We start from the raw sequence: 53,268 nt of genomic DNA on the forward strand, positions 1-53,268 counted from the left end.
TGCCGAGAAATTTCGTGGAGGAGTGGCCAGTCCGTCCGAAGAGGCGTGACGTTGGGAGACAATGCCCTTATCAAACAGCCTTCTCCTTATTCTTCACCGCTTCCGGAAGGCATGGCACATGACGGCGGGACCTGCAGCGGCTCTCAACCTCAATGGCTACACAGACCTGCCGCCGGGCAAGATCGCTGCGATCGTCACTCATCTGGAGATGCGCAGGCGCCCTGCCCTGTCGCCTTTTCAAAAGCCGGACAGCTGGAGCCTTCGGCGTATCGACCAGGATCATCGGCGCTATCGGGCGCTGTTCAAGGCGGTCGGCGAGCCATGGCTATGGTTCAGCCGGGCGGTGATACCCGATGACAAGCTGGCGGCCATCCTCGACGATCCCAAGGTCGAAGCCTTTGCCCTGCAGGATGGCACCGCCGATGTCGGATTGCTCGAACTCGACTTCCGGTCCGAGGGAGAGGTCGAGCTGGCCTTTCTCGGACTTGTTCCCGGGTTCATCGGCCAAGGGGGCGGGCGCTTCCTGATGAACGAAGCCATCGGCCGCGCCTTCGCGCGGCCGATCAAGCGCTTCTTCGTCCATACCTGCACGCTCGATTCGCCAGGCGCCCTCGGCTTCTATCTGCGCTCGGGCTTCACGCCCTATCGACGTTCCATCGAGGTGGCCGACGATCCGCGTCTCCTCGGATTTCTCCCGCGGGATGCCGCCCCTCATATTCCGGTTCTGGCAGCCCAGGCATGAAAAAGGACGCGTCCGGTTGGACGCGCCCTCATAAAGCTTCGATCGGTCGGACGATCAGGCGCTTGCGCGAACGGCGCGGCCCTGCCCGACCTGGCTGATAGCGGCATCCAGGGTCCGCTCGCGGTCTTCCAGGCTCTCAGCCTTCTTCAGTTCCTCGAAGGCTTCACCGAGCTCGGCCTTCGCATCGTCGAGCTGGATGTGCAGGTTCTGGGCCGAGTGGCGAAGGTTGTCCCGCCGCTGGGCCGCGGCGCGCGCATAGGTTGGATAGGCAAAGTGGTTCGGGTCGGCGATGCCGGCCTTCTGCTCCTCCGCTGCGATTTCCCGGTCCAGGTCAGCCGCCATGCGGTCGAACTCAGAGATCATCATCTCGATCTGCGCCACGCGGCGACGTTTCTCGTCGACCTGAAAGCGCTTGAGGCGGATGAGCGTATCCCGCGACTTCATCTTGATTCAACTCCACACGTCGCTGTTTCACTGGATCTCACGGATCGCTCAGTTATCCGCCAGACATGCCTCACCATCGCCGACGGAAGTTGAGCTTTCCTTACCGGCTGCGACAAAAAATTTCCTATCCCTTCGCCTCCCCAGGGCAAAGCTTGCCCCATGTCGGCTCTCCCCGAGCCCCGTAAACCTTTCGTTTACCGATTTCGTTAACACTGGCTCGGTCACGGGCGCGGCCGCTTCGGATCTGCTCCCGGATCCACCTGAAACGCTTAGGTTACAAGAATTTGGGATGATATGAGGCGGTTCCCTATGGTTACCCAGAATCCACAGGACAATCGCCTTCGGCAGATGATCTGCCTGCCAAGGTCGTTAAGCGCTTGCATCCCAGAATCAGGGTTTGTTAACCATTCTGAATTAGCGTTTCGAATCAGTTCAAAAGAGCATCCGTCGCAGGCCCGGCGGCGGATGGGCAGCCTCCCGCTGCTTACAAGCTCAAGGGCAAGGGCTGGGGATTGAACATGCGCGTACTTCTGATTGAAGACGACAGCGCGACTGCGCAAAGCATCGAACTGATGCTGAAGTCCGAGAACTTCAACATTTATACGACGGATCTCGGAGAAGAGGGCATCGACCTCGGCAAACTCTACGATTACGACATCATCCTTCTCGACCTGAACCTCCCCGACATGTCGGGCTACGAGGTTCTGCGGACGCTCCGCGTCGCGAAGGTGAAGACCCCGATCCTGATCCTCTCCGGCATGGCCGGAATCGAGGACAAGGTGAAGGGCCTCGGATTCGGCGCCGACGATTATCTCACCAAGCCGTTCCACAAGGACGAGATGGTGGCTCGCATTCATGCGATCGTCCGCCGCTCGAAGGGTCACGCCCAGTCGGTGATCACCACCGGCGACCTGATCGTGAATCTCGATACCAAGACGGTCGAAGTCGGCGGTGCCCGCGTTCACCTGACCGGCAAGGAGTACCAGATGCTGGAACTCCTCTCCCTGCGCAAAGGCACGACCCTCACGAAGGAAATGTTCCTCAACCACCTTTACGGGGGAATGGACGAGCCTGAGCTGAAGATCATCGACGTCTTCATCTGCAAGCTGCGCAAGAAGCTCGCCAATGCCTCGCAGGGCCGCAACTACATCGAGACCGTCTGGGGCCGCGGCTACGTGCTGCGTGAACCGAATGAGGCGGAGGAGCGCATCGCGATCTAAGCTTCGCGATCAATTGCAAATCCAAAAAGGCCCGGTTCAAACCCGGGCTTTTTTGTTGATGAACGTATGGAGGCCCTCATGAAATCCGTTCTTTTGTCGTGGCAATTCTGGGCCCTGCTTTCGGCCACCTTCGCGGCTTTGACGGCCATCTTCGCCAAGGTCGGCATCGAACAGATCAATTCGGATTTCGCGACCTTCATCCGAACGATCGTGATTCTGCTCGTGCTCGGAGGAATTCTGATCGGCAGCGGCCAATGGCAGGCTCCGACATCCGTGTCCGGCAGGACCTACCTTTTCCTCGTCCTCTCCGGGCTTGCCACGGGGGCGTCGTGGCTCTGCTACTTTCGGGCGTTGAAGCTCGGTGATGCGGCACGGGTAGCCCCGCTCGACAAGCTCAGCGTCGTGCTCGTCGCTCTGTTCGGCGTGCTCTTTCTCGGGGAGAAGCTGGCAATGCCGAACTGGATCGGCATTGCCCTGATCGCCACGGGGGCGGTTCTCGTCGCCTACAAGGCGTGAATGCCGCGCCCTATGCCGTAGTAGCCCGGATCGTCACCTCGTCGCCTTCGATGCTGAAGAGGACAGTCATGTTCGAGGCGCGAGCCACCATGCCGGCGTAATAGACCTGGATGCCATGGGCATCGATCGTGCCGGTCTCCGAATTTCCGGCCAGAAGCGCCTCGGAATGCGCAGGAATGCGTGCATTCAGACCTTTTGAGAGGATGGTGAAGGCGCAGCTCTCCGGGTCTCCCGTCACAGTCACGGCAATCGAGCCGCCGCGCGGAATGGCGGTGGTGGCAATCATGACCAGATTGAGGAGCAGCTTCACCCGGTTCTTCGGGAACAGGAGCCGGGGCGACGACCAGGAGAAGGAGATCTTGTCGTCCAGAAAGAGCCCACGGGCGACCTGCTCGGCATCGCCGAGATCGATGGAGGCTCCGGCCGATCCGGCAGCCCCGAAGGCAAGACGGGCGAATTGCAGCCGGGCGGAGGCCTGCCTAGCGCTCTTCTGGATCAGGTCGAGCGCAAAGTCGCGCATGGAGGAATCGCTGTCGTCCTCCAGAACCTCCAACCCGTTGACGATCGCGCCTACCGGCGAAATCACGTCGTGACAGACGCGCGAGCAGAGAAGAGCGGCGAGGTCGAGCGAATCGAGCGAGATCGTGGCCATGAGGGCTCCGGAGGCAACGTAAAGTCAGCTATGTGTTCATGAAATCGAGACTTCGACTCGCATGCATACAGCCAAACAGGAAAGAGAACGTGAACCCGGATACCCGGCTACGAGTTCTTTGGGAAGCAGGCAAAAAGAGATCGACAGTTCTCAAGGGACCGGGCACAAAGCTATGATGCGCTTCGATGATCAAAATCCCGACGAGATCGCCCAGAAGCTCGCTCATATCGCTTGGGAGGCGGGTCGCGTCCTACGCGCGATGGAAAGCGCTTTTCTCGACAAGCGCATCAAGGACGACGGAAGCCCGACCACGGCAGCCGACCTCGCCGCCGAAGAGCTGATTATCAAACGTCTCGACGAGGCTTGGTCCGGGGTGCCCGTCGTCGCGGAGGAAACCTGCAGTTCCACGCACACGGACGATTACTTCTTCCTGGTCGACCCTCTCGACGGCACTGGGGATTTCATTCATGGCACCGGCGAGTACAGCATCAACATCGCCCTGATCCGCGGGAACAGGCCCATGGCGGCCGTCGTGGCCGCCCCGGCCATGGGTTCGATCTGGATGGCCGGCGAGACGGCCTGGAAGAGTTCCCTCCCCGATGAGGCAGAGACGGGTTTCGACTGGCGCGAGGCGAAGGTCCGTGCGGCCCCCGAGAAGGACCTCGTGGCCCTGGTGAGCCGCCGCCATGGCGACATTGCCACGGAAGCCTGCCTGTCCGTTCTGTCGATCGGCACGCGACGCATGACCTCCTCGGCCCTGAAATTCTGTCTCATCGCCTCCGGCGAGGCCGATGTCTATGTGCGCTGCGGTCCGACCATGGAATGGGACACGGCGGCAGGCGACCATATTCTCACCTGCGCCGGCGGCAGTGTCGTCGGCCCTGGCGGCGCTCCGCTGACATATGGGCACGAAGACAGTGGCTATCGAAACGGCCCCTTCGCGGCCATCGGCGACATCGCCCTGGCGTCGCGCCTCGACCTGCCCGTCTCTGCCTCGGCAGCCTAAAGTCCGAGCGCTTTGGTTGAGCCTTCCTGGGCGATTTCGCCTTCGATGATTAATTCCGTATTCTCAAAAGGCATTCCGTACAGAGATTGTTAGGGTTGATGATCTTAAGGTTCGAGCCTCGATAGCAGCTTTCCGGCCTGAAAAGGCCGGATTGTCCCCTGTCTCATGCGAGGAGATAGCCCATGCGCTCCCGGTCCACGATTCTTGCGGCAGCGGCCTTTGCCGCCCTCATCGGCGCCCTACCCCTGCAGGCCTCGGCCCAAACCGTCCAACGCGCCTATGCGAGCAATCCCGGCAGCCCCGACTCCTTCAATTCCAACGAATTGGTTGAATCGGGTCACCAGTTCTTCGGCTCCGCGTCCCGTGGGATCGCCCTCGCCTTGCAGGAAGCCATCCGGCGCTGGGGCGAGCCTAACGGCTACATCCTGGGCCAGGAAGCCTCCGGCGCCTTCTTCGGCGGGCTGCGCTATGGCGAGGGCAAGCTCTTCACCCGCAATGCCGGCGACCGCCGCATCTTCTGGCAGGGGCCATCGCTGGGCTTCGATGTGGGCGGCGATGGCGCCCGCACCATGATGCTGGTCTACAACATGCCCTTTACGGACGCTCTCTATAAGCGCTTCGTGGGTGTCGACGGATCGGCCTATTTCATCGGCGGCTTCGGCGTGACGGCCGTTGCGGCGGACGAGATGATCGTGGTGCCGATCCGTGCCGGCGTCGGTGCCCGCCTCGGCGTCAATATCGGCTACCTGAAGTTCACCCCGGAACCGACCTGGAATCCCTTCTAAGATCCATCTTGCAAGCCAGGAGTGTCAGGACGCCAGTGGAAACCGGCTCCGAATGCGCTACAACGGGCGGTCTGGAGCATCGTGGCTCTGGAAAGCTGCGCAGGCACAAGGCAAGGTGCTTGAGCGTTACCGGTCAAGCATCTTGGAGTTGGCGTCCGCGTGATCGAAAGCATCATGATCTTTGCGCTGGGGTTCGTCGCAGCATCCCTCATCGCGCTTCTCATCATCCCAGCCGTCAATGCACGCGCGGAGCGTCTGGCCCGCCGCCGGGCCGAGGCGCTGTTTCCCATGTCGATCTCGGAATTGACGGCGGAGAAGGATCACCTGCGGGCCGAGTTCGCCGTTTTGCAGCGGCGGATCGAGCGCAAGGCCGAGGAGGCTCTCGCCTTTAAGCACGAGAGCATGGAAGAGCTCGGCAGGCGAGCGATCAGGATCGAAGCCCTGGAAGTCACCCTCGCCGAGCGGGACCGCACGGTGTCCGAGCTTGAGACGAAGCTGGCTGAAACCCAGACCAGGCTCGCGTCCCTCGAGGCCGACCAGTCGCAGACGCAGACTTATCTCACGAGCACTCGCGAGACGCTGACAGCCCTTGAGAATGCCCACCGCGCGACCCTGAACGAGCTGTCCAACACCCGGATGGAACTGGACCTCGCGCAGCACGAGCGCTCCAAGCTCAAGGCCGAGCTCATCCACACGGAGGAGAAGCTCATCCGCCTGGAGACCGAGTTCACCGATACGCAGCGGCGCCTCACGGGTTCCCTGAGCGAGCTCGACACCAAGCGCATCACCATCTCGGATCTCGAAACCCGCCTGATGACTCAGACCGCCCGGGGCAACGATTTCGAGCGTGCCTTGGGCGAGCGTCATAGCGAGCTCTCTGATGAGCGCCTTCGCCTGGCCGAGCTGGCCAAGAGCCTTGCTGCCGAGCAGGAGCGCGGCCTGATCCTGGAGCAGCGGATCCGCGAGATCGAAAGCGAACGGGACGAAGTCCAGAGCCGCCTTGCGGGCCTGGAGAGCTCTGAGGGCCAGAGCGACGAGTTGCGCCGCCAGATTTCAGACGTCGCCGCTCAGATCATGAAAAGCGGCAACGATCAGTCCGGGAACGGGAAAGCGCGCGAGAACAACAGGTCCCGCGAGGGCAAGCGCCGGCGTTCGGCGGGGAAATAGCTTTCCCCGCCGAACGCCGGCTTATTTCGGAACCACTTGCTGATTGCCGCCGGGGCTGCCCGGCGGGCGGATGACCGGGGTCGTGCCGGGGTCGGGCACCGGCGCCGGGACAGTGATGTCGGGAGAGGCATTCGCCGGCGGCCGGATCACCCCATCGGACTGCTCCAGCTTGTCGCTCAAGGTCTTGGTCGAGCCTGTCTCGGACGGGCCGTTCGGGCCGGAGAGATTGCTGTCGGGCTCGAGCTTCTCGGCCGGCATCTGGTTCGGCGCAGGCATGTTCGGAGCCTGCTGGTTCAGCACCCCGGGATTCTGCGCCAGGGCAGCCGAACTGAGGCCGGCTGCCAGGATCGTGGTTAAGACCAGCACACGCTTCATGGGTCGCTCCTTTGGAAAGGCAACGGACGACCCAGGAGCGGGTTCCGGCAAAGCTATTCGGCTGCCATGGCCGGCGCACTGGCCATGGCGAGGTAAAGCTCGCGCAGCCGTTTCGTGATCGGACCCGGTTTGCCGTCGGCGACCGGACGTCCATCGATGGACACGATGGGAAGAACGAAGTTCGAGGCGCTGGTCAGGAAGGCCTCGGCGGCATCGTATGCCTCCTCGACCGTGAAGCGGCGCTCCTCGAGCGTGATTCCGTCTTCTTTCGAGAGCCGCAGCAGGGACTTGCGCGTGATGCCCGGCAGAATGGCATTCGAGAGCGGGCGCACGACGATGCTGCCCTCTTTCGTGACAATGAAGGCACTCGATGAGCCGCCCTCCGTCACGAAGCCGTCCTCCACCAGCCAGGCTTCCTGTGCACCGGCCTCTTTCGCAGCCTGCTTGGCAAGAACCTGTGCGAGCAGATTGATCGACTTGATGTCACGCCGCTGCCAGCGCAGATCCGGCACGGTGACGACGCCAATGCCTGTCTGCGCCGCCGGAGCGCCGGCAATCGCCTTGGCCTGGGTGAACATCGCGACCGTGGGCTTGGCATCTTCGGGAAAGAAGAAATCCCGTTCCGCGACGCCACGGGTGACCTGGAAATAGATGAAGCCTTCCGTCATGCCGTTGCGGCGCGCGAGCTCTTCCTGAAAGGAGGTCCACTCGGCCCTAGCATAGGGATTGGGAATGCGGATCTCGGCGAGCGAGCGCTCCAGACGCTCCAGATGCGCGTCGTTGTCGATCAGGCGCCCGTCGAGCATCCCGATCCCCTCGTAAACGCCGTCTCCGAACATGAAGCCTCGGTCCATGAAAGGCACTTTGGCCTGTTCGATCGGCAGAAAGGATCCGTTCAGGAAGACGATGCGGGACATGAAAACTCCAAAGTCGTAACCCGACTCAATCAAGCTTAACCTATGGGCAGACGAACCGCTTGATCTATATGACCCGGGGCACCTGCAACCTTTCGCGGATAGGTACCCCCATCGTGAGATCGATGCCACTTCTCATTTTGAAAGCCCTGCCGTTCCTGTTCATGGCCTTGCCGGCTGCCGCAGCGTCCCTGCCTGCCCAAAGCTGGTTCAATCAGCAGGGCTATGTCGGTCCATCGGGGAGCAGGATCATCGCCTGCCACGGTTATGGATGCGCGCGCCGCATGGCGATCTCAGTCGACGGGGCGTGGATCAGCCGCGCCAGGGCGACCCTGAGATCCGGCCAGGGTTCGCCCGACGTGGAGCGGCGGACTCTGGGCGAGGTGATCAGATCCTATACTTCCTACTTGGCCACTTCGCTCGGCGGGAAGCCCGATGAACCGGGCTCGCCGCCCCAGATGTCGGGCGTTTATGGGCAAATGGACTGCCTGGACGAGACCGCGAACACCATGAGCCTGCTCCTGGTTCTGCAGGAACAGGGGCTTCTGGCCCATCATGTGGTGGAATACCCGGAATCCCGCGGCTTCTTCCTCGATGGACGCTATCCGCATTTCACAGCGGTCATTGCCGAGAAGCGAACCGGGACAGCCTGGGCTGTGGATCCCTGGGAGAAGGCGCCGGGTCAACGGCCGGATATCCTGCCGCTCACGCAGTGGCGGCAGGATTCCTAAGAGGCTTAATCAGCAGGCTTATTTCAGGTGCTGAGCGAGGTGCTTGTTCATCTCGAACATCGTCACCTTCGGCTTGCCGAAGATCGGCTTCAGCTTGTCGTCAGCCAGAATCTCGCGCTTGTTCTCGGGATTCTGAAGGTTGTTCTTCTTGATGTAATCCCAGATCTTGCTTACGACCTCGCCGCGCGGCAGCGGATCCGAGCCTACGATGGCGGCCAGTTCCTTGGACGGCTGCAAAGGCTTCTGAAGAGCATTGGGCTTGGAGCCGGCAGCCTTCTTGGCGGCAGGCTTGTCTGCAGCCTTCTTCGCACCGGCTTTTCCGTCTGTAGTCTTGGTCGGCATGTATTCCTCCGGGAATGGTATGGGAAAGCTCGTCGACAGCCCTGAACCAGGCCCGAAAAGCTCATTGACCAGCCTTCGGTCGGACGTCGCGGAAAGACTTACCCGAGCCCGGCCCCCTGACAGAAGGTCAATTCCGGCAGAGCTTATGTCCGCTCAGCGTCATCAGCAAGCCAGAGTTCAGGAATTTAGGCGGTTTTCGGGAAGGGGAGGATCTTCCCTGTATGTTCAGCGGAAGGTCGTGGGTTTTTGGCAACATGACTGAGGCGCCTCGTCCGCTCCGCTGCAGAATGGACATGAGACACTATAGCCTCGTTAGGACAAGGTTTGGCCAGGAACGCCGCTCCCGGAGGAAGATCCCCCTGCGAGGGCCATTGCCGGCCCGACATAATGAGGATCTCGGTCTCGGGCCAGGAACGATGGACCCGGTGCGCGAGCTCGAAGCCGTTGCAGCCCATCGGCATGTCAACATCCGTCAGAAGGACGTTGACAGGCAGGCCCGCCTCCAGAAGCACCAAGGCTTCGGTGGCATTGGCTGCCTCTACCACCTTGAAACCGGCATCTTCGAGAAGGTCTGAAATGAAGAGGCGGATGAGGGGTTCGTCTTCGACGAGGAGAATGGTGGAAGGGTCGGCGGGCATCGACTTCTTGACTCACTGCACAATCCCCGACAACGCCGCCAAAACGGTTTGGTTCCAGGCCCGCGATGAAACGAAACTTCATTGTGCAGTTTGGCGGCCCGCTTGGCGCTGTTCCACATGATGAGCCAGTCCTTCCGAAGCGATATTCTTGAGCTTGGCCTCGATTTCAAAATCCGACCAGGCCAGATGGCGCACCACCAGATCGTTGACGGCCTCGTTCCACATAAGATCCGAATGGGCACGCAGGTCCCTGGGCTTGATCCCTGCCGCAATCAGCGCCTGAAAATCCGGAAGAGTTCCGATGTCCTGATCTGGCAGCAGGCCCTCGCGGGAGACGCTGACATGGCTCACCGGGCGGACGCCACGCCAGGAGTCGACGATGCGTGCGATCCGGGGATCCTCCGGCTCGATGTATTCGCCCTGGCTCATGATCCAGTGGTGATGGAGATCGAGAACAAGCGGCACGTCTTCAGATAGCGGCAGGAGATCGTCGAGGCCGAAGCTGACTTCGTCGTTTTCGATCGTGATCAGATTGCGGGCCGTGCTCGACAGGTGCGCAAGACCGCTCCGGATGCCTTCCGCTCCCAAAGCCTTCGCACCGCCATGGATGTTGATATGCGCTCCGTGTGGATGCCAGCCGTCGCCATATCCCATGAGCGCCATGATCTCGGCATGGTACTCGAACTCCGCCAGTCCGTTGGCCGCCGCGGATGGATTGGCGGATGCGATGACGCAGAACTGGCCGGGATGCATGCTGAGCCGCACATCGTGGTCACGGGCGAGTTGTCCTATCGAAGCGAGCTTCGTTTCGATCAGGCGGCGCAGATCCGGCTCGCGGTAGAATTCCTTGCAACTCGCATGTGTGTATCCAGGAAGAAGATCGCTCGACAGCCGGTGAAGACGCTCAACCTTCGGCCGTGTCGCCACATGGGCGATCTGCCGCCGGAACGCTTCCAGGTTGTGAGCCACGACGGCGCTGAGTTTATCGTAACCGGACTTCGGATCGAGCCGTCCGAGATAGGCCATCGTGACCGCGCTCGTGTTCATCGCCCGCGCGGCATGGGCATCGCCGTCGTCGGGAATGTATTTGCAGCAGAAACCGAAGCGGAAATCTTGCATGATGAGAGATGACGTCATTGAGCCGTGACAGGTTCCCGCTTGCACTGTCGTTAGCGCATCGTGCGGAACCGGAGGTCCGCGTCAGCAAAATGTGGACTTGATTATTCGCTGGCGCGGACCTTCAGGTCGCACTGAACGATGCGTCAGCCAAGCGAAGAAGCATCGGATCGACCCGAGACGTGGAGTCCACTTTCGGGTCCGATTCTTCAGCAGGGCAAGCGATTCAGAGTGAGATGCTCCACGGATTTGAGAAGCGTCCGTTCCTCGAAAGGCTTCGCGACAAAGGCGGCTTGCCGAAGGGTCTGAGGCAGGTCGACAGGCCTGGAGCTGATACGAAGACGAACGGGATCTGGCGTTCGATGAGAGCCTCGGCCACGCCGAAACTCTTGCCGCCAATCACGTCGATATCGAGTAAGGCACAATCAAATTCATCGTCGAGATGCCGGTAGGCTTCGTCGAGGGAGCCGAGAGAATCGACGATCTCGTGCCCCTCGGCTTCGAGGATCGATTGCAGGTCTGTCGCAATCCACGGATCGTCTTCCAGGATCAGAATACGCATGCCCCAACTCCAACAACCGATCCTTCGACAGGACCGCATCTCGCGCCAAATTTCTTCGGAGATAGGAAATTTTATCCTTGTGCAGGGGCAACAAGTTCGACAGCGCCTCGTTCCCGCATGAGACACTCGAGAGAGCATTTTGCAGAAACACGGTTAAGAAACCAGCAATGTCGCTAAGGCCAGCAGGAGCGATTTGACACGAACTCCTTGAAACCGGAGCTCTCATTCTTATCTCATGATCTACCTGGTGGCGTAATCCTCCACCGGAAGCGGTCACGATGCCGAGATGATGACGCCGGATGTACGCGCATCACCTCGCCGTGGCCGTTGTTGTTTCTGCATTCCTGTCAAACGAAGGATGCTTCGGCCTGTCACGGACTTGCGATGATCCGATAAAAAACGCCGGCTTTCGCCGGCGTTTTTCATTTTGGTTCGGTGGTTCAAGCCTTAGTGACGATTGGCGTCGTCCCGCTGGCCGTTGAACTCGCTCTCGTGCCGGCTGAACTGCGCATCATCGCCGCTGAAGGTCTCCTCGACGTAATCGCGACCGCGATTGGCAGCGTCACGGGCATAGCGAAGGCCTTGATTGCGGACCTCGTCTGCCCATTCGCCGAACATCTCGTTTTCACGACGGGTGCGCGGCAACAGAGCGCCCAGGAGAAGACCTGCGGCCAAGCCCACGAGGCCGACCACCATGGGATTTTCAGACACGTAGCTCTGAACGCCGCCGCGGGCGTTGCCGAAAGCGCGCGCCGAGCGGCCGCCCATCTGGTTCACGCGACGGCGCTGGCCCTGATAGCTATCGGAAGCCCAGCCAGAGGCGCGTTCGTAGGTATCGCGCGCCCAGTCGGTAGCTCCTTCATAGGCTTCGCCCGCCTTCTGGCGCACCTGATCTGCGGCTTGCTGAGCCTTGTCGGCCACCGAGCCGCTCTGATCCTGCGCATTCTGCTGGGACGACTGGTTCCTCTGCTGACCTGCCGCCTGATTGCTACCAGTCGTGCTGCTGCCAGTCGTGCTGGAACCTTGAGCCGAGCGCTGCTCATGAGCATGAGGCATCGGCGGCTCACCGATATTGCCGACCGACGTTCCGGCAGAAACGTTGCCTGTTGCTCCCGACTGGGTTCCGCTCGGCTTATCCGTCGGTTTGCCGGTTTCGTTCTTGTTGTTCGCCATAGGAGACTCCTGTTCTATTTATCAAACGCGGGAATTGATGCCGGGACGCTCGAACATCGGATCAGTTGAGTGCAGAGGTGCGGCTTCCGTGCCATAGAGGCGGGAATCCTCCATCTCCATCAGGAGATGCTCTTCGGTGATCAGATCCTCGTCGGCCGCGATCAAACGGGTTCTCTGGCGTGCCGCAGACCGTCCGAGCCGGTAGGCGAGAAGCCCGACGCCCATGGCGATCAGCATGACCGGCACCGGATTGCGCCTGACGGTCTCCAGAACCGTGTCGTAGAGCGGCCCGTACGGGCCGTTCCGGGCCGTACCGAGCATGTCGTCGACGACACCGGAGACGGACATCTTGTCCTGAAGACGATCGATGGTCTGATCGAGCTGAGCGCGACTGCGCTCGATGTCTCTTTCCATCTCCTGCAGGCTCTGTGTCGTCATTATGCACCTCTTTCGGACAGGACTTCCGCATCGCGCTGGAGCGAGCGCATGGTCCGTTGCGGCATGAGCGAGGACGAGGTCATGGCGCTGCGCCCCCAAAGCCCGAGACCGATGGCGATCAGCGCGAGCACCCCGCCGACGATCAACGCGGCAAGAGCCTCCGAATTGACGACGGTGGCGAGCCACTCGACCAGGGACTCGGTCAGGAGCATGACGGCCGCAATGGCAAAGATCGCCGCCACGACGACCATGGCGAGACCCATGAAGAGAGTGCGGATGTTCTGGGAGATCTCGGTTCGGAAGAGCGTGAACTCCTTCTGCGCGAGATCGGTGGATTCCCGCAGCGCCTCACCGACGAGGCCCTGAATGGTTTGGTTGCCGTTGCCCTGCATGGCAGCCTCCGTCATGCGCCGGTTCCAGCGCGCGAGCGCTGAGCCTGCCGTGCACGGCCCTGTCCGCTCTGTGCCGGGCCTGCATTCACGCTGTCATAGCGCAGATCTTCCGCCGTGCTCTTGATGAAGCGCGCGGCAAGGAAGCCAACAGCGACGGATACGGCGGCCACGGTTGCCGGACGGCGGCGGACCACACCCTCGAACTCGTTGAAGAAGTCCGCGAAGGTGCGCTCGCGGATGGAATCCGCAAGCTGCTCCAATCCTTCGGCTGCCGTGTCGACGACAGCGCGAATGTTGGGTCGCTCATCGAAGGAATGGGTGGACTCGCGCAGGGAGGTGGCGAAGTCGGCAACGGACTGCGCAACATCGTCCTTGCGGCGGTCGACATAATCCGTCGCCTGATCCCGCGCGGAATCGATGAAGTGACGGCTGCGCTCCACTGCAGCGCCTGCGATGTCGCCGACGTCGCCCTTGAGCGCATCCCAATCCTCGTTGCCGTTGTCCTGCTGCCTGTTGGTGTTTTGCTGTCCCACGCCCATGGTCAACCTCTCTCAATCGTGAGTGAGTAACCATTAGAAGCGCGGCAGGTTCCGAACGTCCCCGAGGCTCAATGCTTTAGAGGTTGAGGCTCTCTTGCCGAGGCTCGTCGGGCGGTGCGCCCTAGCTGGCCGATGCGAGCCAGTCGACGAGGTCCGCGACCCTCCTACGGGTTTCGTCATCCTTCAGCTTCAGGAAGCCGCGCACGAGGCGGTCGCTTTCCGATCGCGTCAGGAACTCGGCCATAAGGCTGTCATCGGAGAACCCACCGGCACGCAGTCCGGGAACTCCTTCGAAGAAGAACTCGATGTTGACGTCCAGAATGCCGGCAATGTGGAGCAGACGGCTCGCGCCGATGCGGTTGACGCCCTTCTCGTATTTCTGAACCTGCTGGAACGTGAGCCCCAGGGCATCCGCGAGCTTCTCCTGGCTCATTCCGAGCATGATCCGTCGGGCCCTGACCCGGCTTCCGATATGCTTGTCGATTTCGTTGGGGGATTTCTTCTGCAACAACCGCTCCTGCCACTGCCCTTTCGGGGTTGTATGCCACTTCCAAAACTTTTGGTAGTATAGTTATTATATTAACCTGTAAGTTGTGATTATGCGAGGTATCCGTGAGCGGCCCAAGCCCTGACCACTCGACAGAAGGCTTTGATTTTATTCAAGAATTGGATCAATTGGCTACGTCTGATGAGATTGTTGATGCCATGGAGCGATCCTTTGCTCGCTTCGGCTTCGAGAACTTCATTGTGACCGGGCTGCCGCATCCGGATCAGCGGATCGAGACCTTGGTTCTGCTGAAGAAATGGCCCTTGGACTGGTACCGCCGCTACACCCATAACGGGTATGATCGCCACGATCCTGTGATCCGCCTCTGCCGGCAAACTGTCCAGCCGTTCGAATGGGCCGAGGTACCTTACGATCCAGAAACGAACCCCAAAGGGGCAGCGATCATGCGCGGGGCGGCGGAATTCGGCATGAAGCAGGGCTATTGTCTGCCGATTCACGGACTGAACGGCTTCGAGGCCTGCCTCTCCATGAGCGGCCCCCAGCTCGACCTGACGCCGCAGACCAAGCCCGCCCTTCATCTGATGGCCATTTACGCTTTCGAGCGGGCCAGGCAGGTCTTGGCTCCCTCCCCGCAGCCCAATCCATTGACTGCCCGCGAGAAGGAGACCCTGCGCTGGGCGGCCTTAGGCAAGTCCGCAGCGGATACGGGCGAGATCCTGGGCGTCACGGAAAGAACCATCACCGCCCATATAGGAAGCGCATGCCAGAAGCTGAGCGCCGCCAACAAGACCCATGCCGTGGCCCGGGCACTTCAGCACCGCCTTATCGAGATCTGACGTAAAAGCACCTGTAATTTCCTACAATGTTCAAATGCCGTCGGCCGTGAAAACTGCTCCTCGAGAAATCGGGGAGCAGGGGCATGACCTACATCCAAGTGATCACCAAGGACAACAGGACCTATTATTCAGACGTACTCGACGAGTACTTCCGCCTTCGGCACAAGGTTTTCGTCGAAGAACGAGGTTGGCACGATCTCCGGCGTCCCAATGGACGAGAGATGGATGCCTACGACAACGATCATGCCACCTATCTGATCGCGCTCGACAATGGCCGGGTCATCGGAGGCCTGAGGCTTTACCCGACTCTCCTGCCACATATGATTAGCGAAGCCTTTCCTCATCTCGTGAAAGAACGCGGCGTCCTGACCGGCAGCACCATCCTTGAATGCACGCGCTATTTCATCGTCAAGGAGCGGCGGACTGGCCGCACGGATTGTCGCCTACTAGCTGCTTTCCAGCAATTTTGCCTCGAAGAAGGCATTACCGAGGTAACCGCCGTCGTTGAGATGTGGTGGTTGCCCCGCTGGCACCAAGCCGGCTTCAAGGTGCGTCCACTTGGCATGCCGACCCTGGTCGAGGGCCAGCCCTGCATTGCGGCGGCCATTCGCATCTCCGAGGAAAGCCTGGAGCGTGTCAGCAGGTTGGCCAGCCTGCGCGGCTCCTCCCTCTCGCGGGATTCCGGCATCTCCTCGCGTCGTGATCGGGGGCCGCATGTCGCTGCCTGAAGAGAATCCTCCCCTCTCCCACCTGGTCCAGGAGGAGATGATGAACCGCGCGTCTCAAAACCTGGTACATTGTCTTGCGCAGTTCCCGCCCATCGTGCGCCTGAGGCTCCTGGCCTTCATGCATCTGGTGGAATACCCCGATACGATGAGAGCCTCGCTCGAGGTCACGCCGTCGGGATCCATGCGCCTGACATTGGACACCGAGATCGCGCCCGACACGGCCCATCGGCATTGAGAGGCGGTCGTCCGGAACGACCGCAAAAGAAGGGCCTCGCGCTCCCACGAGCGCGAGGCCCTGCCCTTGAAGAGCACCCTTCAGGCTGCCTTCGTATTTACACGAGCCTCGGCGAGCTCGGTCAGCAGCTTGTCGGTCTTCTTCTCTTCCTGAAGATTCTGATCGAGAAGCTTTGCGGCGTCGTTCAGGCCCAGTTCCTGAGCCCAGGTCTTCAGGGAGCCGTAACGGGTGATCTCGTAATGCTCGACGGCCTGCGCAGCCGCAAGAATGCCGGCATCGAGAGCCTCGCTGTCCGCGAAGTCCTCCATGACTTCCTTGCCTTCCTCGATGATGCCGTTGATGGCCTCGCACTGCACGCCGCGGGCCGGCTTGCCGAGCATCTCGAAGACCTTCTCGAGCCGCTCGATCTGGCCTTCCGTTTCCAGACGATGAGTCTCGAAAGCCTGCCGCAGCTCCTCGGATTCGGCGTTCTTGGCCATCTTCGGCAAAGCTTTCAGGATCTGCTTCTCGGCGTAGAAAACATCCTTCAAGGTATGAAGGAACAGGTCGTTCAGGGTCTTTTCCTTGGCTGCCATTGTCATGACTCCTCGTTGAGCGTGGACTCAACGAAGGTCAAGCTTCGAGGTTCCTCCCGACTTCGGCAACGGAGCGATTTGGAGGAACAACACCGCTTCGCGTCGCGTTCGGCCAAGGTCAATCAAGGAGAACCCACGTGACGAACATGATCTCGGCGAGGACAGGATCGCTGATGAATGGAGAACCCAATCTCAGCACGATCGAGCGCGGCACCTATATGTTGGCCGGTCTCGGCCTTGCGGCGGCGGCAGCCAAACCCCGCCCCAACCCGATGTTGAATATCCTGGCGCTCCTGGGCGGTTCCTATCTTGCCTGGCGCGGCTATGTCGGCAATTGCCCCGTCAAAGCAGCTCTCACCGGCTCGCACGGAAGCGACCGCATCGCTCACCACAGCTGATGCAAGAAGGGCCACAGCGAAACTGTGGCCCTCGGCATTCCGATCTCGATCCTGGGACCGATCAGTAGGATGACGTCGAACGGCGTCCGGCGATCAGGCCATAGATGAACAGCACGATAACCGCGCCGACGATGGCGCCGATGAACCCTGCCCCCTCGTCGGCCCGGTACCAGCCCAGAGCCTGCCCGAGATAGGTGGCAACGAGGGCACCCACGATGCCGAGGATGGTTGTGAGGATGAACCCGGATGGCTCGTTCCGGCCGGGCATGATCCATTTCGCGATCAGGCCAGCGACGAAGCCGATGATGATGGTCCAGATAATGCTCATGATGGGTCCCTAGTCTGCGTTGCCTTCACAGGGAACGCACATCCTCGGCTAAGGTTGCGGCGGACGGCGCTCCAAAGCGCGTTTTTCATCATCTCGCCGCACTTGCAGCGGACGCTTGCGCTTCATCCACATGGAGACGCCTGCCATGAACTCTGATGCGGAGCACTGGAATTACGAGTCCGTTCAAGCTCTTCTGTCCCTCGCGCGGGAAGGAGCCCCGGTATCGGTGATCAGCCTGAAGCTGAAACGATCGGTCACGGAGGTTCGAGCCAAGCTCAACGACCTCGGTGTCACTCCAGCCGCCGAGGTTTAGAACCCAGGACCCTGGAAGCACACACAAGAGGCTGCGGCGCACAAGGCCGCAGCCTCGAACCTTCGTCTTGCCTGAAGTAATGTAAGGAAGGAAATGGCGCGCCCGAAAGGATTCGAACCTCTGACCCCCAGATTCGTAGTCCGAGGTTAGAGGCGATAGTGGGTGATAATAGCTGTTAGTAAGCCCTTGCATTCCTGCGTAAATTCGCGATAACCTCAGTCTTAAGTGATTACCAGTGCTATTGAGTGATAGCCTAGGTGCTTACCATACGCTTACTGACAGAGGCTAGGCCTTGCGCTTCACCAAGCAGTCCATCGCGGCCTTAGCCCTTCCGGCCGGCAAGCCATACATGATCGAATGGGACAACTCCCTGCCCGGCTTTGGCATCCGGATCAATGAGGGTGGAAGCCGAGTCTGGGTGGTCCAGTACCGGGCTGGAGGCAAGAGCAAGCGTGAGACCGTCGGCAGAGTTGACGCCATTCCACTGGATGATGCCCGCAAGCTGGCAAAGGCCACTCTCGCCAAGGTTCACCTAGGGGCCGACCCGCATGCCGAGCGCGCCGCTGATAAGGCCCGTTCTGCTTTCACGCTGGAAGCCGTGTCCGAAAAATACCTGAGGAGAGCCAAGGCGAAGCTTAAGCCTCGTAGCTATGAGGAGGTTGAGCGGCACCTGAACCGGCATTGGTCTACCCTCAAAGCGCTTCCCATTCACAAGATCCGCAGGGCTGATGTCGCCCTCCGGCTTGAGGAAATAGCCTCGGAGCATGGCCCTTTCGCATCGAATCGTGCCCGCGCTTCGCTCTCTGCCCTTTTTTCCTGGGCCATGGGGGAAGGACTCGCAGAAGCCAATCCGGTCATAGGCACCAACAAGACCACCGACGAGGTATCTCGCGACCATCACCTGACCCCTGCCGAGTTGGCGGCGGTATGGTCTCATTGCAGGGATGACGATTATGGCCGGATCGTGCGTCTATTGATGCTGACCGCACAACGCCGTGAGGAGGTGGCGGCGATGTCCTGGGGTGAGTTCGATGAGAGGGACGGGCTCTGGTCGATCCCAAAGGGCAGGACAAAGAATGGCCTCCCTCATGACGTGCCCTTGAGCGCCCCTGCGATCGATACCTTGAATAGCGCGACCCGCCGTGAAGGTCGCGCGCTGGTCTTCGGAGAAGGCGCCGGAGGCTTCAAGGATGGAGCAACGCCAAGGCGTCGCTTGATAAGCGCATCAGTGAGGCCGGACTTAAGGTGCGCCCCTGGCGCCTGCATGATCTGAGGCGCACCGCAGCGACCCTTATGGCCGAAAAGCTGGGTGTGCAGCCTCACGTCGTCGAAGCGATTCTCAATCACATCTCAGGCCATAAGGCCGGTGTGGCTGGCATCTATAACCGAGCGACCTACGCAACAGAGAAGCGGGAAGCCTTGGAGCAATGGGCTTCATACCTGCGGGAACTGATCTCTTCACCCCGGACAAAGTATGATGACTGAAGAAAGCGGGAGCCTCATGCGCAGAGAAGGCGAAAGCTATGAGAAATATCTGAATATCCTCATCAAGCGCCTTCAAGAGTTACAGAACAAATCGTCTCCAGAGGGAGGAGACGAGACTGCAAGAAAGAAAGACTTCGCTGCTTATGAGGCTCTGAAATATGCCGGCGATTTAGTCGAGTTAACAGCAGGCTGGGCCATAGATCATCAAATCGGCCTAGCATTCGAAGGCTTAGAATTTGTGCCTTTAGCTCTTGGCGAGGAAAAGCAAGATCCAGACTATATCGCCGCTCGTGCGGAAGTAGATGACCATCGGCATGAAATCCGAGGTGCAGCAAGCCGGTCTGACCTAAGGTTTGCGCCACAAGTTGCGCGTCAGCTCGCGCTCAACCTGCTTGCCCCTAATGTTGGTGGCTTCCCCTATGCATTGCAGAACATGCTCATAGAAGGCCTGCGCTCCTTAGAATACGGAGAGACGCTACCGATCTTCGACCGAGAGAAGAACAACAGAAAGGTCGGCTATCGGGAGCAGCAACTACAACTCCAAGCGATCAGATTCGTCTACTACCGCATGGGGAGAGGCAAAAAGAAGCTAAAAGCAATCGAAGAAGTCACCTCCGCTTACGGGATAGAGCGCGCCGCATACTTGAACTGGGAGAAGAGGCTTAGGGCAGAGCTCGGAAATCTTACTGTTCGGCACGCAATGAACTATGCAAAGGCTTGGGGGATCTCTGAGGACGAGAACTTGAAGCTGTCCTACCAGGGTAAAGAACATTACCCTCAACCAACGCTTTGGGATCAATGGTGCGGTGACGCAACTCTGCAGAAGACCGGGAAGCTGTATCAGGCGATAATCCGAGAGTAGTTCGCAGCTATGCGTTCTGCGAACCTCAAAAACCGTTCGCAAAGTAGTTGCTTTCGAACGATGAAGTTAGTTCAGACTAATCTATAGATCGCCCCTGTTTCCGCGTTCAAAGTTATAAGATATAAGAACAGCGACATCGGTAACTCTTCTTATCATTATTAATCCCATCAACGCCCGGCACGGTGCCGCAGGCGATGGGATTAAGAGCCGTGACCAACGTTCTTGAGCAACTACCGACAGAGATTGCCCGACATCGGGTCCTAAACTCTGCTGATGCCGCCAAATTCTATGGGGTGAGCTTACCTCAATGGCGACTTCTTTATAGACGGAAAGCCGTTCCGGCTCCGATCAAGCTGAGCGAGCGCCGCTATGGCTGGCGCGTGGGCGATCTGATCGACGCCCTGGAAGCTCGGGCCCAGCAGGCCGCGTGAATCCCTCCCTCAATAGAAAAGCCCCCGACACGCAACCGGCAAAGTCTGCGTCAGGGGCTCTCTCAGGAAGTCTCTCTATGGCTACAAATAGCACAAAGCGTTCCCGGAGCAAATCCGTTCCGGCTCATCCTGGCTTGTTCATCTGGGCTGATGGCAGCTCCCCTACAATCTGCCCTGCCATCCGCGCGATCATGCGTCGGGCTCGGGTATCTGCCGCAGTCGCTACCGTCATTGCAGAACTCTCCGGCTTCGGTAGGGAGGCAGCCCATGACTGAAATCACTTCCGCTCGCACCTCTGGCACCTTCGACGCCTCGAACAATCTGCTTCCGCGCGATGTGGAGGCCTTTGTTCAGAGTGGCGTTGCTGCCGATACCCTTGCAGTCCCTGTACCAGTCCGCGCCGGCTATGTGGTCTTTGATGCGCTCGGCTTCGAGTTCGATCACCACACCAATACGGAGGCAGGCGTTCGCGCCTACCTCTTCCTGATCACGGACAATCAGAGCGTTGCCCGCGACGTGATTGCATGGGCCCCGAAGCAGAAGCGCCTTGCCACGTGGCTCGGTCGGGCCTGGGCTCTAGGCGAAGAGCAGACCTTTGCCCCTCGTCTCACTGAACATCAGGCCCTCCCGGTTTGGCGCTCTCCGATCAACTGGCTGCGAGCCGGTCGCAAGGGCGTCTGTCTCGTGCGCCCCGAGGCCGCTGTCCACTACCTCTGCGATGCTGGCCCGCTCCTCGCTGAAGATGCCATCCACGGCGCCGAGCTCAAGAAGCTCCTGACCCGCCCTGCACCACGCATCATCGTCCCCGCTTCTTCGACAAAGAAGGCCGCGTAAATGGCTGATATTCTCGACTCTGGTTACATCGAACTCACCGACGACGTGATTGATGCTCTGCCTGATGATGACAGCAAGGCCGACGGCGTCTTCTTGCCCGAGGGCTACATTCTCAACTCCAAGGGTCTGTTCCACGGTGGCGATGAGGATAAGCCCCCTCAGAGGCTCTCCGGCCCCTTCACAGTGCTCGGACTCGCCCGCGATCAGAGCGGCGATGGCTGGTCTATCGCTCTCGAGTGGAAAGATCGCGATGGGGTCGTACACCGTCACTATGTCGCCCTTGCTGATCTGATCGGAGATGGCAACGAGGCAATCAAGCCGCTGGTCGCGGGAGGATTGAAACTCTCGCCCCATGCTGACCGCCTCAAGAAGTTCAAGGCTGGCTTGGCGCAGCTGGATTGCCGCGACCGCGTGCGCTTGGTTCGCCGCAGCGGTTGGCATGGTGACTCCTTCGTGCTCCCGCATGCCACCATGGGCAGGACTTCCGGGGAAACCGTGGTCTATGACGGCCGCGCCGATGCTGCCCGGTATGCTGAGAGCGGCACCCTGGAAGAGTGGATCAAGAACGTTGCCCGGCCCGCCTCCGGCAATTCTCGCCTGATCCTGTCTATCTGCCTCGCCTTCGCTGGCCCGATTGCGGATCTCCTCAGCGATGAGGGCGGCGGCGTCCACCTTGTCGGCGCATCATCCCTTGGCAAGAGCACTGCCCTGATGGTGGCCGGTAGCGTGTGGGGTGGCGGCGGCCGGGGCGGCTTCACCCAGACGTGGAGAGCGACCGGCAATTTCCTGGAGTCGGTAGCCCGCGCTCACTCCGGTACCGCGCTGATCCTCGATGAGTTGGGAGAGCTCGACGCCAGAGAGGCAGGGGCAACCGCCTACCTGCTGACGAATGGACAGGGCAAGGGCCGCGCAACCCGGGATGCTGAGAGCCGGGCCCGCGCTGAGTGGCGCATCATGCTCCTGTCATCCGGTGAGGTGGGCCTGGGCGACAAGATTGCTGAAGGCGGAAAGCGTGCCAAGGCCGGGCAGCTCGTTCGATTGGTCGATGTGCCGGCTGACGCTGGGAAGGGCAAGGGCCTCTTTGAAGACACCAAGCAGCATGCTCCGAAGGATTTCTCTAAGAGCATGGTAGCCGCTGCTATGCGGTTCTACGGCACAGCAGGCCCGACGTTCGCCGCCTACCTCGCGGATGATCCGGACACAGTGGCGCACGTTGCCCGCGAGCGCATCAACACGATCCAGAAGAAGCTTCTCGAAGGTATCGAGGGCAGCAGCGGGCAGGCTAACCGCGTGGCTCACCGCTTCGCCCTGATCGCTGCTGCTGGCGAATTGGCCATAGCTGCCCTTGGCCTGCCCTGGAAGCAGGGAGAGGCAGAGCGCGCCGCGGCTGTGTGCTTCGAGGCCTGGCGCTCGACGTTGGGCGGCGATGGTCCCGGCGAACTTGTGGCCGCTATGGATGCGATCCGTGCTGCAGTTGAGAAGCATGGCGAAAGCCGGTTCCGCAACCTCAACGCCCTCACTCAGGATGCGCCTATCAATGGGCAGGGCATTCGGGATCTGCTCGGCTATCGGTTCGAGCGAGACGGCGCCCTCTATTGGGGTTTCACAGCTACCGGCTGGAAAGAGGTTCTGACCGGCATTGCGGATCCGAAGTCGATTGCCTGCATGCTGGCTGACAAAGGCGATCTGCTGACCACGCCATCGGACCGTCTGAACCGTCTCATGCAGAAGATCGATGGCCGCACAGTTGGCACCTACGCGGTGCGCGCCTCGGCTCTCACGTACTGATGGAGGGGCAGATGCAGGCAAGCCGCACCCCCAATCTTGAGGCCTTCAGAGCCTTCCTGAAAACCGGTCTACCTGAAAAAACACGAGTAACCGGCGTAACCGGAGTAACCGCAGATAAATCAAGCACTTCGCGGTTACTCAGCCAAGTAACCCACGTAACCGAGGGGCCGACTCCTGAAGAGGAAAAGAGGGCTCAACTCCTTGAGAGGGAAGCATTTTCAGCCGTAGAGGGCGGGGTTCATCCCACCTTTGTGGCCGGGTTCGCCAAGCTCCAGATGAGCCAGCCGGAGGGTAAAGCAGAGGCCGAGTGGCATCAGGCGATCAACGATGCGGGCCTCTTCCTCGACCGGTTTGGGGCCAAGGCCGCAGCCTTCGGATGGTCCCCGGATGATGTGTTCGCAGGGCATGGCCTCGCCTGGGCTCTGAAGGGCGCAACTGTCACCGACATCAGCACCACAGGCGCCAGCCTCTCGGATGGCCGCACCATCAAACGTACTGTGCAGGAGTAGCGTCGATGATTGAGGGCCGTAAGATCATCATTCCCTTTAATCGGCAGGAGATTGCGAGCCTCAAAGAGGCTGGAGAGATTGCGGGGCGATGTGCCGAGACGATGCGCATGTGGGCTGAGGACGGGATTGGTCGCAAAATCGGAGGCAAGTGGGCGATATCGCGTCCTGCGCTTCTGATGCGTCTTGAGGGGAATACGGCAGCCCTGAAAGCCTATTGGAAAGGCGACAGATCGAGTCCCGAGATCAGTCGCTATTTCGAAATGGCGGGCGTCCCGCTGGGATCATCGCAAGCAAAAGATCGGTAGATCAAGCTCCCAATACTCCAAGAACTTCCATTCTGTTGTGTGCCTCCACCTCTTACACTTTGTGAGATGGTGGAGGTGTTTATGATCGTCACAATCAGAGACAGGAATGACGAGTGCGGGGCTCAGTTTCCTGAAGCAATCCGCTGCCGCTTGCCGCGTGGGTTGCGGGATCGAGTCAAACAGGCCGCCCGAGTTGAGTGTGTGCCGGCCTCCGAGTTCATCCGTCGTGCCATCGGTGAGCGGATTGAGCGTCTTATCGGCAAGACCGAATGCCTTGGCCGCCGAGAGGCCCAAGCTCATGCCACTCAGTGAACCCCGCACGCACTCGGCGCGACGACAACACAGGAGCAGACACGTGTTAGATGCGTATCCCATTGAGGTTCTGGTGACGGGTGAGGAGAACGAGGAGTTCGCGTTCTCTATCCCATTAGGAGAGGGCTCTCACCTCGCCTCCGATCAATACGACCTGGAATACTCGATTACAGGCCAGCCCACCCTGACGAAGGGAAGCGGCATCACCGCAACCGTGTCCAAACTGTCGTTCCAAGCCGGACATGTCCGGCTTACTCCCGGCAAATACCCGCATCGCTGTCATGTGGTTGAGATTGCGACCGGCACGCGATCTCCCTTCTTCGACGGCTTTGTGAACATCGGTGAGGAGATGGGTCGATGAGGCTTCAGATCCGTCAAACACGCGGTCCTTCAAGCGTCAAACTGAAGTTCCTACCCGGCCTGCCTGGGCCAATGGGCCCTCAGGGACCGCAGGGCCTTCAAGGGCCGCAGGGCCTTCAAGGGCCTCAGGGCACCCAAGGCCCAAAGGGCGATCCTGGGACTGGGGCCGAAGATGCCCTCGAAAAGTCAAACAACCTCTCAGATCTGACTGACAAGGCCGAGGCTTCCCGTCAGCTCCAGTTCAAGCCATCTGCGTCGTTTGCTCCCAGATCGATCGAGAGCAAACTGGCAGATACCATTTCGATCCTTGACTTCGGAGGCTCTGACGACGGGGTCACTGATAATCTGGCAGCCTATCAGTCCGCTGCTGCCATTGTGGGAGCTAAGGGCGTCATTCGCTTCCCAAGAACGCGGGTGACAAGCGTCTATCATTTTGCGCAGAACCTATGGCCTGGCGATCGGGTCATAGACGCAGATGAAGGCGTACTGTTGCGGAATGTGCAGTTTGTCGACACAGCCACCCGCGTCCGCCGTCCTGTGAGGGTAGAGGCGGCAGAGTCAGCGGATATCCGATACCAATATGTTCTGCAGCCCGGGGTTAACCGCTCCAAGGAGGAGCGGGATTACTATATGTCCCAGGGTGACATCGTCCGTACGCCTTCCACCCCGATCGACTGCACATCGCTTCTCGTGCAGTCCACCCCATGGGCTACGGGGGATGCCTGGACTGCCGACAATACCGCGGCACTGACGGCCAACGCGGTACAGTGGAACATCACGGCCGATAATCTGCTACATGGCAGCTTCGCGCCCTTGCGCGGCGGGCTGGAACTGACCGCAGCGTTTGGGGCGAGTGACGCGAACCGCAGCGCACAATTCAACCGCGTGGCTGTCATCCGGACAACGGCAGGATATTACGCCTTCCAGACGGACGGGGAGACCACCGGCCAACTGACCTACAAGGGCCTTGGCGCCGCTATCACTCCGGCCACATGGTACGCCGTTCCTGATGCTGACACTCACGCGATCGCCAAGGGGCGCAACGCTCACTGGACGATCAGGGCCTATGATTACCGGACGTTCTCTCTCCTTCTGAACGGGGTCGAGGTCATCCCCCCGACGACGGTGCAGGGGATCATCGAATATGCCGGATATGGCGTATACGGAACCCAGGCGGGCTCGATCGGCAGCTTCGTGAACTACTGGAGTATTACCGAGCGCAGCATCGGCACCGGAAAGCCTGATGTCGTCCTTGGCGTGTCGGGTGATAGCTTGACCGCCAACCTTCATGGTGCCTGGCTGAATTGGGCGGCGGAGTATCTCGATGCTGCCTTTGGGATGCGCGTCAACGGGGTTATCAATCGGGCCATTGCAGGGAACGGGTCGGCGGCGCAGCTCGCCAAACTCCAGTCCGAAGGCCTCGGGGGTGCAACTCACTGGACAGTGTTTCTAGGGACGAATGACGCGGGCGTCACGCCTGACCAAACGGTCTCCAACGTCTCAACCATTATCAACATTGCGAAGGCGGGAGGCTGCAAGGTTCTGCTGGTCATCCCGCCGCTATTCATCCCTCGTGCGCTCGGGTTGCCGACTGGGCAGGATCCTGCCAACTCCGAGAAGCTGGCTGCGCACCGAGCGGCCTTGCTGAAACTCGCAGGGACACAGGGCGTTCCGGTGGTTGATCTGAATCAGGTGCTCGGCAGGCAATCATCGGCCCATCTCGACCTGTGGTTTGACAATATCCACCATTCGTCATTCGCCAAGCGCCTGATCGGGCTCGCGATTGCACGCGGCATTGCGGGATCGCTCATCCTGCCGATGACGCGAAGGATGCCGGAGAACGCTCTTCCGGCCGATCGGCTCATGAATGGTTGGACGGTTGCACCAGGGGCGAGCGTCTCGGTCGATGGCTGGTGCCACTTGAGTGGCCCTCTTGTCGCCGGCACGAAGACCGAGGGCACACAGGTCTATACCTTGCCAGCATCCCTGCGCCCGAAGACCACTAAGCGCTTCCTCGTCTTTGCCGATGCCAGCAAGTCGACCTTGCTTCAGATCCAGGCGAACGGAGCAATGACTGTTCATCAGCTTGACCCGACTGCAACCTATATCTCGCTCGACGGCATCAGCTACGAGTTAGCCTAGTCCTGGGGACACCCCGTCAGGATCATACAAGGACATCCCGACCGTCAGCCAGAAAGTTACGGGCCCAGACTGACATGACCGAAGATACATTATTACAACGCGAAGGAAGAGGTAAGAAGGGAGGGCCGGGGAAGCCCTTTGAACCTGGCAACTCCGGCCGCCCTCAGGGATCCCGCAACAAGACGACACTTGCTCTAGAAGCACTGCTCGACGGCGAGGCCGAGGAGATTACCCGCAAAGTGATAGAACTCGCTAAGGACGGAGAGTCGATGGCCCTGAAGATGGCGATGGACAGGATCCTGCCGCCTCGACGTGACCGGCCGGTGAACTTCGCCCTCCCGAAACTGGAAACGCCTGCTGACGCGATCAGAGCCGCCGCGGCTATCGCTGCAGCTGTGGCCGCTGGTGAGTTGACCCCTATGGAGGCCGGCGAGATGGCGAAACTGGTTGAGAGCTTCACCCGGGCCTTTGAGGTTCACGACATCGACAAGCGCCTATCTCAGCTCGAAGCGGAAAGGGGATCCTGATGGCTCGCGCAATGCTGCTGCGCCTGTCTCGCCTTGAGACGAAGCGAAAGGGTCCCAGATTCCGGCACTGCCACATCATCCACGGTGAGACGAAGGAAGAGACCCAGGCAAAGCACGCTGCCATGCTCGCAGCCGGCGAGGCCTCTGAGGGCGACGCCTTCATTCACCTGGTCTTTGTTGACCCTCCGCCAACCCCAGGAGCTTACAGATGAGTCGAGACCTTAGACGCCGCATCACCCGGCTAGAGCAGTCCGATAGTCAGGGGGCTATCCGGTTCGACGTGAGCGACTGCCCTCTTGAGGAGGATGTATCGAATGAGAGCGATCTGCGCAGGGGCGCGCCTCTTTCCCCGATCCTGACCGAAGACGAGTGGTATGCCCTCTATGCAGGAGATGAAGCATGAGACAGTCAACCATTGCCCGGCTCCAGAAGATCGAGAAGCGCCGCAACCTGAATGGGCCGCTTCAGTACATGAGCGACGATGATCTATTGGCCGTGCTGCAACAGAGTATCCGCGAGAGCGGAGGAGCTGAGGCCTCCGCTACAGAGGCGAGAGCGGACCGGGACGAAGCCACAGCACTGATCATCGAGATGTCTGAGGGGTGCCGGAGCGGCGCCGATCTGATGGCGAGGCTTGATCAGCTTAACCAAGGAAAATCCCTGGCCGTGAGCCCTGGATCAAAAGCTGTAACCATGGACTGAATATAGACCGGCTCCCGTCGTTTCGGGCAAGAGCCGGTTGACGGGTAAGGCAGAACACCGTTCCGTTACGCACCCTCCCTTTGGCAACCTCGACACAAGCTTAAGAGGTGATAAGGATCCACTGCTCTATGGGAGGGGCTGATGAGTAAGGCGATTGGGGCTATCGGGGTTTGTTTGATGATGGCCGGGTGTGTATCCGCTAGTGATACCCGGCAAGCCGAGATTGATGCATCTATCCAACAGGGGCGCGATGCCTGTGTAGGTGCATACAGATCGAAGCAGATAAAGACCTATGCGGGCTATATGCAGTGCCTGAACACAGCAGAAGCGCCTCTCGCGGCGCGGGCCTCAGGGTCTGGGCTAGGCGACCTCTGGAATGTCAAAATGGCTGGCCGAGTAGCCATCGCCGAACGTGTTGACAAAGGCCAGATAAGCCCTGCTCAAGCGGATTTGGAGATGGCTCAGTTGAACTCTAACCTCATGAGCACAGGCCAAAGCCGCGTGAACGCTGCTGCTGCGGTGAGCGCCCAGCAGCAGGCAGCAGCAGCGGCTTACAAACCCGTTACATGCAACAGATTTGGATATTCTGTTACGTGTTTCTAGGAAGTTGTTAGCTCATCCTCCCGGGACCATATCGGGAGGATGTCCCACATGCCTAAACCGTTGTTCTTGCCCGGTTCTTTATAGGAGATGTCGGAGCAACATGGCTTCATTCGATGCTCTACTGGAAAAATGGGCCATCCAAAGGCCCAGAATGGGCTTCCGCTGTGCGCGTAAACGCAGCCCGATTGACCTAACCTCCTGGCGAAAATACGCGAGGAATACGCCAGCACCCAGCTCCGTCAGTACGTAAGGCAGTAAGCAACACCACAAAGGCCTTATAGTTCAACGATTTAAGCGTCAGATCTACCTATTAGGTCGCCGCGTAATGTAGTTGCCGGTTACGTGGGTTACTTGAGCGCGTAACCGCTAAGTGCTTGTTCTCCTTAGAGTAACTCAGGTTACGCCGGTTACCCATTAAAAGCAGAGTGCGGAGGTTATGCGTCTATCACTCATTTGCCCTACCACACCCTATATATGGTTGATCCCGAGCCCTATGGCACATGGGAATTCTCAGGCTTCAAATCAAAGCCCTGCCAGATCATCGCCGGCGGAGCTTTTCTTGGATCAGCTCAGATCTGCTTTAGATGCCGTTCGCCATGCCTATTTCTTCCTACGGGCATCAACGACGATATCCAGCATCTGCTTCACTAGCTGTTCGTGCTCAGCCCGTTTTGCATCGAGTGCAGCCTGAAGGCGATCGAGTTCCCGGTCACATTCTTGAAGCAGTTCTATAAACTCTGGCTTCACCAGGGCCCTGATGTCGTCTTCGATCCCTTTGAGATAGTCTTCTGCTTTCATTGATACTGATCCTTCAGCCGTGACGGGGGGCCATAGCGCTCCTTATCTATCCCGATCGGTTCCAAGGAACAGGCCTCGCGTGCGTGCATGTGTCTGGAGGGTTCTGAAAACAGATAGGTTTTGATCGCTTAGCCTACTGCCGAAGCCTTGGGCCGATCACGTTTGAGATTTCGGCGGCAGGGTTATCGGGGTGCCGGGTTGGATATCGAGTTCAAAGGCGCCGAAGACGTGCATGAGGGGTCCCCTATCCGTCGGAGGCTGGATTTATAGGGCGCAACCGCTTCCGTGCTGAGACCTGCGAGGTGATCCCGACGTCGGGGAACTGGTGACCTCGCGAACGCTTCCTTTGAGACAGCTTTCATGGAGCGTGAAATGGTTGGCAGCCCAGATCCACGGGATCCTAAACCAGACGATCCTATATTGCCGGAGTCGACTCCCTTACCTGAGCTCCCAGAGCTTGATCCTGTTCCAGAAGACGGAACCCCATCTGATCATGGGGAGCCTGAGCCCGAGGACGTGCCCTTCGTGCCGCCTCCAGGAACTCAGTGAGGGGTTTACCTGCTATGTCCGACATTCCGTACCCTGATACGCCGCAGCCGGACATTCCTGTTCTTCCAGAGCCTGACATGCCGACACCAGTCCCCGAGGTCGAGCCTGATCCCAGCGAGGAGCCTGACCTGCCGCGGGAGCCGTCTGAGCTGCCGGGAGACGACGTTCCGAAGGTCGGCTAGCGCAACCTCATCCCCGCCCACGTCAGCGGTAGGCGGGGTGAGGTGGAGTGACCTTGATGGGATTGCCTTACCGCTGGGCCACAGTCAGATGCGGGGACCACAAAGGCCGGAGAAGAGGCTCCGCGACAACTCCGCCGATGATAGCGAACGAGGCCAGGACAAGCCCGATCCTACCGTAAAGTGCAACTCTATCCTTGTGAGGCATAAGGCTCTCCGAGAGGTACACATCAGAGAGAACGTAGCTGGGTGCGAGCTGGTTTCCAATACGGCGAAGGCCTCGGGGGAGTAGTCCGAGGCCTTGCCCGTGGGAGAGCGACGGGCAGCATCAGGAGTCCAAGCGCCGTGCTCAATCATCACAGACCTTGATCGTGCGCCTGTTGCCTAGCAGGGTCAACCTGTCCGCTTCAGTGGAAGGCAGGGTGTGGTATGCTCTGGCAGCCGGAACCTTCGGCGTGAGAGGATCCTGAAGCCTTGAGGGCTATGCTATGGCACACCGCGAACAGCACAGTAACCGGGAAGCGAAAAAGCCAAAGAAGGGAAAGCCCAAAGGGGGCACGGGAGCCCAGCCCAACAGGTGGGCCGTCAGCGCCGCGCTAGAGGAAAAAGACGACTCGAAGCACTAGGTGCGGATCATCAGCCAGCCCAAGTGGCCTGTGCAACAGCCAGCGCATTGACGGCGACACGGCCCGCAAGAACAGCAAGCTGTGCACCCTCCGGCGTGGGGGTGAAGGATTGAAGGGCATTGATGCCGTCCACGCCTCCTAAAGCAACCAGGATGAGCGGTGTGGCTGGCTTCCCGGCCTCTTGGGCAATTGAGACGGCCAAACCTCCTACGCTCCCAAGGGACTGCTTTTCCTCGAGGTTGTGAATGTCCGTGCCGGGTGGGAAACGCAGGGTGTTGGTCATTGCTGGCGCTCTTGTCTGTCCGATCGATGGGCCGTCACTGCCCGTAAGTCTTCATGAATTCTGCCGTGAGAGTTCGCTCCATCTCCCAGGTTAGAGGGATGAGGTTGGCCCTGTTCCACGCCCTCTGCCCCTGTTGAACGAAGCGCTTCCGTTTGCGCTTGATCTCGTTTGGGAGATGAGCAGCTAAGGGCGCGAAGCTTCGACGGAGTTGTACCTCCGTCCTCCTCCTGGACGGCATGGCCGCCTCCGCAGCTTCAGCCGCGGCTATGTCGTATGGTGTCGGATCCGGATGGCGTGAATATGCATCTTCCTCGATCTGACGGAAGGCGTTGTGCTGTGCTGTGTAGTGCTCTCGTAATCCGGGAGCATGTTCAAGAATGTAAGCCTCAAGAGCTTCATCCCGGTCCACTTGCTCACGTCTGGCCGAGTGGTTCTGGCTTGGCATATACCGAGGCTCCTCAAATCTTGTCGCGGCCAACATCCTGGATTTCAGCGTTCCCAAGCCACCTCTGGGCTTCCTCTAGGCTGCTGAACGTCTGCTCTGTCTCGGTGAGGGGAGCGGGCCTTCTCCTCGGATGCACATCCACCAAGAGCTCGGCTGTCCAAGTAGCTCTATCGGTTTGGCCACTACGAACCAAGCTGGCGATGATCACTCCGTCAAGCAGGACATCATAGCTGCCAGGTGCAAGCCGGGAGAGTGTGTACGGCATCTCTATGCGTCAGCCTTTCGGTCTTTGAATCTCAGTCCAGCACCCCCACCGTTTTCAGGGATAAACTGGATGCCCGCCTCTTCAAAGGCTCGGCGGATATCGGTCAGTGTGCGATCATAAGGCACTCTTCGGCCAGCTTCGAAATCGGCGAGCGTTTTTTTCGACACGGCGGAGCGCTCGGCCATTTGATCCTGTGTCCAATCGAGCAGCGCCCTCGCCGCTCGGCATTGGTCCCGCGTGATTGCCATTTTTGCGCAACCTTACTCTTTTAGTGTTGACTTCAAAGGAAGATTACACTAAAAAAGCAATGTAACGCAATAGAGGCAACCATGGCCACGCACCGCAAGATCGATTGGACCGCCGCAATGCGCGACATGCGCGCTGATCGTGCCGAGCCGGTTGTTGGTTATCTTGCCGCTCGCTCTCTCGAGATTGCTCGCCTCGATCGCTTGGCACGGGAAGCCGCTTCCGCTCCTCTCGCGGTAGCTGGCTCCTATGACCGGTCAGCCATCATGACAGCTGCCATTGCTCAAGCCCGCGCTCAGCGCGCCAAGGGTTCTAAGGCAGCCTGGTCGCAGCTCGTCGGCTCCGCTCTCAAGTCCATCTGGCGCCACGCCAAGGCTCAGCGCGCCTTCGCGGCTCACTGACGCGGCAGGTCACCTTTCACAATCCCGATCGCTTCAAAATTTCAGGAGAAACTCATGCCCGCCAACCATCTTCGTCTCGTCACCGTTGCCGGCCATCAGGTCGCTCCCGCTCCCCGGCGCAACCGCACTCGCGACCAAACTCTCAGGCAGGACCGGGAAATCATGCTCTGCATCATTAAAGAGCACCTGGGTCATCTCACGCATTCAGTAGACCGCATTAAGGCACTGGCCGTCGAGTTGGAAATCAGCCTCGGCATCGCAATGCCCGAATTCGAGCCGCTTCCCCGTCCCGACCTTTCCGCCTGACACCTTCGTTTCGTTACGCCTCATCCCCAGGAGCATGAAATGCGTCATACTGCTTCACTGTCCCGCCGCTCCATCCTTAGTGGTTCTCTCGCAGCCCTTGTAGCGTCCCCTGCACTGGCGAGCGGCGCCCGTTTAACAAGTGACGATAACGCCCTTCTGGCCCTTGGTCGGGAATGGTGGGCGGCATGGGGGCGCGTCGCCGAATTGGATGGAAGGGTAGAGGAGGCGGAAAGCCACTTCTGGAGCATCCACCCTCAAATGCCGCAAGAGCTGACCGTGCAGCCTCACGATTTCGCACTTGATATGCCCAGAGGGGAAAACCACTGGCGCCAGAGTGCTGACGCTTCCCAGCAGATCTATAATCAGGCGGCCATTGCACGGCTCCGCGCAAAAGCCTGCACGAGACAAGATTGGAGCAGAGTGGTTGGGGATTCCGAGACAGGCGTCCTTCCGGGTCAGAAACCTTTCCCTGAGGCACAGGCACGTGCTGATGAAATCGTGTCGGCCTGGGACGCCTATCAGGCAAGCATCGCAGACGCTCGGGAACGGAGCGGGCTCACCGCTGCCGAGCAGGCATTGACGGAAAACAACGGCAGCCTTCACAACCTCGAGGAGCGGATTGCCACCACACGGGCTACGACGCGAGAAGGGAAATTGCTCAAGGCTCGAATGGCGGCCGCGGCCTCATTCGCAGACGGCGGCCTGCAAGGTGAGTTGGAGCAGTGTCTAGAGGATCGCTATTCAGCTGGCCTTCCTCTCGGCCTCTCGCTCATTCTCGACATCCTGCATGAGAACGGGGGCGATGCATGATCCGCGCAACATGTGAATGGTTCTGTCGCTCTCCTGCGGCGCGCCAGGCCATAATCAATGGGTCTTGACGCCTGAGAGGCCACGCTGATACCCATAATGTAGTCCATGGCTAAGCCATGCTTTCCCCACCGATTATTCGGAGAAACGCATGGCTCTGCAGTCGCCTTACCTATCATCACGCGACATCGTTCTCATCGACGATGGTTTTATGACTCTCCGTGATGCTGCCTTATTCGGCCAGGATTACATTTTCGTCCACAAGCTTGAAACCCGTCGTCAGCGCTTCCCACGACAACTGCGCATGGCTGAATTGCCGCAATGGTTCAAGCCTAGGCGGATTCTGATCCCTCACGCAACGAAGGTTAGCCGCCTTGACTCAGGCGACGGCTCAACATGGGACGGCGAGTTTCTGCCCATCTATGTTGCCCCTGAGCAGGCCCTCCTTGAGGCTCGGCGAATCCTTGTTTCAGCACCAGCAATTGAAGAGCTGGACTCACGACTAGGCGTACATTTCTCGGACGAAGTCCCCTCAGATGGAGACCAGGCATTCAAGGTCGGCCAGTCACGCTATCATATCCTACAGGATTTCTACATTGCCTGCGCCGACACGACATCCGATCCGATTTCGACCCTACAGGAGCTGGTGGCGAAGACGGAGGGCTATCGCGTTCAACGGACGTGGGACACTAATAGGCCTATAAGAGATCAAGAAAGCTTGGAGCTTCCTCTTTCGGCCGAGATCGATCGCGAGCGCTTTTTCAAAGAGCTATTGGCGCGACGTTTGGAAGAGCACTTCTTCTGGAACTGGAAGCTTCACGCAATTGTGGCCAATCGACGTGATGTAAGCGATTTGGAAGGATACCCTCATCTGTTTCCTGGTCGGAACTGGGAAGTCGAGCTCTCGAACCCATTTGCGGTGCAAATGCTCTATCGTATCCGTGCGCGGCAGAATGGGGGATTTCCTGCCGATCAGGTCAGTCCATGGGTTGGGACAGGTCGATACTCACACGGAATTCTTCCGCAGCACTGGCGCGGTTCTCTAGCTGGGTTGAAAGGCTCGGTCGAAATAATGGGAGATTTAGATCATCGATTACAGAAGGGCCGGCGCACAAAAAGGGCAGCACTCTCTAACCCATTTTGGAGTTTCCCGGATGGATCGGCTTCAGATCGAAAGACTTTGCATTCCGAACATATTGCCCTGACTGATCACGCAATCTTATTCCTCGATAGACTTCATCCCGATTGCGAGGATGTGGATTTGCCATTGCGGCTGATGGAATGGCTCACGGTACCCGATGAGGCCGCCGAAGCTACCATGGCAAGGTACTTGCGCACTTGGTTCGGTAAACTGTTCCGACACAATCAATCACAGCACGAAGCTGCTCACTGCGTAGATTCGGATCGGATAGGTGGAAACCCGGCTGGCTCAACGAACTGATCGCGAGATTCCCTTGGGGGAGATCCAGTTGGCCACATCCCGAGCCTCCTTCCAAAACCAAGAGTAAGGGCCGTCATAGTGGTTCCATGAAAGAGCTGCCCGGCGAGGAGCACCTTAAGAAAGTGTGCCGCACACGGGCAGCCTCGACTCTCGATTAAGACTTGTTAATAGTTCCTCCGCTCATCTGGAGGGGCATACATGAAAATCGTTGGACTATTGCTCGGGGCGGCTACGCTGCTTGCCTCATCATCGGCGTTCGCCGCCTGCCCGTATGACTACAATTGCCTGAACAATCCCTATGGTGCCGGTAGCCCGTATGCTCCGAATGGGATCAATAATCCCTATAGCAATCGGGGAAGCCCCTATAGCAACAACAGCGCCAACAACCCCTATGCGACTAATGCCCCACGGATCTACGACCAGAGCGGCAACTACAGGGGCCGGCTGAGTTCCAACCCCTATGATCCGGACTCAACAAGCAATCCGTACGGCCGCTACGGCAGCCAGTACTCACCCGACAGCATCAGAAATCCTTACGGGGCAGGCAACCCATACGGTGGCAACAGCTTCTTCGTGGAAGACTAGGTTCCAATGTCACGCATGTGCAGGAGTTTTACAGGCAGGTCGTAAAACTCCTTAGAGCGGCAGCGCCGGCTCTATCGTCCCATCGAGCGGCCGCACGGCTGCAAGGAGGTGGGTGTCATACCCACTCCTTTTAGGCCTCGGGGGATCGGCAGCATGTAGCGTGCCGGTCCTGATACCCCCTCCTCTGCTTGGCGAGGACCAGTGAGGAAGGATGACTTATCCGAGATCGTGAGCGGAGAGTTATTCGAGGCTCTGCTTACCATATGCTTACCAGGAGCTATGTCCGGTAAGCGGCATTCGAACCTACAGCACCTAAGTGCTTGAAAATAATGGCGCGCCCGAAAGGATTCGAACCTCTGACCCCCAGATTCGTAGTCTGGTGCTCTATCCAGCTGAGCTACGGGCGCTTGGTCGGCAGGTCGTTGCGGGAAGCAACGTTGGCCGAGGCCGGTGACATAGAGGGATCTGATCCGGTTGGCAAGCCTCTTCGTGCAGAAGATGTGCGGAAAGCCTGAGTTTGCCCGTCGCATCGGACTCAAAAGTGGCTTCCGCTTTCGGGATCCATCCGGTGCTCATTCCTCTTCTGGCGTATCGTAGGGCCCGGAAAAACCAGGTCTACTTTTCCGACCGCTGCGCCAGCGGGGACAAGCGGTCCGGGATCGTGATCTTGAAGCAGGTCTTGCCATGGCTGTCATCGAGGGTGATCGTCCCGCCATGGAGCTGAACGAGTTCCGCCGCGATCGGCAGGCCCAAGCCCGTCCCCCCTTCTGGGCCGAGCCCTGGAAGGGCGTGAACAGGTTGGCCTTTGTTCGTTCGGGGATGCCGGGGCCATTGTCCTTGATCAGGATGCACACCATGCCGCCCTCCCGTGAGGCGGTCACGTCGATCCGCGGCTGCCCCTCGGGAGATCCGGTCTGGCTCAGGGCTTGGATCGCATTGCGAACCACATTCACCAGAACCCGGGAGAGCTGGTCCGGATCGGCATCGATCATCAGGTCTTCCGGCACCTGAGCCTCGAAGGCGATGCCGACCTCGGGGGCGAGATCCGTCAGATTCGACAATTCCGCGATCAAAGGCGCCAGGGGAACGAGCCGCCTCTGCGGCAGAGGCTCCGTCGCCCGGCCGTAGGCCAGGGTGGTCTCGCAGAACGCGATGGCCCGGTCGAGGGTATTGACGAGCCTTGGGGCGATGCGCTGGACGCTCTCGTCGCTGACCCGGTCGAGACGGTCCGTGAGGAGCTGGGCCGTGGTGAGCATGTTGCGCAGCTCGTGGTTGATCTTGCTGACCGCCAGTCCCAGCTGCGCCAGACGGCGCTTCTGGCGTAGCTCGTCGGCCAGGGTCGTTTCCATGCGGGCCAGGGCCTGTTCGGCGAGGCCGATCTCGTCGACGCGATCGGTCGGCTGGATGACCCGCGAGGCGTCCTCCGGATTGCTGGAGAATTCCGCGATGTTGCCGGTGAGCCGCCGGACTGGGCGCACGATCACCCATTGCAGGGTGAGATAGACGAGGCTCGCCGTGATGATGGAGATGAAGAGGGACAGGAAGAGGATGTTGCGCGAGAACTCGATCATGGCGTGGCGTAGGGGCGCCTGGTCGAGGATCATCTCGACGAATTCCACGCCCATGCCGGCTCCGATGACGCGAATGGGCTTGTCCGCGGGAGTGAACAGGGCGCTGAAGGCATCCTGAACCAGGGTCATCCATTTCGCGTCGCGCAGATCGACCGTCTTGCTCACCTCCGGCGGCACGTCGCCCGTGGCCAGCAGGCTCCTGCGCCCGCCCCCTTTCAGGGCGATGGCCTTGGCGCCGACCCCGTGCAGGAGCCGCAGCTCCAGCTCTTCCGACAGGCTTTCCTCAGGTGCGGCATCGAGGACCATGGCGGCGATCTGCGCGGCCGCCAGACGGTCGTTCAGCCACGTCAGTCGGAAATTGGCGACAGACGGCACATAGATGAGCACCTCCGCGATCATCACGAAGAGCACGGTCAGAAGGAGCAGGCGTGCGGAAAGCCCGAACTGGCTGAAAAAACGCCCTGCGAAAGTGGTCGGCTCGCGGCTCATTCCCGTTTCATTCCAGGCGACGAAGCACGAAAGTTCGTCGCCGCGATCAAGGATTTTGGGCCGACGGTTCGAGAAACTCCATCGCCGCGCCCACCATCGACTGGGATAAAGGTAGGTAGGGATGAATCAACCCCGCAAGCGCATTGTGCGGAACCAGAGGTCCGCGCCAGCAAAAAATGGACCCGATTTTCCGCGAAGAACAATGCGCCAACCAAGGAAGGGAGCATCGGATCGATCTCAAAAGTGCAATCCACTTTTGGGTCCGATGCTCTCGTCCTCTCTGCCTGCCTGATCATTGCCCCTCGTCGGCGACGCGCCTGCGCCAGTGCCTCAGCGCAACCGGAACCAGCGCCAAGATTCCTAAGATAGCTAGAGCGATCATCAACTCGGGCGTCAACAGGCTCCCGGCACTGAAATCGGCGGTGCATTCACTTTGGCCTGTCGCGAGGCAATCCGAGCGAAGTTTCTCCTGTCTGGAAATCACCTCGTCGAGCCCCGATCCGGCAAAAGCGAAGGCAAAAGAGACCGGCAGCATGCCGATCTGGGTCGCCAGCACGAAAGGCCTCATCCGCATGCCGAAGAAGGCGGCGGCGAGATTCGTCAGCCAGAACGGCACCACGGGAATCAGGCGCAGGGAAAGCAGGTAGAGAAAAGCCTGCCTCCGGAAACCCGCCGCAAGGCCCTGGATGCGGGCGCCTGCCCTTTCCAGGAGAGGCCGTCCCAGGGACGTGCGGGCGATCAGGAAGATATTGGCTGCCCCCAGCGTAGCCGCCAAGGAGGCCGCGATCCCGCCGAGAGCCCAGCCGAACAGATAGCCGCCGATGGTGGACAGAAAAGCCGAAACTGGCAGGGACAGGGTCACCGCCGCCACGTAGGTCAGGCAGAAGAGCCCCAGCATCGGCAGGCGATGGACGGCGACGAGGTCCTGAAGCCAGGCTTGATAGCGGAGAAAGGTTTCAAAGCTTAAGGAGCGGTGCAGGCCCGTTGCAAAGATGCCCCCTAAAGCCAGGACAAGCAGCACGAGAGGCAAAGTGCGCCAGAGACGGCCTGCCTCCTTTGGGCTATGAGGCTTTGGCTGCGTATCGATCACGGATCCTCCAGGATTTCGTGCCATATGTAGTGCCTTGAAAGGCAGAGCCGAGGGCCCAGTCACTGTGGTGAAGACGCTGCGCCGATTGCCGCATAAAGGCCAGAGCGGCGTTGACTTTGCCCCTCCATTCCGTCATAAGCCCGCAAGCTGACAGCGCTCTTCTGGGGCGCTGATCGTTTTTTCGAGACAGTTTCGGGGGCAGCCCCACCTTAACCAGACGGGCGCGAGCCATCGAGCACCGCTGCCCCATTCGACCGGAGAAGTGCCGTGAAGAGGACGTATCAACCGAGCAAGCTGGTTCGCAAGCGCCGCCACGGCTTCCGTGCGCGCATGGCGACCAAGGGTGGCCGCAAGGTCATTGCCGCTCGCCGCGCCCATGGCCGCAAGCGCCTGTCGGCGTAAGCAGCCTAGGATCGCCCGATGCGCGAGCCTCGCGCAGAGCTAAGCCTCGGGCGTCTGACGAAAAGACCTGACTTCGTCGCGGCGGCCTCCGGCCGCCGCTTTCATACCGAGCGGATGACGGTTCAGGCTCGGTTGCGCGAGGGCTCGGGCCTCGGCCTGCGCTTTGGCCTCACGGTTACGAAGCGGGTGGGCCACGCCACCGAACGCAACCGGATCAAGCGCCGGCTCCGGGCTGCCATTCCCACGGCGGGCCAGGATTACGCGAATATCGATGCGGACATCGTCGTCATCGGACGACGCGATATCCTCTCCGCCGATTTCGATCTGCTCATCGACGATCTTCGGCGCGCGCTGCGGGCAGTCACCAGGCCGAAAAGCGCGCCCCCCGCAGAGCGTCACCTTCCCTCCTCACCTCCCCCCAACGGCGAGCGTCGCGGACATCCCCATGCGTGAAGACAATAGAAACCTCATCGTCGCCATCGCGCTGTCGCTGGCGATCTTGCTAGGCTGGCAATATTTCTTTGCAGCGCCCCAGGCCGAAAGGCAGCGGCAGGCCGCCCAGCAAGCGCAATCCACGCAGGTCAATCCCACGGCGCCGAACCCGCCCCCGAGCCCGAGCCAAGCCGGCGGGGCCTCGCCGACCGTGCCGGGAACGGTTCCGAGCACGCCGATGGCTCCGGCGGTCGAAACCCGCGAGGCTGCCCTCGCCCGCTCGCCGCGCGTGGCCATCGATACGCCTGCCATCGCCGGCTCGATCAATCTGCGCGGCGGCCGCATCGACGACGTGGCGCTGAAGAACTACCGCGAGACGGTGGACCCCAAGAGCCCGATCATCGTGCTCCTGTCACCCACCGGCACCCAGAACCCGTATTATGCGGAATTCGGCTGGATCGGCGCCCAGGCCGGCAGCCTGCCGAACCAGAATACCGTCTGGACGGCCGACAAGACCTCGCTTACTCCCGGCAGCCCCGTCACCCTGACCTGGCAGAACGAGCAGGGCCTGGTCTTCCGCCGCACGATCGCGGTCGACGACAAGTTCATGTTCACGGTGAAGGATGCGGTCGAGAACCGCGGCTCGGCCCCCGTGACGCTGCAGTCCTACAGCCTCGTGTCCCGTCACGGAAAGCCGGTCACCCTCGGCTATTACGTGCTGCACGAGGGCATGATCGGCGTTCTCGGCGACGAGGGCCTGCAGGAGCTCACCTACGCGAACCTGGACAAGAAGGAGCCGATCTCGGGCGGCAGCACGGTCGGCCAGATCTGGAACTCGGTCACCGGAGGGTTCCTCGGCATCACCGACAAATACTGGGCCGCGGCCGTCATTCCCGACCAGACGCAGCCTTTCCAGGGCTCCTTCACCTCGCAGCAGGGCCAGACGGCGGATCGCACCTATCAGGCGACTGTGGCCGGCGCTTCTCAGACCCTCCAACCCGGCGCCACCATGGAAGTGACGCAGCGCCTGTTTGCCGGCGCCAAGGAAGTCGCGACCGTCGATTCCTATCACGAGACGTACGGCATCAAGAACTTCGATCTCCTGATCGACTGGGGCTGGTTCTACTTCATCACCAAGCCGCTCTTTAAGGTGCTCGACTTCTTCTTCCATCTCTTCGGCAATTTCGGCATCGCGATCCTGCTCGTCACGGTGCTGCTGAAGATCCTGTTCTTCCCGCTCGCCAACAAGTCCTACCGATCCATGGCGAAGATGAAGGCGGTGCAGCCGGAGATGGCCTCGATCCGCGAGCGCTACGGCGACGACAAGATGAAGCAGCAGCAGGCGCTGATGGAGCTCTACCGCAAGGAGAAGATCAATCCCGTCGCCGGCTGCTGGCCGGTGCTGATCCAGATCCCGGTGTTCTTCGCGCTCTACAAGGTGCTCTTCGTCACCATCGAAATGCGCCATGCGCCGTTCTTCGGCTGGATCCGCGACCTCGCGGCGCCGGATCCGACATCGATCTTCAACCTGTTCGGCCTCCTGCCCTACAACCCGGGCGCCGTGCCGGTGATCGGCCACTTCCTGATGCTCGGCGTATGGCCGATCCTCATGGGCATCACCATGTGGCTGCAGATGAAGATGAACCCGGAGCCGCCGGACCCGGTGCAGAAGCAGGTCTTTTCCTGGATGCCGGTGATCTTCACCTTCATGCTCGGCTCGTTCCCGGCCGGCCTCGTGATCTACTGGGCCTGGAACAACCTGCTCTCGGTCACCCAGCAGGCCTTCATCATGAAGCGCAATGGCGTGAAGATCGAACTCTTCGACAACCTGCGCAAGACCTTCAGCCGCAAGACCAGTCCCGCCAAGGGCTGAGCGGCACATGCCAGCAACTGACAAAACCCCGGGCTTGCCCCGGGGTTTTCGTTTGGCCGCTCAAGGATGGGCCGAGGCCCTCATCAACCCTTTGAGCTTCAGGTGTTGCAGCAGCATGATGGTCTTGCCGTCGACGATCTGTCCTTCGTCGATCATGCCGAGAGCTCCTTCGAGCGATACCTCGAGAACTTCGATATCCTCGCCCTCGTGCCTGTCGCCTCCGCCTTGGCCGATGCGGTCATCCGGTGAATAGCGGGCGATGAAGAACATCAGTCTCTCGGTCACGCTGCCGGGGCTCATGAAGACGTGAAAAACGGGCTCGGTATCGCGCAGCCTGTAGCCGAGTTCCTCCTGCGCCTCCCGGCGGATGCAGGTTTCTGGATCGTCCTCGTCGAGAAGCCCCGCACAGGCCTCGATCAGCGGTCCCGGATGGCCGCTCACATAGGCCGGCAGCCGGAACTGCCGGACGAGCAGCACGGTGCCTCGCTCAGGATCGTAGGGCAGAATCACGGCGCCATGGCCGCGGTCATAGGTCTGCCGAACCTGCCGTTCGAGGCTCCCGTCGCGACGCCGATAATCGAAGGTGAATTTCTTGAGGATGGCCCAGTCGTCCGAGAGGACTTCGACCGAGCGAATCAGAATGGGAGCGTCAGTCATGTTCGAGCCTTGGAGGAGACGTCTTTTTCACAGCGTCTCAGCATGCCGGCGCCCTGGCTGAATGCACTCCTTCTATTTTGTAGAAGAGCGATACAATTCTGAAAGCTGCCTTCTGGAAGGACCTGCCCGAGATCTTCCTCATGGCTTTCACCCCGAAGCGCTCTACATGACCGCAGCAGGCGAAACCGGAGCGGCGGCTGGCCATGAACGCCGGATGGCAGAACAAGAATGAGCCCACGGGAGCGCACACCACGGCAAACGAGATCGAGCTGAAACTGGAATTCGCCGCGGACGCAACAGGCCAGCTTCTCCAGCATCCGCTGATGTCGCGGGCCCGGATGCTTCCGGGACAGGGCGGAGCCCTCCACGCCGTCTATTACGATTCGACGGATTTTGCTTTGCACAAGGCGGGGCTGACCCTCCGCGTGCGGAAACAGAACGGACGCAGCACACAGACCATCAAAGCGGAGCGCAAGGCGCGGGGCTTCGCTCTCGACCGCGGCGAATGGGAGGTCCCGGTCAGTGGCGGGCTCGACCTCGCGGCGGCGGCGGGCACGCCGCTCGCCGTGCTTGTCTCGAACGAGGCCATACGAGCCGACATCAAGCCGGTTTTCACGGTAGAGACGGATCGCCAGGCCTTCGAGATCAAGCGCAATGGGGCAACGATCGAGCTCGCCCTGGACGAGGCCAAAGCTTCGACGGATTCCGGCGCCGAGCAATTCTGCGAGGTCGAACTCGAATTGAAGGACGGCGATCCGTCCGCTCTGTTCGCCCTCGCCAACGATCTCGCCGACAGCATCCCGTTTCGCCTCTCTCCCATCACGAAGTCGGAACGCGGTTACAGACTGCTCGGTCAAGCCGACAGCGAGCCTGTAAAAGCCGGCCGGATCGTCGTTCCAACCATCGCCTCATGCGCAGAGGCCTTTCAGATGATTGCGCGCTCCTGCCTGTCTCAGATCATTCGCAACGAGGCGCTTCTGCGCCGGAGCAGCAACCCTGAGTTGCTGCATCAGATGCGCGTGGGCTTCCGGCGGCTCGATGCGGCGATTTCGCTGTTCAAGCCGATGCTGCGGGATCGGGACAGCGATGCCATCAGAACTGAGCTCCGCTGGGCCGGGAAGAAGCTCGCTCCGGCTCGCGATCTCGATGTTCTGATCGCGAGGCTGCGGAAGGCGAACGACACTGACATGAGCCTGCCGGTGCTCGAGGAGGCGGAGCGGCGCCGTGCGGAAGCCATTGAGAGCCTTCTGGAAACCCTGTCCAAACCCCGTTTCATGAGAACGATCCTGAAGGCCGCGACCTGGGTCGAATCCGGCCGATGGCTCGAGCGCCGCAAACCGGCGATCCGGGTAGCGCGCGAGCTGCCGGCTCAGACCCGGGCGGCCCGGGAATTCTCGCGTCGCTGGCAACGGATCCGAAAGGATGCGCGCCGGATGGCCGATCTTGACGGAAAGGCCCGCCACGAGCTTCGCATCCGCATCAAGAAGCTGCGTTATGGCATGGAATTCCTTGCCACACTGTTTCCGGGCGTTCCGGCACGCAAAAACCGCAAGGCGATGCTGGACCGTCTCGAGCGACTGCAGGACGTGCTGGGCAAGCTGAACGATATCGAGGTTGGCCGGACCCTTCTCGATCCGCCATTCCGGAAACCGATTCGGAAAGCCGCCGGCTATACCAAGCGGCGCGTCCGCAAACTCCTGCCCCGGGCCGAAAAGGCCTCCAGGGAGCTCGTAGCGGCGGAACCCTTCTGGCTCTCGATGGCCTGAGCACTGGAAAAGTCTCAGCGAGATGCCTTGAACTCCGGGCATCGAGCGCCGATAAGGACCCTCATGACCGATATAGACCCTGATACCGACCCCTTCCTTGAGATCGGCCGCAAGCTCTTTGCCGGCGAGGCGGATTTCATCTGGGCTGCAAATTCCCTGAAGAACCTGCCGCCTATGAGCAAGGTGGAGATCGCCTTCGCCGGCCGCTCCAACGTCGGCAAGTCGAGCCTCGTGAACGCGCTGACGGGACGCAATACGCTCGCGCGTACCTCGCACACGCCGGGGCGCACCCAGCAGCTCAACTTCTTCAACATCAACGACCGTTTCCACCTGGTTGACATGCCCGGCTACGGCTTTGCCGCCGTTGAAAAGCAAAAGGTGCAGGCCTGGACGCAGCTGATCCACGACTACCTACGTGGCCGGGCGAGCCTTGCACGCGTCTACGTGCTGATCGACGCCCGCCATGGCATCAAGCCGGTGGACGAGACGGTGCTGGAGACCCTCGGCACGGCGGCCGTCTCCTACCAGATCGTCCTAACGAAGGCGGACGAGCTGAAGGCGGGCGAACTCGACAAGCGCATCGCCGACACCCTGCAGAAGATCGAGAAGCGCGCGGCTGCCTTTCCTGAGATCCTCTCCACCTCCAGCCGCTCGGGTCTCGGCATTCCGGAACTACGCGCCGAAGTCGCCCGGCTCCTGAGCGAGCGGGGCGCGGGATGAATCTCGCCGCCCGTGTCCTCCTTGTCCTTGCTTCCCTCTCAGGACTTCTCGGTGTCGGCCTCTCGGCCGCCGCGGCCCACATCACGGGAGGGAACCTCGCTACCGCGGCGCAGTTCCTGCTCTTTCATGCCCCTGCCCTGCTCGCCCTCGTGGCTCTCATGGCAGCCGGAGCCGTGAACCCCATGCTGGCCCAGATCGCCGGCTATGTGCTGGTTCTCGGCCTCATCCTGTTCTGCGGCGATCTCTCTCGTCGGGCCTTCTCGGGAGTGGCGCTCTTCCCCAGGGCCGCGCCGACGGGGGCATCCTCCTGATGCTCGGCTGGCTGCTGGTAGGCTTCTCCGCTCTTCTTCACCTCAGAGCCTGAAGTCTCTGTTTGCAGCGGCCCATCCTTCGGCTAGAAGGCAGGCCGTTTGATCCTGATACCCGCGCCGGAGCCGTTCATGTCCGATCCGTCCACGCCCCTCCCCGACGTTCATGTCCAGGCCGAAGTGCTTGTGCAGGCCCTGCCGCACATGCAGCGCTATGATCAGCAGGTGGTGGTGATCAAGTATGGCGGCCATGCCATGGGCGACCGGGCGGCGGCCGAGGACTTTGCCGAGGACGTGGTTCTGCTCGAGCAATCGGGCATCAAGCCGATCGTCGTCCATGGCGGTGGGCCGCAGATCGGCAAGATGCTCGAAAAGCTCGGCATCAAGTCCGAATTCAAGGGCGGTCTTCGCGTCACGGACGCGGCCACGGTCGAGGTCGTTGAGATGGTGCTCGCCGGCTCCATCAACAAGCAGATCGTCGGCTGGATCGGCGTCGAGGGCGGCAAGGCCGTGGGCCTGTCCGGCAAGGACGGCAACATGGTCACTGCCCGGAAGGTGACCCGTACGGCCATCGACCCCGATTCCAACATCGAGAAGGTGGTGGATCTAGGGTTTGTCGGCGAGCCCGAGCACGTGAACCGCGCGGTTCTGGACCAGGTGCTCCAGGCCGAACTGATCCCGGTCCTCGCCCCGGTCGCGACCGGCCAGGACGGCCAGACCTACAACGTGAACGCCGATACCTTTGCGGGTGCTATCGCAGGCGCGATGACAGCCAAGCGCCTCCTGCTGCTCACGGACGTTCCGGGCGTTCTCGACAAGAACAAGAACCTCATCCCGGAAATGACCATCGAGGATTGCCGCCGCCTGATCGCCGACGGAACCATCACGGACGGCATGATCCCAAAGATCGAGACCTGCATCTATGCCCTGGAGAAGGGTGTGGAGGCAGTGGTCATCCTCGACGGCAAGGTACCGCATGCGGTGCTGCTGGAGTTGTTCACCGACCATGGCGCGGGCACGCTGATCCGGAGGGGTTAAAGCGTCGCCCTTCACGGATCGGCCGAGAACGCCTATATATTTGTCAGTGGGGCCGCACGGCCCCATTGTCGTCTTTGGGATCCATGAACGCGAAGCCATCTGCCGAAAATCACCTGTTGTCCTCCGACTCCCGCCAATTCTCACATGTGGAGACGTGGATCTTCGACTTGGACAATACCCTCTACCCGCACAGCTCCCGGGTCTGGCCGCAGATCGACCAGCGCATCACCCTCTACATCTCAAATCTTTTCGGACTCGATGGCCTGTCCGCCCAGGCGCTGCAGAAGTATTTCTATCACAAATACGGCACGACCCTACGGGCCCTGATCGACGAATACGACATCGATCCGCACGACTTTCTCGATTTCGCCCACGACATCGACCACACGGATATCGAGCTGAACCACGGCCTGGGCGAGGCCATCGAGAAGTTGCCCGGCCGCAAGCTCATCCTCACCAACGGCTCCCGCAAGCATGCGGAGAATGTGGCGAAGAAGATCGGCATTCTCGACCATTTCGAGGACGTGTTCGACATCGCCGCCTCCAACTTCGTGCCCAAGCCCGACCGGCGCGCCTACGAGATCTTCCTCGACAAGCACGGGGTGGAGCCTGCCCGCTCCGCCATGTTCGAGGATATCGCCAAGAACCTGACCGTGCCGCACGAGCTCGGCATGACGACCACGCTCATCGTTCCCAAGACGTTCGACCCGTTCCGGGAAAGCTTCGAGCAGGAGGCGGTCCAGACGCCGGATATCGACTACATTACCAACGATTTAGCGGACTTTTTGCGCGCCTACGCGTTGCCGGCGAAATAAGGCAGGAAACGATAATCTCCCGTCATCACCGGCCTTGTACCGGTGATCTCGGTTGGAAAGGCATGGCGCTTCACGGCATCGGGATGGCCGGGACAAGCCCGGCCATGACGGGAGTGGGTGTCACCGGCCGTGATGCCGACCGTCTCGCTCGCCCTCATCCTGAGGAGGTCTCACAGCGACCGTCTCGAAGGAGAGTCCTGTGCCTGCTGAAATCCTCCTTCGAGACGCAGCCTCACGGCTGCTCCTCAGGATGAGGGCGATGGGGTCCGGAAGCGGGATGGCCGGGACTGATCCCGGATCACGTCCCGGAACGGCCATGACGGGTTAGGGACGGGTCGATATAAAAATGGCCTCCTTGCGGAGGCCATTCTCGTTTCGAGTGCACGAAGGGCTCACGCGGCCTTCGTGTTGATCTTGCTTTCGGCAATCCGGTTGAGCTTCTGGTCCGTGGCCTTCTCCTGATCCAGGATCTGGTGCAGGACGCCGGCGCAATCCTCGCGGCCCAATTGCTTGGCCCAGGCAACGAGGGTGCCGTAGCGGGTGATCTCATAGTGTTCCACGGCCTGAGCGGCAGCCAGAAGCGCCGCGTCGAGAACCTGCGGATCATCGATGTCGCCGGCAATTTCCTGGGCTTCGTCGATGATGCCGTCGATGGCCGGGCAGGTCACGCCCTTCGGATCGTGGCCATGCATGCGGAACACCTGCTCGACCATCTGGATCTGCTGCTGGGTTTCGCCGAGATGGGTCTGGAACGCCTGCTTCAGCTGCGGGTCGCTCGCCTTCTCGATCATCTCCGGCAGCGCCTTCGTGATCTGCTGTTCGGCATAGTAAATGTCTTGCAGGGTATGGATGAAGAGATCATCCAACGACTTGATGTCCTTCGACAAAAGGCCCATAGCGCAATCCTTCCCGAGTTCTGAGAGATGCCAACATGCGAGCGCCATTGTCCGCCTGGCGCATCGTTCAGCCTGGGGAGAACGTTACGGACGAAAGGCGGTTCCCGGTCTATTCGACCGCCCGGAGATTCCGGCCCTGGAGACGCAGCCACTCGGCCCGGGCTTCCGCTTCACCCTCGTCGAATTCGAGGGTTTCGATCTTTTGCCCGCGCTTGACGATCTTGTCGGCCGAGACCCGGATTTGCGAGACATCGTCCTGTGCCTGCCGGAAATGGGTATCGAGCTTCGCCACTCGGGCATCGAGGCGCTCTACATCCTCCAGGAGCTTCTGCACCTCGACCTGGATCACCCTTGCCTCCTCACGGATTCGGGCATCGCGGACCAGCGCCTGCATCACCTGGATGGCGAGCGTCAGAAGCGAGGGCGAGACGATGACGATACGGGCGCGATGAGCCTTCTGGACCACATCGTCGAAATGCTCGGCCAAGTCGGCATAGATCGACTCCGCAGGGACGAACAGCATCGCGATATCCTGAGTCTCGCCCGGGATCAGGTACTTTTCCGCGATGTCCTTCACATGTACGAGCATGTCGTTGCGGACCTTGGTAGCCGCACGGCTGCGGGCCTCATCGCCCTTGGCCTCCCGGAACAGGGTAAAGCCCTCCAGCGGAAACTTGGCATCGATCACGAGCCTACGGTCGTCGCCGGGAAGGCGCACCAGGCAGTCGGGTCTCGTGCGGTTGGACAGGGTCGCCTGGAACTCGAAAGCATTGGCCGGCAGTCCATCGCGGACGATCGCCTCCATCCGTCCCTGCCCATAAGCGCCTCGGGTCTGCTTGTTGGAGAGGATATCCTTCAGCCCTACGATCTCGCCGGTGAGGTTCGTCAGGTTCTGCTGCGCCGCGTCGATCACGGCAAGACGCTCGTTCAGCTTGGACAGGTTTTCCGACTGGTGGCGCGTGGACGCCTCCAGCCCTTGCCCGACCCGGTGCTGCAATCCGTCGATCCGTTCCGAGATCATCCGTACGAAATCGCTCTGGCGGGTGCCGAAGACCTCGGCGATGGTCCGCATTCGCCCGGTCATCTCCGACTGCACGCGGGTGAGTTCCGCCACCTTGTCGTCCATCTCCCGCGCCCGCTCGGCGGCGATGGCAGCCTCCAGGGCTCTCTCCCGGCGGGTGCGCAGGAGAAGAACGGTCACGAGCAGCAGCAGAACGAGGCTCAAACCGGCCATCCCCATGACGACCTGTCCCCAGGTCAGGGATGTCTTGCCGAGGATGAGGACGACGTCGTTCATGGAGCATAAGGTTCCGGTTGACGAACGCATCCGAACATAAGACGAACGATTTGACCATCCTCGTCCAACCGCTTATCTCCCGCGATCATGAGCATCAGACCCCTCGTCATCATCCCCGACACCAAGCTCCGCCTGATTTCCGAGCCCGTTAAGGAAATCACGAGCGAGATCCGCCGGCTGGCGGACGACATGCTGGATACCATGTATGACGCCCCAGGCGTCGGCCTGGCCGCCATCCAGATCGGCGTGCCAATCCGCATGGTGACCATGGACGTGTCGAAATCGGAGGACGAGCATCAGCCGATGGTGCTCATCAATCCCGAGATCGTCTGGGTTTCGGAGGAGAAGCGTGTTTACGAGGAAGGCTGCCTGTCGATCCCCGAATATTACGAGGAGGTCGAGCGGCCTGACCGGGTGCGCTTCCGCTATATGAACCTCCAGGGCGAGATGATCGAGCAGGATGCGGATGGTCTCCTGGCGACCTGCGTGCAGCACGAGATCGACCACCTCGACGGGGTCCTGTTCATCGATCACCTGTCGAAGCTCAAGCGCGACCGGGTGATGACCAAGTTCAAGAAGGCCGCCAAGCGCGAGGCGGGGGCATGAGCCTGCGCGTCGTCTTCATGGGCACGCCCGATTTCGCCGTGCCCACCCTCTCCGAGATCGTTGGCCAAGGCCATGACGTGGTCGCCGTCTATACCCGCCCGCCCGCCGCGGCCGGCCGCGGCATGGAGCTGAAGCCCTCCCCTGTCCACAAGATGGCGGATCGTTTCGGACTTCCCGTGTTGACGCCGAAAACCTTGCGCGCGGAAGAGGCTGCCGAGATCTTCCGCAGTCACAATGCCGACGTGGCGGTGGTGGTGGCCTACGGCATGCTGCTGCCGAAAGCCGTTCTGGAAGCGCCGGAACTGGGCTGCCTCAACCTTCACGCCTCCCTGCTCCCCCGCTGGCGCGGCGCGGCGCCCATCCAGCGCGCGATCATGGCTGGCGACAAGGAGACCGGCGTCGCCGTCATGAAGATGGAAGAGGGCCTGGATACCGGCCCCGTCGCCATGGTCGAGCGGGTGGCGATCACGCCGGACATGAATGCGGGCGAACTGCACGACAGGCTCATGGTTCTCGGTGCCGATCTCATGGTGCGGGCGCTGGCCGCCCTTTCCCGCGGAGGCTTAGGCTTCACGCCTCAGCCCGAGGAAGGCGTGACCTATGCCCACAAGCTCAAGAACGAGGAAGCGCTGATCGACTGGTCGAAACCTGCGCAGGAGGTCCATGATCACATTCGCGGGCTCTCACCCTTTCCAGGCGCCTATTTCACGGCCGATTTCGGCAAGGGCCGGGAGCGTGTGAAAGTTTTGCGGTCAACCCTCGGACAGGGCTCAGGTTCACCCGCGACACTGATCGACAATGATGGTACGATATCTTGTGGCGAAGGGGCGATCCGCCTGATTCAAGTGCAGCGCGCCGGTAAGGGACCCGTGGCTTTCGAGGAGTTCCTGCGCGGCGTGAGGCTTGGTCCGGGCACCAAACTTGCGTGAGGTCCAGCATGGGGATCCGTCTGGAGGAATCCGCCAATTGGTGTACACTCTATGCCATCTATTCCGCCGCTTTTGGGCAACTGGCGGAGGCCGACCTCGTGCAGCACATGCACGAAGATGGCGATCTTATCCTGTCTGTGATCGCGTATGCCGATGAGCCGGCCGGCCATATCGCCTATTCTCGCCTGATCCTGCACGAGACACCCTCCATCAAAGCGGCAGTCCTGGCTCCATTGGCTGTCGCACCCTCCTTCCAAAGGCAGGGTATTGGAGCAGCCCTTGTCCAGAACAGCCTGAAGCGCCTGACTGATAAAAACTACGATCTGGTCCTCGTGCTGGGAGAGCCGCATTACTACGGTCGTTTCGGCTTCACGCCGCGTCTGGCGGAACGACTGAAAACGCCCTATGACGGGCCTTATCTCCAGGCCTTCGCTCTTTCCGACAAAGGGAAAGGCGCCCATGGCTCGGTGTCCTACGCCCAGGCCTTCGTAGAACTGGAATAACATGCCTCGCTACAAGCTTGTCGTCGAATATGACGGCACGCCCTTTACCGGTTGGCAGCATCAGACGAACGGTCTCTCCGTTCAGCAGGCGGTGGAGGATGCCATCGCGCGCTTCACCGGTTCAGCCGTACGGATTCACTGCGCCGGGCGGACGGATTCAGGCGTTCATGCCACCCACCAGGTCGTTCACGTGGATCTGGAAAAGGAATGGCGACCGGACACGGTACGCGATGCCACCAATTCCCATTTGAGGCCTGCTCCCGTGGCTGTTCTCTCGGCGCAAATCGTGCCCGAGACGTTCAACGCCCGCCTCTCGGCCATCAAGCGCCACTACGTCTATCGAATTCTCAACCGCCGTGCTCCGGCGGCCCTGGACGCGAGCCGCGTCTGGCACGTGGCCTGGACGCTCGATGCCGATGCAATGCACGACGCCGCGCAATTGCTGATCGGGCGGCATGATTTCACCACGTTCCGGGCTGCCGAATGCCAAGCCAACAGCCCGATCCGAACCCTCGACCGGCTCGATGTGGAGCGGATCGGCGACGAGATCCGCATCCATGCCTCCGCCCGCTCGTTCCTGCATCATCAGGTCCGCTCGATAACGGGAACCCTGGAGCGCGCCGGCGCGGGGCGCTGGTCGGTGGCGGATGTGCGCGCAGCACTCGAAGCTCGGGATCGCAAGCGTTGCGGGCCGATGGCTCCGCCGACGGGCCTTTACCTGATCGGCGTCGATTATCCGGAGTTACCCTAACAGGCCCCGCATCGCCGTTCCGACGAAGGAATTGAGCACGATGCCGAGCACGACGATGCCGAGGGCCGGGATGCTCGCGAGCCCCAGCGTCGCCTTGGTGGCGAACCATTGCAGTCTCACGATGATCACCGCAAAGGCGAGGCTGAAGAGGCTGGCAAGCCCTGGAGGTGCCCAGCCGAGAAGCATCAGCATCGCCGGCACCGAGAGCACCAGCATGCCGATGACCGAGACCCAGTTCGTCACGATCACGAAGGGCACATAGGCCTTCTCGAGATGGAACCACCGGGCGATCCCGATCATGGCGACAGGCAGGGCGATGAAGCCCGCCACATGGCCCAGAGCCACCACGAGATCGACCCAGAAATTGTCGAGAAGGGGCCGATCCGGCTGCAAGAGACCGAGGCGGAGGCGCTCGAAGGCAAGGGACACGATGTAGGCCGGCAGTGTCAGCCAGATCGCCATGAAGGAGCGCCAGAAGCCGCGCTCGCTCATGTCGAAGGATTTCAGGCCTTCGGACCTGCTGTGGAGCAAGTCAAGCGTTCCCCTGAACGAGCGGTTGACCTCATCAGCCGTGACGATCATGAGCATGCTCTTCCTTGAAGGCGATTGCTCACGAGAATGGATCGAAGGCCGAAAACGTTCCGGCCATTTTTCGACTTTAGTCTAAATAGTCAGGCTTGAGCCCAGAGGCTCACGCGGCGAAATAGGCGTCCAGCACCTTGCGGTAAATCGTTGCAAGACGATCCAAATCGGCAACCGCCACCCGCTCGTCGACTTGGTGCATGGTCTGCCCGACAAGACCGAACTCGACGACCGGGCAATACTTCACAATGAAGCGAGCATCAGACGTGCCGCCGGTGGTGGAGAGTTTCGGCTGCGAGCCGGTCTCGGCTTTGATGGCGTCGGCGATGAAGCCCACGAAGGCGTTCGGCGGCGTGAGGAAGGCGACCGCATTCGTCGGCTCCATCGTCAGAGTGTAGCGCACCGTGTTGCCTGCGGCCTCGCGCAGGCGGCGCTCGATCTCCGCCTCCAGGCTGTGCGGCGTCCAGAGATCGTTGAAGCGGATGTTGAAGGTGGCCTTCGCAGCGGCCGGGATCACGTTGGCCGCCGAATTACCCACATCGACACTGGTCACTTCCAGGTTCGAGGCGTCGAAATGATCCGTTCCCCGATCGAGCGGCTCTTTCAGAAGTCCGTCGAGCAGGCGCATCATGCCCGGGATGGGATTATCCGCGAGATGCGGATAGGCCACGTGGCCCTGCTTGCCTTCGACGACGATCCTGCCCGTGAGCGACCCGCGCCGCCCGATCTTGATCATGTCGCCGAGCTGGTTCGGATTGGTCGGCTCGCCCAGGATGCAGTGGCTGAACCGCTCGCCGCGGCCCTTCGCCCATTCGAGGAGCTTCACGGTTCCGTTGATGGCGGGCCCCTCCTCGTCTCCCGTGATCAGGAAGCCGATCGAGCCGTTGAAGTCCGGGTTGTTGCGCATGAAGTCGAGCGCCGCCGCCATCATGCAGGCGATGCCGCCCTTCATATCGACCGCACCGCGCCCGTAGAGCTCGCCGCCATGGATCTCGCCGCTGAACGGATCGTGTTGCCACCGGCTCGCATCGCCGGGCGGAACCACGTCCGTATGGCCGGCGAAGAGCAGGAAGGGCTCA

The 53,268-nt window shown here is 60.5% G+C and carries 67 protein-coding genes, 1 tRNA gene and 2 pseudogenes (1 of these 70 cut by a window edge); 42 read left to right on the forward strand and 28 right to left on the reverse strand.

Translation table 11 applies throughout. From position 1 onward, the window contains the following. The first annotated feature begins 118 nt into the window (after positions 1-118). Complete coding sequence (locus tag ACD578_RS15685; protein WP_404286397.1) at positions 119-742, forward strand: GNAT family N-acetyltransferase; 624 nt, start codon at positions 119-121, stop codon at positions 740-742. 54 nt (positions 743-796) lie between these two features. Here ACD578_RS15685 and ACD578_RS15690 read toward each other — a convergent pair whose 3' ends face one another. Continuing rightward, positions 797-1,186, reverse strand: a complete 390-nt coding sequence (locus ACD578_RS15690; RefSeq protein ID WP_404286399.1) for a flagellar export protein FliJ — start codon at positions 1,184-1,186, stop codon at positions 797-799. Between the two features lie 518 nt (positions 1,187-1,704). Here ACD578_RS15690 and ctrA point away from each other — a divergent pair. Both ctrA and ACD578_RS15700 read left to right on the forward strand, forming a co-directional pair. Continuing rightward, positions 1,705-2,406 (forward strand): response regulator transcription factor CtrA, encoded by a 702-nt coding sequence (gene ctrA, locus ACD578_RS15695; protein ID WP_114944720.1) that lies wholly within the window; start codon positions 1,705-1,707, stop codon positions 2,404-2,406. A gap of 78 nt (positions 2,407-2,484) precedes the next feature. Beyond that, positions 2,485-2,922: an EamA family transporter gene (locus ACD578_RS15700; protein WP_152713696.1), complete on the forward strand. Its 438-nt coding sequence runs from the start codon at positions 2,485-2,487 to the stop codon at positions 2,920-2,922. A gap of 10 nt (positions 2,923-2,932) precedes the next feature. Here ACD578_RS15700 and chpT read toward each other — a convergent pair whose 3' ends face one another. Then, positions 2,933-3,574, reverse strand: a complete 642-nt coding sequence (gene chpT / locus ACD578_RS15705) for a histidine phosphotransferase ChpT (protein ID WP_404286402.1) — start codon at positions 3,572-3,574, stop codon at positions 2,933-2,935. Positions 3,575-3,746: 172 nt separating this feature from the next. On the opposite strand from chpT, the gene ACD578_RS15710 reads away from it, so the two are divergent. From ACD578_RS15710 to ACD578_RS15720, 3 genes are all read left to right on the forward strand, one after another. After that, positions 3,747-4,580: a 3'(2'),5'-bisphosphate nucleotidase CysQ gene (locus ACD578_RS15710; protein ID WP_404286404.1), complete on the forward strand. Its 834-nt coding sequence runs from the start codon at positions 3,747-3,749 to the stop codon at positions 4,578-4,580. A 182-nt stretch (positions 4,581-4,762) separates the two neighbouring features. Continuing rightward, positions 4,763-5,365 (forward strand): DUF1134 domain-containing protein, encoded by a 603-nt coding sequence (locus tag ACD578_RS15715; protein ID WP_404286406.1) that lies wholly within the window; start codon positions 4,763-4,765, stop codon positions 5,363-5,365. A 159-nt stretch (positions 5,366-5,524) separates the two neighbouring features. Then, positions 5,525-6,532, forward strand: a complete 1,008-nt coding sequence (locus ACD578_RS15720) for a hypothetical protein (protein ID WP_404286408.1) — start codon at positions 5,525-5,527, stop codon at positions 6,530-6,532. Between the two features lie 21 nt (positions 6,533-6,553). Here ACD578_RS15720 and ACD578_RS15725 read toward each other — a convergent pair whose 3' ends face one another. Both ACD578_RS15725 and ACD578_RS15730 read right to left on the reverse strand, forming a co-directional pair. Continuing rightward, positions 6,554-6,907: a hypothetical protein gene (locus ACD578_RS15725; protein ID WP_404286410.1), complete on the reverse strand. Its 354-nt coding sequence runs from the start codon at positions 6,905-6,907 to the stop codon at positions 6,554-6,556. A 53-nt stretch (positions 6,908-6,960) separates the two neighbouring features. Further along, positions 6,961-7,824 (reverse strand): D-amino-acid transaminase, encoded by an 864-nt coding sequence (locus ACD578_RS15730; RefSeq protein WP_404286412.1) that lies wholly within the window; start codon positions 7,822-7,824, stop codon positions 6,961-6,963. Positions 7,825-7,946: 122 nt separating this feature from the next. Between ACD578_RS15730 and ACD578_RS15735 the strand changes: the two genes are divergently transcribed. Beyond that, the gene (locus ACD578_RS15735; RefSeq protein ID WP_404286414.1) at positions 7,947-8,552 is read left to right on the forward strand and encodes a hypothetical protein; all 606 of its coding nucleotides are present in this window, start codon (positions 7,947-7,949) and stop codon (positions 8,550-8,552) included. Between the two features lie 18 nt (positions 8,553-8,570). Here the strand turns inward: ACD578_RS15735 and ACD578_RS15740 are convergent, their stop codons facing one another. From ACD578_RS15740 to ACD578_RS15780, 9 genes are all read right to left on the reverse strand, one after another. After that, on the reverse strand, positions 8,571-8,894 hold the full coding sequence (locus tag ACD578_RS15740) for an SWIB/MDM2 domain-containing protein (RefSeq protein ID WP_152713681.1): 324 nt from the start codon (positions 8,892-8,894) through the stop codon (positions 8,571-8,573). A 185-nt stretch (positions 8,895-9,079) separates the two neighbouring features. After that, positions 9,080-9,532: a response regulator gene (locus ACD578_RS15745; RefSeq protein WP_152713679.1), complete on the reverse strand. Its 453-nt coding sequence runs from the start codon at positions 9,530-9,532 to the stop codon at positions 9,080-9,082. 78 nt (positions 9,533-9,610) lie between these two features. Continuing rightward, positions 9,611-10,651: a UV damage endonuclease UvsE gene (locus ACD578_RS15750; protein WP_404286417.1), complete on the reverse strand. Its 1,041-nt coding sequence runs from the start codon at positions 10,649-10,651 to the stop codon at positions 9,611-9,613. 223 nt (positions 10,652-10,874) lie between these two features. Then, the gene (locus tag ACD578_RS15755; protein ID WP_404286419.1) at positions 10,875-11,210 is read right to left on the reverse strand and encodes a hypothetical protein; all 336 of its coding nucleotides are present in this window, start codon (positions 11,208-11,210) and stop codon (positions 10,875-10,877) included. 447 nt (positions 11,211-11,657) lie between these two features. Next, positions 11,658-12,383, reverse strand: a complete 726-nt coding sequence (locus ACD578_RS15760) for a hypothetical protein (RefSeq protein WP_152713675.1) — start codon at positions 12,381-12,383, stop codon at positions 11,658-11,660. A gap of 21 nt (positions 12,384-12,404) precedes the next feature. Then, positions 12,405-12,821, reverse strand: a complete 417-nt coding sequence (locus tag ACD578_RS15765) for a DUF3618 domain-containing protein (protein ID WP_404286421.1) — start codon at positions 12,819-12,821, stop codon at positions 12,405-12,407. Then, entirely contained in the window at positions 12,821-13,228 is a 408-nt protein-coding gene (locus ACD578_RS15770) for a phage holin family protein (RefSeq protein ID WP_404286423.1), read from the reverse strand. The genes ACD578_RS15765 and ACD578_RS15770 overlap by 1 nt, the downstream gene beginning before the upstream one ends. Then, the gene (locus ACD578_RS15775) at positions 13,225-13,752 is read right to left on the reverse strand and encodes a hypothetical protein (protein ID WP_404286425.1); all 528 of its coding nucleotides are present in this window, start codon (positions 13,750-13,752) and stop codon (positions 13,225-13,227) included. Before ACD578_RS15775 ends, ACD578_RS15770 begins: the two co-directional genes overlap by 4 nt. A 121-nt stretch (positions 13,753-13,873) precedes the next feature. Continuing rightward, positions 13,874-14,260, reverse strand: coding sequence for a helix-turn-helix domain-containing protein (locus tag ACD578_RS15780; protein WP_152713671.1), 387 nt, complete (start codon positions 14,258-14,260; stop codon positions 13,874-13,876). A gap of 104 nt (positions 14,261-14,364) precedes the next feature. Between ACD578_RS15780 and ACD578_RS15785 the strand changes: the two genes are divergently transcribed. The 3 genes from ACD578_RS15785 to ACD578_RS15795 all read left to right on the forward strand — a co-directional run bounded on the left by ACD578_RS15785 (position 14,365) and on the right by ACD578_RS15795 (position 16,059). After that, on the forward strand, positions 14,365-15,096 hold the full coding sequence (locus ACD578_RS15785) for a LuxR family transcriptional regulator (protein WP_404286428.1): 732 nt from the start codon (positions 14,365-14,367) through the stop codon (positions 15,094-15,096). A gap of 83 nt (positions 15,097-15,179) precedes the next feature. After that, complete coding sequence (locus ACD578_RS15790; RefSeq protein WP_404286430.1) at positions 15,180-15,824, forward strand: acyl-homoserine-lactone synthase; 645 nt, start codon at positions 15,180-15,182, stop codon at positions 15,822-15,824. Then, on the forward strand, positions 15,811-16,059 hold the full coding sequence (locus ACD578_RS15795) for a hypothetical protein (RefSeq protein WP_404286432.1): 249 nt from the start codon (positions 15,811-15,813) through the stop codon (positions 16,057-16,059). Before ACD578_RS15790 ends, ACD578_RS15795 begins: the two co-directional genes overlap by 14 nt. 80 nt (positions 16,060-16,139) lie before the next feature. Here ACD578_RS15795 and ACD578_RS15800 read toward each other — a convergent pair whose 3' ends face one another. After that, positions 16,140-16,634, reverse strand: coding sequence for a ferritin-like domain-containing protein (locus tag ACD578_RS15800; protein ID WP_152718042.1), 495 nt, complete (start codon positions 16,632-16,634; stop codon positions 16,140-16,142). A gap of 146 nt (positions 16,635-16,780) precedes the next feature. Here ACD578_RS15800 and ACD578_RS15805 point away from each other — a divergent pair, with 146 nt between their 5' ends. Then, positions 16,781-17,032, forward strand: a complete 252-nt coding sequence (locus ACD578_RS15805; protein ID WP_152718046.1) for a YgaP-like transmembrane domain — start codon at positions 16,781-16,783, stop codon at positions 17,030-17,032. A 61-nt stretch (positions 17,033-17,093) separates the two neighbouring features. Here ACD578_RS15805 and ACD578_RS15810 read toward each other — a convergent pair whose 3' ends face one another. After that, the gene (locus ACD578_RS15810; RefSeq protein ID WP_152718040.1) at positions 17,094-17,360 is read right to left on the reverse strand and encodes a GlsB/YeaQ/YmgE family stress response membrane protein; all 267 of its coding nucleotides are present in this window, start codon (positions 17,358-17,360) and stop codon (positions 17,094-17,096) included. A 145-nt stretch (positions 17,361-17,505) separates the two neighbouring features. Here ACD578_RS15810 and ACD578_RS15815 point away from each other — a divergent pair, with 145 nt between their 5' ends. The 14 genes from ACD578_RS15815 (at position 17,506) to ACD578_RS15880 (ending at position 28,533) form a co-directional block, all read left to right on the forward strand. After that, the gene (locus ACD578_RS15815) at positions 17,506-17,673 is read left to right on the forward strand and encodes a hypothetical protein (RefSeq protein WP_162866327.1); all 168 of its coding nucleotides are present in this window, start codon (positions 17,506-17,508) and stop codon (positions 17,671-17,673) included. 292 nt (positions 17,674-17,965) lie between these two features. Beyond that, positions 17,966-18,946: a tyrosine-type recombinase/integrase gene (locus tag ACD578_RS15820; protein ID WP_404286435.1), complete on the forward strand. Its 981-nt coding sequence runs from the start codon at positions 17,966-17,968 to the stop codon at positions 18,944-18,946. 201 nt (positions 18,947-19,147) lie between these two features. Continuing rightward, positions 19,148-20,020, forward strand: coding sequence for a hypothetical protein (locus ACD578_RS15825; RefSeq protein WP_404286437.1), 873 nt, complete (start codon positions 19,148-19,150; stop codon positions 20,018-20,020). A gap of 209 nt (positions 20,021-20,229) precedes the next feature. Next, a complete protein-coding gene (locus tag ACD578_RS15830) occupies positions 20,230-20,451 on the forward strand; it encodes a helix-turn-helix transcriptional regulator (RefSeq protein WP_404286439.1) in 222 nt (73 codons plus the stop codon). A gap of 267 nt (positions 20,452-20,718) precedes the next feature. Beyond that, on the forward strand, positions 20,719-21,285 hold the full coding sequence (locus ACD578_RS15835; protein ID WP_404286441.1) for a hypothetical protein: 567 nt from the start codon (positions 20,719-20,721) through the stop codon (positions 21,283-21,285). After that, positions 21,286-23,073: a DUF927 domain-containing protein gene (locus ACD578_RS15840; protein WP_404286442.1), complete on the forward strand. Its 1,788-nt coding sequence runs from the start codon at positions 21,286-21,288 to the stop codon at positions 23,071-23,073. An 11-nt stretch (positions 23,074-23,084) separates the two neighbouring features. Beyond that, positions 23,085-23,582 (forward strand): hypothetical protein, encoded by a 498-nt coding sequence (locus ACD578_RS15845; RefSeq protein WP_404286444.1) that lies wholly within the window; start codon positions 23,085-23,087, stop codon positions 23,580-23,582. Positions 23,583-23,587: 5 nt separating this feature from the next. After that, positions 23,588-23,887 carry a hypothetical protein gene (locus tag ACD578_RS15850; RefSeq protein ID WP_404286446.1) on the forward strand — a complete coding sequence of 100 codons (300 nt, stop codon included), beginning with the start codon at positions 23,588-23,590 and terminating at the stop codon, positions 23,885-23,887. Between the two features lie 355 nt (positions 23,888-24,242). Continuing rightward, positions 24,243-24,560, forward strand: a complete 318-nt coding sequence (locus ACD578_RS15855; RefSeq protein ID WP_404286448.1) for a hypothetical protein — start codon at positions 24,243-24,245, stop codon at positions 24,558-24,560. 413 nt (positions 24,561-24,973) lie between these two features. Further along, entirely contained in the window at positions 24,974-26,701 is a 1,728-nt protein-coding gene (locus tag ACD578_RS15860) for an SGNH/GDSL hydrolase family protein (protein WP_404286450.1), read from the forward strand. 74 nt (positions 26,702-26,775) lie between these two features. Further along, the gene (locus ACD578_RS15865; protein ID WP_404286452.1) at positions 26,776-27,228 is read left to right on the forward strand and encodes a hypothetical protein; all 453 of its coding nucleotides are present in this window, start codon (positions 26,776-26,778) and stop codon (positions 27,226-27,228) included. Between the two features lie 208 nt (positions 27,229-27,436). Continuing rightward, complete coding sequence (locus ACD578_RS15870) at positions 27,437-27,631, forward strand: hypothetical protein (protein WP_404286454.1); 195 nt, start codon at positions 27,437-27,439, stop codon at positions 27,629-27,631. Beyond that, positions 27,628-27,930 (forward strand): hypothetical protein, encoded by a 303-nt coding sequence (locus tag ACD578_RS15875; RefSeq protein WP_404286456.1) that lies wholly within the window; start codon positions 27,628-27,630, stop codon positions 27,928-27,930. Before ACD578_RS15870 ends, ACD578_RS15875 begins: the two co-directional genes overlap by 4 nt. 141 nt (positions 27,931-28,071) lie before the next feature. After that, on the forward strand, positions 28,072-28,533 hold the full coding sequence (locus ACD578_RS15880) for a hypothetical protein (RefSeq protein WP_404286458.1): 462 nt from the start codon (positions 28,072-28,074) through the stop codon (positions 28,531-28,533). A gap of 600 nt (positions 28,534-29,133) precedes the next feature. On the opposite strand, the gene ACD578_RS15885 is transcribed toward ACD578_RS15880, so the two are convergent. The 4 genes from ACD578_RS15885 to ACD578_RS15900 all read right to left on the reverse strand — a co-directional run bounded on the left by ACD578_RS15885 (position 29,134) and on the right by ACD578_RS15900 (position 31,926). Further along, positions 29,134-29,331: a hypothetical protein gene (locus ACD578_RS15885; RefSeq protein ID WP_404286460.1), complete on the reverse strand. Its 198-nt coding sequence runs from the start codon at positions 29,329-29,331 to the stop codon at positions 29,134-29,136. A gap of 1,364 nt (positions 29,332-30,695) precedes the next feature. Continuing rightward, positions 30,696-30,968 (reverse strand): hypothetical protein, encoded by a 273-nt coding sequence (locus ACD578_RS15890; RefSeq protein ID WP_404286462.1) that lies wholly within the window; start codon positions 30,966-30,968, stop codon positions 30,696-30,698. A gap of 34 nt (positions 30,969-31,002) precedes the next feature. Next, on the reverse strand, positions 31,003-31,413 hold the full coding sequence (locus ACD578_RS15895) for a hypothetical protein (protein WP_404286464.1): 411 nt from the start codon (positions 31,411-31,413) through the stop codon (positions 31,003-31,005). A 267-nt stretch (positions 31,414-31,680) separates the two neighbouring features. After that, positions 31,681-31,926, reverse strand: a complete 246-nt coding sequence (locus tag ACD578_RS15900; protein WP_404286466.1) for a helix-turn-helix transcriptional regulator — start codon at positions 31,924-31,926, stop codon at positions 31,681-31,683. 81 nt (positions 31,927-32,007) lie between these two features. Here ACD578_RS15900 and ACD578_RS15905 point away from each other — a divergent pair, with 81 nt between their 5' ends. The 5 genes from ACD578_RS15905 (at position 32,008) to ACD578_RS15925 (ending at position 35,464) form a co-directional block, all read left to right on the forward strand. After that, a complete protein-coding gene (locus ACD578_RS15905) occupies positions 32,008-32,325 on the forward strand; it encodes a hypothetical protein (RefSeq protein ID WP_404286468.1) in 318 nt (105 codons plus the stop codon). Positions 32,326-32,379: 54 nt separating this feature from the next. Next, positions 32,380-32,631, forward strand: a complete 252-nt coding sequence (locus ACD578_RS15910) for a hypothetical protein (protein ID WP_404286470.1) — start codon at positions 32,380-32,382, stop codon at positions 32,629-32,631. Between the two features lie 39 nt (positions 32,632-32,670). After that, the gene (locus tag ACD578_RS15915) at positions 32,671-33,441 is read left to right on the forward strand and encodes a hypothetical protein (RefSeq protein ID WP_404286472.1); all 771 of its coding nucleotides are present in this window, start codon (positions 32,671-32,673) and stop codon (positions 33,439-33,441) included. Between the two features lie 148 nt (positions 33,442-33,589). After that, entirely contained in the window at positions 33,590-34,879 is a 1,290-nt protein-coding gene (locus tag ACD578_RS15920; protein ID WP_404286474.1) for a hypothetical protein, read from the forward strand. 198 nt (positions 34,880-35,077) lie between these two features. Next, positions 35,078-35,464 carry a hypothetical protein gene (locus ACD578_RS15925; protein WP_404286476.1) on the forward strand — a complete coding sequence of 129 codons (387 nt, stop codon included), beginning with the start codon at positions 35,078-35,080 and terminating at the stop codon, positions 35,462-35,464. A gap of 330 nt (positions 35,465-35,794) precedes the next feature. On the opposite strand, the gene ACD578_RS15930 is transcribed toward ACD578_RS15925, so the two are convergent. The 3 genes and pseudogenes from ACD578_RS15930 to ACD578_RS15940 form a co-directional block, all read right to left on the reverse strand. Further along, a tRNA-Arg gene (locus ACD578_RS15930) sits at positions 35,795-35,871 on the reverse strand. 208 nt (positions 35,872-36,079) lie between these two features. Beyond that, positions 36,080-37,524, reverse strand: a pseudogene (locus tag ACD578_RS15935) (sensor histidine kinase). A gap of 292 nt (positions 37,525-37,816) precedes the next feature. After that, positions 37,817-38,614 carry a TVP38/TMEM64 family protein gene (locus ACD578_RS15940; RefSeq protein ID WP_404286478.1) on the reverse strand — a complete coding sequence of 266 codons (798 nt, stop codon included), beginning with the start codon at positions 38,612-38,614 and terminating at the stop codon, positions 37,817-37,819. Positions 38,615-38,881: 267 nt separating this feature from the next. On the opposite strand from ACD578_RS15940, the gene rpmH reads away from it, so the two are divergent. Genes rpmH through yidC form a run of 3 tightly spaced genes read left to right on the forward strand, consistent with a single transcriptional unit; the run spans position 38,882 to position 41,321 of the window. Continuing rightward, on the forward strand, positions 38,882-39,016 hold the full coding sequence (rpmH, locus tag ACD578_RS15945) for a 50S ribosomal protein L34 (RefSeq protein WP_027314822.1): 135 nt from the start codon (positions 38,882-38,884) through the stop codon (positions 39,014-39,016). Positions 39,017-39,034: 18 nt separating this feature from the next. Further along, a complete protein-coding gene (gene rnpA, locus ACD578_RS15950; RefSeq protein ID WP_404286480.1) occupies positions 39,035-39,469 on the forward strand; it encodes a ribonuclease P protein component in 435 nt (144 codons plus the stop codon). Then, positions 39,462-41,321: a membrane protein insertase YidC gene (gene yidC / locus ACD578_RS15955; RefSeq protein ID WP_404286482.1), complete on the forward strand. Its 1,860-nt coding sequence runs from the start codon at positions 39,462-39,464 to the stop codon at positions 41,319-41,321. Before rnpA ends, yidC begins: the two co-directional genes overlap by 8 nt. Before the next feature lie 60 nt (positions 41,322-41,381). Here the strand turns inward: yidC and ACD578_RS15960 are convergent, their stop codons facing one another. Next, a complete protein-coding gene (locus ACD578_RS15960; RefSeq protein ID WP_404286484.1) occupies positions 41,382-41,978 on the reverse strand; it encodes an NUDIX domain-containing protein in 597 nt (198 codons plus the stop codon). Between the two features lie 203 nt (positions 41,979-42,181). Here ACD578_RS15960 and ACD578_RS15965 point away from each other — a divergent pair, with 203 nt between their 5' ends. The 5 genes and pseudogenes from ACD578_RS15965 (at position 42,182) to ACD578_RS15985 (ending at position 46,625) form a co-directional block, all read left to right on the forward strand. Continuing rightward, positions 42,182-43,744 (forward strand): CHAD domain-containing protein, encoded by a 1,563-nt coding sequence (locus ACD578_RS15965; RefSeq protein WP_404286486.1) that lies wholly within the window; start codon positions 42,182-42,184, stop codon positions 43,742-43,744. 63 nt (positions 43,745-43,807) lie between these two features. Continuing rightward, entirely contained in the window at positions 43,808-44,464 is a 657-nt protein-coding gene (yihA, locus tag ACD578_RS15970) for a ribosome biogenesis GTP-binding protein YihA/YsxC (protein WP_404286488.1), read from the forward strand. Next, positions 44,461-44,828 (forward strand): annotated as a pseudogene (locus tag ACD578_RS15975) (DUF423 domain-containing protein). The gene yihA and the pseudogene ACD578_RS15975 overlap by 4 nt, the downstream one beginning before the upstream one ends. 76 nt (positions 44,829-44,904) lie before the next feature. Then, positions 44,905-45,810: an acetylglutamate kinase gene (argB, locus tag ACD578_RS15980; protein WP_152713556.1), complete on the forward strand. Its 906-nt coding sequence runs from the start codon at positions 44,905-44,907 to the stop codon at positions 45,808-45,810. A gap of 83 nt (positions 45,811-45,893) precedes the next feature. Next, positions 45,894-46,625 carry a pyrimidine 5'-nucleotidase gene (locus tag ACD578_RS15985; RefSeq protein WP_404286490.1) on the forward strand — a complete coding sequence of 244 codons (732 nt, stop codon included), beginning with the start codon at positions 45,894-45,896 and terminating at the stop codon, positions 46,623-46,625. Here ACD578_RS15985 and ACD578_RS15990 read toward each other — a convergent pair. The 3 genes from ACD578_RS15990 to ACD578_RS16000 form a co-directional block, all read right to left on the reverse strand. Then, on the reverse strand, positions 46,604-46,783 hold the full coding sequence (locus ACD578_RS15990; protein ID WP_404286492.1) for a hypothetical protein: 180 nt from the start codon (positions 46,781-46,783) through the stop codon (positions 46,604-46,606). The genes ACD578_RS15985 and ACD578_RS15990 overlap by 22 nt on opposite strands. 234 nt (positions 46,784-47,017) lie before the next feature. Beyond that, positions 47,018-47,521, reverse strand: a complete 504-nt coding sequence (locus ACD578_RS15995) for a ferritin-like domain-containing protein (RefSeq protein ID WP_152713562.1) — start codon at positions 47,519-47,521, stop codon at positions 47,018-47,020. 109 nt (positions 47,522-47,630) lie between these two features. Further along, the gene (locus ACD578_RS16000) at positions 47,631-48,818 is read right to left on the reverse strand and encodes a DNA recombination protein RmuC (RefSeq protein WP_404286494.1); all 1,188 of its coding nucleotides are present in this window, start codon (positions 48,816-48,818) and stop codon (positions 47,631-47,633) included. 87 nt (positions 48,819-48,905) lie between these two features. On the opposite strand from ACD578_RS16000, the gene def reads away from it, so the two are divergent. The 4 genes from def to truA are packed head-to-tail and all read left to right on the forward strand — an operon-like array spanning position 48,906 to position 51,607. Then, complete coding sequence (gene def, locus ACD578_RS16005; RefSeq protein ID WP_404286496.1) at positions 48,906-49,424, forward strand: peptide deformylase; 519 nt, start codon at positions 48,906-48,908, stop codon at positions 49,422-49,424. Continuing rightward, positions 49,421-50,353, forward strand: a complete 933-nt coding sequence (fmt, locus tag ACD578_RS16010) for a methionyl-tRNA formyltransferase (protein WP_404286498.1) — start codon at positions 49,421-49,423, stop codon at positions 50,351-50,353. The genes def and fmt overlap by 4 nt, the downstream gene beginning before the upstream one ends. Before the next feature lie 8 nt (positions 50,354-50,361). After that, positions 50,362-50,856, forward strand: a complete 495-nt coding sequence (locus tag ACD578_RS16015) for a GNAT family N-acetyltransferase (RefSeq protein WP_404286500.1) — start codon at positions 50,362-50,364, stop codon at positions 50,854-50,856. Position 50,857: 1 nt separating this feature from the next. Further along, positions 50,858-51,607: a tRNA pseudouridine(38-40) synthase TruA gene (gene truA / locus ACD578_RS16020; protein WP_404286502.1), complete on the forward strand. Its 750-nt coding sequence runs from the start codon at positions 50,858-50,860 to the stop codon at positions 51,605-51,607. On the opposite strand, the gene ACD578_RS16025 is transcribed toward truA, so the two are convergent. Both ACD578_RS16025 and dapE read right to left on the reverse strand, forming a co-directional pair. Then, positions 51,599-52,189: a hypothetical protein gene (locus ACD578_RS16025; RefSeq protein ID WP_404286504.1), complete on the reverse strand. Its 591-nt coding sequence runs from the start codon at positions 52,187-52,189 to the stop codon at positions 51,599-51,601. The genes truA and ACD578_RS16025 overlap by 9 nt on opposite strands. Positions 52,190-52,298: 109 nt before the next feature. Next, positions 52,299-53,268 carry the 3' portion of a succinyl-diaminopimelate desuccinylase gene (gene dapE, locus ACD578_RS16030; RefSeq protein WP_404286506.1) on the reverse strand. 188 nt of this gene lie beyond the right edge of the window, so only the last 970 of its 1,158 coding nucleotides appear in the window; the start codon falls outside the window, past its right edge — the gene reads right to left on this strand; it ends in the stop codon at positions 52,299-52,301.

Source organism: Microvirga sp. RSM25 (assembly GCF_044784385.1).
GTDB classification, from domain to species: domain Bacteria; phylum Pseudomonadota; class Alphaproteobacteria; order Rhizobiales; family Beijerinckiaceae; genus Microvirga; species Microvirga tunisiensis.

Coding starts and splice junctions, on each gene's coding strand:
- ACD578_RS15685 (WP_404286397.1), top strand. CDS start 119: ATGACGGCGGGACCTGCAGCGGCTCTCAACCTCAATGGCTACACAGAC.
- ACD578_RS15690 (WP_404286399.1), bottom strand. CDS start 1,186: ATGAAGTCGCGGGATACGCTCATCCGCCTCAAGCGCTTTCAGGTCGAC.
- ctrA (WP_114944720.1), top strand. CDS start 1,705: ATGCGCGTACTTCTGATTGAAGACGACAGCGCGACTGCGCAAAGCATC.
- ACD578_RS15700 (WP_152713696.1), top strand. CDS start 2,485: ATGAAATCCGTTCTTTTGTCGTGGCAATTCTGGGCCCTGCTTTCGGCC.
- chpT (WP_404286402.1), bottom strand. CDS start 3,574: ATGGCCACGATCTCGCTCGATTCGCTCGACCTCGCCGCTCTTCTCTGC.
- ACD578_RS15710 (WP_404286404.1), top strand. CDS start 3,747: ATGATGCGCTTCGATGATCAAAATCCCGACGAGATCGCCCAGAAGCTC.
- ACD578_RS15715 (WP_404286406.1), top strand. CDS start 4,763: ATGCGCTCCCGGTCCACGATTCTTGCGGCAGCGGCCTTTGCCGCCCTC.
- ACD578_RS15725 (WP_404286410.1), bottom strand. CDS start 6,907: ATGAAGCGTGTGCTGGTCTTAACCACGATCCTGGCAGCCGGCCTCAGT.
- ACD578_RS15730 (WP_404286412.1), bottom strand. CDS start 7,824: ATGTCCCGCATCGTCTTCCTGAACGGATCCTTTCTGCCGATCGAACAG.
- ACD578_RS15735 (WP_404286414.1), top strand. CDS start 7,947: ATGCCACTTCTCATTTTGAAAGCCCTGCCGTTCCTGTTCATGGCCTTG.
- ACD578_RS15740 (WP_152713681.1), bottom strand. CDS start 8,894: ATGCCGACCAAGACTACAGACGGAAAAGCCGGTGCGAAGAAGGCTGCA.
- ACD578_RS15745 (WP_152713679.1), bottom strand. CDS start 9,532: ATGCCCGCCGACCCTTCCACCATTCTCCTCGTCGAAGACGAACCCCTC.
- ACD578_RS15750 (WP_404286417.1), bottom strand. CDS start 10,651: ATGCAAGATTTCCGCTTCGGTTTCTGCTGCAAATACATTCCCGACGAC.
- ACD578_RS15755 (WP_404286419.1), bottom strand. CDS start 11,210: ATGCGTATTCTGATCCTGGAAGACGATCCGTGGATTGCGACAGACCTG.
- ACD578_RS15760 (WP_152713675.1), bottom strand. CDS start 12,383: ATGGCGAACAACAAGAACGAAACCGGCAAACCGACGGATAAGCCGAGC.
- ACD578_RS15765 (WP_404286421.1), bottom strand. CDS start 12,821: ATGACGACACAGAGCCTGCAGGAGATGGAAAGAGACATCGAGCGCAGT.
- ACD578_RS15770 (WP_404286423.1), bottom strand. CDS start 13,228: ATGACGGAGGCTGCCATGCAGGGCAACGGCAACCAAACCATTCAGGGC.
- ACD578_RS15775 (WP_404286425.1), bottom strand. CDS start 13,752: ATGGGCGTGGGACAGCAAAACACCAACAGGCAGCAGGACAACGGCAAC.
- ACD578_RS15790 (WP_404286430.1), top strand. CDS start 15,180: ATGACCTACATCCAAGTGATCACCAAGGACAACAGGACCTATTATTCA.
- ACD578_RS15795 (WP_404286432.1), top strand. CDS start 15,811: ATGTCGCTGCCTGAAGAGAATCCTCCCCTCTCCCACCTGGTCCAGGAG.
- ACD578_RS15800 (WP_152718042.1), bottom strand. CDS start 16,634: ATGGCAGCCAAGGAAAAGACCCTGAACGACCTGTTCCTTCATACCTTG.
- ACD578_RS15805 (WP_152718046.1), top strand. CDS start 16,781: ATGATCTCGGCGAGGACAGGATCGCTGATGAATGGAGAACCCAATCTC.
- ACD578_RS15810 (WP_152718040.1), bottom strand. CDS start 17,360: ATGAGCATTATCTGGACCATCATCATCGGCTTCGTCGCTGGCCTGATC.
- ACD578_RS15815 (WP_162866327.1), top strand. CDS start 17,506: ATGAACTCTGATGCGGAGCACTGGAATTACGAGTCCGTTCAAGCTCTT.
- ACD578_RS15825 (WP_404286437.1), top strand. CDS start 19,148: ATGATGACTGAAGAAAGCGGGAGCCTCATGCGCAGAGAAGGCGAAAGC.
- ACD578_RS15835 (WP_404286441.1), top strand. CDS start 20,719: ATGACTGAAATCACTTCCGCTCGCACCTCTGGCACCTTCGACGCCTCG.
- ACD578_RS15840 (WP_404286442.1), top strand. CDS start 21,286: ATGGCTGATATTCTCGACTCTGGTTACATCGAACTCACCGACGACGTG.
- ACD578_RS15845 (WP_404286444.1), top strand. CDS start 23,085: ATGCAGGCAAGCCGCACCCCCAATCTTGAGGCCTTCAGAGCCTTCCTG.
- ACD578_RS15850 (WP_404286446.1), top strand. CDS start 23,588: ATGATTGAGGGCCGTAAGATCATCATTCCCTTTAATCGGCAGGAGATT.
- ACD578_RS15865 (WP_404286452.1), top strand. CDS start 26,776: ATGACCGAAGATACATTATTACAACGCGAAGGAAGAGGTAAGAAGGGA.
- ACD578_RS15870 (WP_404286454.1), top strand. CDS start 27,437: ATGAGTCGAGACCTTAGACGCCGCATCACCCGGCTAGAGCAGTCCGAT.
- ACD578_RS15875 (WP_404286456.1), top strand. CDS start 27,628: ATGAGACAGTCAACCATTGCCCGGCTCCAGAAGATCGAGAAGCGCCGC.
- ACD578_RS15880 (WP_404286458.1), top strand. CDS start 28,072: ATGAGTAAGGCGATTGGGGCTATCGGGGTTTGTTTGATGATGGCCGGG.
- ACD578_RS15885 (WP_404286460.1), bottom strand. CDS start 29,331: ATGAAAGCAGAAGACTATCTCAAAGGGATCGAAGACGACATCAGGGCC.
- ACD578_RS15890 (WP_404286462.1), bottom strand. CDS start 30,968: ATGACCAACACCCTGCGTTTCCCACCCGGCACGGACATTCACAACCTC.
- ACD578_RS15895 (WP_404286464.1), bottom strand. CDS start 31,413: ATGCCAAGCCAGAACCACTCGGCCAGACGTGAGCAAGTGGACCGGGAT.
- ACD578_RS15900 (WP_404286466.1), bottom strand. CDS start 31,926: ATGGCAATCACGCGGGACCAATGCCGAGCGGCGAGGGCGCTGCTCGAT.
- ACD578_RS15905 (WP_404286468.1), top strand. CDS start 32,008: ATGGCCACGCACCGCAAGATCGATTGGACCGCCGCAATGCGCGACATG.
- ACD578_RS15910 (WP_404286470.1), top strand. CDS start 32,380: ATGCCCGCCAACCATCTTCGTCTCGTCACCGTTGCCGGCCATCAGGTC.
- ACD578_RS15915 (WP_404286472.1), top strand. CDS start 32,671: ATGCGTCATACTGCTTCACTGTCCCGCCGCTCCATCCTTAGTGGTTCT.
- ACD578_RS15920 (WP_404286474.1), top strand. CDS start 33,590: ATGGCTCTGCAGTCGCCTTACCTATCATCACGCGACATCGTTCTCATC.
- ACD578_RS15925 (WP_404286476.1), top strand. CDS start 35,078: ATGAAAATCGTTGGACTATTGCTCGGGGCGGCTACGCTGCTTGCCTCA.
- rnpA (WP_404286480.1), top strand. CDS start 39,035: ATGCGCGAGCCTCGCGCAGAGCTAAGCCTCGGGCGTCTGACGAAAAGA.
- yidC (WP_404286482.1), top strand. CDS start 39,462: ATGCGTGAAGACAATAGAAACCTCATCGTCGCCATCGCGCTGTCGCTG.
- ACD578_RS15960 (WP_404286484.1), bottom strand. CDS start 41,978: ATGACTGACGCTCCCATTCTGATTCGCTCGGTCGAAGTCCTCTCGGAC.
- ACD578_RS15965 (WP_404286486.1), top strand. CDS start 42,182: ATGAACGCCGGATGGCAGAACAAGAATGAGCCCACGGGAGCGCACACC.
- yihA (WP_404286488.1), top strand. CDS start 43,808: ATGACCGATATAGACCCTGATACCGACCCCTTCCTTGAGATCGGCCGC.
- argB (WP_152713556.1), top strand. CDS start 44,905: ATGTCCGATCCGTCCACGCCCCTCCCCGACGTTCATGTCCAGGCCGAA.
- ACD578_RS15985 (WP_404286490.1), top strand. CDS start 45,894: ATGAACGCGAAGCCATCTGCCGAAAATCACCTGTTGTCCTCCGACTCC.
- ACD578_RS15990 (WP_404286492.1), bottom strand. CDS start 46,783: ATGAGGGCGAGCGAGACGGTCGGCATCACGGCCGGTGACACCCACTCC.
- ACD578_RS15995 (WP_152713562.1), bottom strand. CDS start 47,521: ATGGGCCTTTTGTCGAAGGACATCAAGTCGTTGGATGATCTCTTCATC.
- ACD578_RS16000 (WP_404286494.1), bottom strand. CDS start 48,818: ATGAACGACGTCGTCCTCATCCTCGGCAAGACATCCCTGACCTGGGGA.
- def (WP_404286496.1), top strand. CDS start 48,906: ATGAGCATCAGACCCCTCGTCATCATCCCCGACACCAAGCTCCGCCTG.
- fmt (WP_404286498.1), top strand. CDS start 49,421: ATGAGCCTGCGCGTCGTCTTCATGGGCACGCCCGATTTCGCCGTGCCC.
- ACD578_RS16015 (WP_404286500.1), top strand. CDS start 50,362: ATGGGGATCCGTCTGGAGGAATCCGCCAATTGGTGTACACTCTATGCC.
- truA (WP_404286502.1), top strand. CDS start 50,858: ATGCCTCGCTACAAGCTTGTCGTCGAATATGACGGCACGCCCTTTACC.
- ACD578_RS16025 (WP_404286504.1), bottom strand. CDS start 52,189: ATGATCGTCACGGCTGATGAGGTCAACCGCTCGTTCAGGGGAACGCTT.